Source organism: Vibrio sp. 10N.222.54.E6 (assembly GCF_041473955.1).
Taxonomy (GTDB): domain Bacteria; phylum Pseudomonadota; class Gammaproteobacteria; order Enterobacterales; family Vibrionaceae; genus Vibrio; species Vibrio tasmaniensis_A.
Genome location: NZ_JBFRTD010000052.1, coordinates 57672 through 100341, shown reverse-complemented (window position 1 = coordinate 100341; position 42670 = coordinate 57672). Strand labels below are relative to the sequence as shown.

Genomic DNA, 42670 nt, shown 5'->3' with positions numbered 1-42670 from the left:
TTTTAAAATGGGATTGACAGAGCATGTAAGCCCCAGATAGTAATGTCACTATTTTCCGAAGTTATTCTTGTCATCGTTTCCTCTTAAACCCTTAAACAACTGGTGCCTCAAGCATATTGAGTTCACCAGCATTCTCTAAATGCTCTTTTAACCCAACCATTATACGTGTGGCCAACATCTACATGATTCGTTTACACAAAGCCGATCAACGAGAACATTTGTTCTGTCTGACTTACATCTTCTTGTACTCATGATTCAGCGCGCTGTGTGTAAACCTTGTGGGCATTGCTGTCGTTTCTTTTTCAGATTTTACACACGCCACCGTGTTTCTTGTTGGCTACACACGTTGAATTCTGTTTTGTGTTATCCACTAAGCCAGTTAAGTTTTCTCACACGAGCTCGTCTGTAAGTTTCCATGCTGAATTTTTTTAACTCAACTTGCAGCTCGCAATAAAGTTAGTGTTTGTTGGTTAGATTATTGGATTACTCTGTGTGTTCCTCAGATCTACATAATGTCATGAACAGACTTGTTCAAATCGGTTAAGTCACTTTACCTAAACCACAAACATCCACGCTCGCGGTTACTTGCCGTTAGATCATCGCTAGAATGGATTTAGGGTTCACTTTGACCGTGCCACCTTGATCACGCCTGAGCGACGCGAGTTTAATCCGAAAGAATTGCTCAGCTTTGCGTATTGGCGCGACGAACATCGTCAGCTCGTCGAACGCCACGGTCGAATTGATTCCCCAAAGTTTTACCCACCTAAAGAACATCCATTACCGTTTCGTGGCGGTCGCCGTATGCCTGCGAAACCTTGGGTGCCCACCAAATTCAAATAAGACCAGGTCAGTCCCCACACCTTGATTTATCTAGCTCTCCAGACCTTTAAACTCGACATCTAACCTACTCCATTGACTACATAAAATGATAACCGGTTGAAAATATTACATGTTTGTAGTCAAAAGAATAACTGCTAAACGTTTTTTGACCCAACATATATTCCACTAGCATGGGAAGCGTTCTCGTACCGTTTGATATTTGTGATTATGTACTTAATACTTTCTTCATCGTCGCCCAATCCTTTAGATATGCGGACCAAGAAATACACAACCCTAGACCAAGCTTTGAAGTGTTCATCCGTTAACTCAGATGCTACAGGAAGTAAGTTTCCAAATGTGTTTAAGTCAATGTCACATTGAGCACGGATAGCATCTATTTCCTCAGTAGCTAAGCCGTTTTCTTTAATAAAATCGAAAACACTGTCTAAGTACTCAATATTCTGATCATGCTCCTCACCATAAAAATTACCTACACGATAACTACGTGGCAACGTTTTAAAACCATGACGCAAGAAAAAAATTAAGTACTCACGTAACCTCTTCTCTTTGACAATTAAAAGTTGGATTCGATTTTGTTCCTGCCAACGCTCAACAATGAACAATAAAATACATAACTCGATCAACATTCCGGTCAATTCAGGTAACAAATTTTCCGAAAAATAGTCGGCTGGATTATTTAAATAAAACCCAATTCGGACACAAGCTAATAAAAGTATAGCAACAACAATTGTAAATGTTCCTTGTTTCGTATTACCCGGAATCCAATTCATTTTTCAACACTTTTAGTATAAATAATCAATTATCTTTGTTTCTTCCACGACTTTAGAAATGCAAGATGATTCGAGTCTAAAGCTAGGAACTCGTATTTTTTTACTAACTCTTGAGTTTCTATACTTAACCTTCCTAATTTATCGATAGCTATGAATACTTGTTTCTTAGATTTTGAATATTCTTTTACTATTTTTTCTATTGCATGGTCTTCCATATTAGAAAAGACAATTAGATCATGTATCAAAGCAGGAAGATATGTTTTCTCCAAGTAACTCATATCAAGAGCAACCATATTAGCGTATGCTTTCCCGGTACCAGAATCAGTATTGTGAAGAAAATCATATCTTGTCTCGGATAGCTCGATCTTGGGTGTGACCGGTTTATTTTCATAGAAAATATTTATGTATTTAGACATTGTTGAGTTTAAGATTTTTTCTATTTTTAAAAGTGAGGCCATTGATCTATCTGTAATCTTTCCAGACAACTCGCCAACTTTAGTATCAATAGTTAACTTTATGTCCCTAAATCGAAGCTGATCACGTAACACCTTCTCTTCAATAGAAAGCTCCAAAAGCTTATCAACTAAGCCAGATGGCTTCTCTAACATGTCTAATGACCTAGCCAACTTTGAATCAAGTGATACAATTTCTAATTCAATAGCGTTAATTTGTAGCTCTAACATATCTTTTTCATTTCTAAGTTCCGACTTAAGGATCTTAGTAACACCTGAATGAAATTGATCAATCTCATTCAATTTTGCAAAGTCCACGTCAGGAAAGTAACCTTTCAATTTATCAAAATATTTTTTATTAACTGTACTACCATAAGTCAAATTATCTAAAACTCTATTTAACCGCCCTTTTAAGCTAAATAGATTCCCAACCAACTTATCTTTCTCATATTTTATGGTTAAATTTTCTTCATTAACTATCTGGTTGGCGTTTATTGCATGAATTTCAATGCTATTTTTTATCTTGGATATTCCACTTCCAACTTCTTCAAGCCTCTTCTCACATATTTTTCTTTCTACTTTCTACTTTCGTTAAAGGCTTTATATAACCTTCATTAAAGGCTCCCTTAAGGATGCTTTTTTTACTTTGTGTTGCCTTCTTCTCAAGCTCTAGTTCTTTTAAGTCCCCATGTAAAGAAAAAAGTTTTAATACGTTAGGTTTGATGCTTGAATATGGTTCACTGGGGAAAGAGTTCAGTGGCTTATTTGGGTTGTTATTCTCTTTTCCCCATATTCTAAAAAATGGGTTGACCGCTGACCTAAAGCTAGCTGATTCATCAGGGAATTTATAGTTCTCTTTTAAAAATTCTCTATACTCAGATATTGGTTTTTCAATATGTTCACTTTCAGTTATAAATGTAACTACAGATGGATCATTTGTAGCTCTAGAAAACTTGTGGATAACACCGTCAAAGATAAAATCCATTTCAACTGTTATTATGCCAACATTGTCGATTATGTCAGATGATAACTTAATAAAATCATCTCCTGAAAATGCGAAGTCAATTAACATTAGAACTGATGACTTACCAATGGAATTTGCTCCATCATTTGGGCCTACAAGGACATTTAACCCGTCATTGAACTCTAACTTAGTATCAATTAATTTATTACACCTTAACTCGTTTAGCATTTTATTACCTTACCTAATTCTAGATCCAATTCAATCTTCCCTAAAACATATAGAACATCAATTGAATAAATAAACTCATCAATTCCTTTGAATTTGTTTTTTTCTTATTATAAAGATCAATTAACGGAATTTCGTCAAAGTCATCATCTAAAATAATTGTCATTTTGAATACTATCGAATCTTTAAAAGGTATTGTTTTACTTGGTGTAATCATGAATATACCTCACAGTTTTGAATGAAGTAGGATACGATAATTTCTGAAATCTCTATATTTTTACAGTTGGTGGTGTTATTAATCCATTCAACTAATGCACCAAATATTTCCGTTTGATTAAGACCATCTTTTTTTAATTTAATATAGTAAGTTTTTACCTGGCTATAAATTGTATCTGACGTGTATGGAGCTCTTTTATCTAACTCTGAAAACTTCAACTTTATTTTCGGATAAAAATACTTAATATTATTAGTAATTTTAAGTTTAACTAACACTTGTAAAGTATCATCCGACTTGTGTTCAACCTTCATAGCCTTAAATGAAAGTTCTTCTAATGCTTCGCCGGAATATGATGCTAACGCAATAATAACTTCGTTTAATTCATCGTCAATTGAATTTCCAAACCAACTATTTTTTATTTTTGACAACCGTTGAAGTTCTCGCTTTATTGAAACAATCTCTCGATATCCTTCTATGGTACGAGGGGTATCAAAAATTTTGTGACAGTCGCGACAAAGTGCAATCAAATTATCTTCATGATCTACATTTTCATTAAGAAGTTCCTCATTTTTAAGGAGTAATATCTCGTGTGGCCTTGGGCTATGTGGATAAATATGTGCGATTTCATATAGCTTAATCATTTGGTCATTACCTCTTTTCATAAGAGGCTTCGTGCATTTAGGACAAATGCCACTAACTTCATCGAATAAAATGAGCCCCATATTCTCTGTAGGCTTCTTTCTCTTAGATTCTGAACGTGCCAATAAATTCCCTACCATTAATTTTAAAGTTTATTACCCAATTGTTTAGGGTTAAATAAGAACACAATTTCACTGGAAGCGTGAGTTGCAATTACCCTTCTTTAATAAGTCGTATTTAAAACAAGCCGTCTATTTCTTTGAATGATTTGAAACCAACTGCTTTTGCAGTAGTACCTTGATCAGACAAGTTTAATTCACTACAAATAATCCCATAAATTCGCTTTGGAAATCCTCCTGAAAAGTTCCACTGTTCTCCTGATTTCTCCATTTTTACCACACCAGATATGTTGGGGTATTTCTGCTTCAACTTATTTCTAATAATGTAATTAGATAGCTCTTTACTGTATCTAAAACCCTTACTTTTTACCTCCTCAATCAATGCACTCAACTCCAAGCCTTCTATCCTATTCATGTCATATTTAAGCATTAGCTTTGTAGGCGGTTTGGAACTAGTATCTGAGTTCGAATCAACTAGCTCAGATATTATGTTAAGTGGTTTTTTTTCTTCTTTTGAAGGTATTAGCTTTTTAACATTATATAATTCCAACGCAAGACGACTTGTCTTTCTACCTTCAGCTTCAAGTAGATTTTTGCATTTTCTTTGTTCCGCCCGTGCAATGTCAGGAGTAATAATTTCAGCTAAAACTTTACCTCGTTGAAGGTCTTCAATAATTTCGGTAGCTCTAGTCCTTCGGTACTCAACATGAAGCATGACCGTATCGATGAATATCCCATAACGAGTACCTTTACTATCACACTCTATTTTCTTAACGTTGTACGACATGATTTTCAACGCCCCGTAACCTATAATAGTGAGTAAGATGTAATCTACATTCAATCACGTTTCTAGAAACACTAAAATTAATTCAAAAATACCCACTTTAACGAATGTCATTGCTTAATTGTTTTTACCGAACATTTGCTCTTTACGTAGGTTCTTGAGTGACTTCCACCTTAGAACATCTGGATCATTGGTGACAAACAACTCATACCTTCCCGATAATGTAGTTAACCCTAACTCAGAAAGAAGCGATTCATTCACTTGAACTAATACATTTGAGTTGGCAGGATCATTAATAAAACCTTGTACAATAACTTCAACTTGCCTAGCTGGAGGATGAGGGTTTTCGATCAAAACTTTGTCACCTAGTTTATAGAATGCACCTTTGACATGTTGTTTGTTAACACGAATCTCAAAAGTTTCCAGAGATTTGGATTTTGAATAAACCGCTATAGCACGAAACTTATCGAGTGTACTCGAACGAATTAATGCATCTTGTTGAACTGCCCAGTTTTGAATCGAGGTTACCCAACTACTATTCCAATCAATAAGTTTGGTGTTAGCTGAAATTTTAGGATCTAGTCCATCAATTGATGAGTTAACCTCAGATTTCCAACTATCCACATTAGTTATTTCGGATATATTTTTTTGCCAATCAACGCCATACTGAGCAATAATTACATTTGTCATGTTCTTGTTGCTTTTTTCCAAAGTAAGTACATCGGACTCTAGTTGACTAACTTTTAGTTTAAGTTCGACGTAAGCTCCACCCGCCGCAAATATTACTGTGACTATAGCTACATCTTTTGCCCAGCTTGGTAGGGATAACTTCAAACTAACTCCCTCAAAGTCTTGTATATAATCAAAGCCCAAACTCATTCAATGTGACTTCAAAGTATGGTCTCAAGATTTCTTCTTCAAAAAGACTTAACTCATGCTCAGGAACACGAGTAAAAGTAGAATTATCATTCGGAGCCCACCACTTGTGTTCCCCTGAATAGAAGTTAGAGTTATTTGAAGCGAAGATAAACTTGAACTCACGTTCTAACCATCCATCTCCATACTTTGAAAACAAATTTGCCGGTCCTACGAATTGGCCAAGAAGGTATATGCCTTCGTTTCCATGCGTTAAATAAAAATAGTCTCCGATCGCGGCACTAATAAAGTCTTCTGCTTGCGATGTTGATGATGTTCCTTTGCCGCGGGTATCTTTGTGGACATACACCAACCCTGAGTTAATCGATTCAATTATATCTCGTAGATCAAACTCTCGTGTTCCCTGAGATAATTTCCAAAATTTCGGTTTCATTCGTTAATCCAAAAGTTAATAAAAAGCACCTGCTGACATCTGTAAACATCACGGTCTCTTGCGTCATGCTTGAGCGAATCAGAAAGAAACACTGCATGTAGATAGATACAAGACTCTGCTTTTTAGGTTGATTTGATGGGAAGGATTATAACCATTAACCCTATCTATAACAGTGATTTAAATCATTAGCTGTAAAACTAAATGCTAAGTGTCTAATTACTTATAGATGAGATGCAAAAAGAGCCACTTTTATAAGAAAGTGGCTCTTTTATTGGTGAGGTTAGCGTCGTTTCTTATAGCGTTTTCGTGTGGTATTCGCCCTCACTACGCGTCCATTTTTTAGCGTGTAACCTTTCTTAAGTTGGCCGTTTGGTCGGCGGCCCTTGCACTTGTGTCCTTTCATTCGGTACCTCCAGTTTTCGTATCCGTTGCTCTTGGTCTGCTGCACTCGTTTTATCCAGTTGATGTCCGTTTTCAAAGCCGCAATAGTGCCAAGGCTTGAGACTCCACCTGTAATCAAAGCGATGATTAACGCATCGAGGTACGCCATCACTTCGTTTTCCATCGAGATGCGTAGTATTCAAGTAAGTATCGCACCATGGCGCGCATGCCTAGCGTATCAACCACAACAGCACCCACTACAAACTAATACGGATTTGGGATAACCTGCAGCGCATTGAAGCTTTGTTCTACGTATGGCGCGTAATTGGCAATGAAAGACAAAATGAGTGGTACGAACGCTCTCATAGACAACAAAGTTTTCGATAAAATTGAGTTTAAAAAGTGACACTGCAACATAACGGCCCTCCACTTTAATTGATGAACAGTAACAGTGGCCTCATAACTCGTTGTCACAGCAAGCCATAAAACTCGCACACATAACTCTGATTACGACAAACCGAACCACATTAAATTTAACTGTATAAATATACAGTTAAATTGATACCCCCGCAAAAACCACACTTATCGAGTGAATAGCATTCAAAACCAACGCCATGCGTACAGAATTTGTTCTAAAAATCAGTTTAATCATTAACTTTTCTGTATAATCTTCAATTCAATTTTAACTATTGAGTGCGAATGTGAATACTCGATAGAATCTCTGTTTGCGGTGACATCACGCATAACCACAAAGTTACAGTATGGATGATTAACATTTTGAGCGACAACGTATTCAGGCAAATCAATATATTCCTTTCGGTTTTTTGCCTCGCTGCCACTCTACTGTCGTTTATCTCTTACCATATGATCATGGATCAAAACTACGTTATCACTCCAGACAGATTCCCTACACTCGTTAACACTGACCAAGAACATAATGGTGGCACCAAAGGGGTGCTGTATAAGTCAGAAGACACCATTGAGTTACAGTGTGACTTTAAGCGTACCTATAGCTCGCCATTCTGTGAGATTGAGTTCGTTATCTCTACGGAAGGTAAAGGTCTGGATCTCTCAGTGTATGACTCAGTGACCATCAATATGGATTACGAAGGCCAAGAACAGCCAAGGTTTCGCTTTTACATTCGAAATTACGACGAGAATTACAGCGTTCAAGGTGACGCTATGTCTAATAAGTTCAATCGTTTAGATTTCTCGTTACCCGATAGAAAACACATCGACTTAGATTATTTCAATGTCCCTTTGTGGTGGATCGACTATTACAACCACCCTATTACGAATAGCGCCGTAGACGTTACCAACGCAGTGTCTGTTGAGTTAGGGCTTGGTGCTAGCACACTTGATGGGCACCATAAACTGACAGTACAAAGCATCGTTTTTCACGGCAAGACGATCGACAAGTTTGTACTAGGAAAACTCTTAATTAGTTTATGGGTGCTGTATGCGATTTACTATATATCTTGTGCGTTATATCTAGCCAGAAGAACAAGAACAGATGCCGCACAGCAACAACGTTCGTTGACTCAAGAAATTGAAGAGCTAAAGATAAAGGCTACAACCGATCCGTTAACCGGCTGTAGGAACAGAACTGAAGCTTTAGATGCTTTCTATGATTTTGAATGGTTAGCTCAGCAAGGAAAAACCATTCACATCGCTTTGTTTGATTTAGACCATTTTAAGCAAATCAATGATCAACATGGCCATGAAGTGGGTGACAAAGTACTTATTCAGTTTGTCGCAACGGCTAACGAGAGTCTTGGTGAGCAATATTTACTTTATCGCTGGGGTGGTGAGGAGTTCCTTTTAGTTTGCCTGGAGCAAACTGCGCTACAGTGTAACGAATCTATCAATAATCTATACCTAGCAATCGACCAAAGCGTTTGGCCTAAAGCGCTTAAAGTAACGACTTCGACTGGAGTAACACAGCTTAAGCAACATGAATCGATACGTTCTGCAATTAAACGTGCAGACAAGGCACTCTACCAAGCGAAAGACAACGGACGAAACCAAGTCGCAAAGTTGTACTAAAGCTCGCTTGACTAGACTGCAGTTACACGTTCAACTCTCTGCCAATACCCAATCAAGACGCCATTAATACCCTGTCGATATCTACTGTCCATTTAAGCCGCCGTTAGATTTTCAACGCAGACTAAAGAAGCCAAAAGCTTTACTGTCTCATTAGGATTCTAATCGTTATGTAGGCCTATAAGCGCGCTCTCACCATCGGTAACAACACATTCTGTAGTAACGCCATTAATCGCATTCTCAGGTTATATGTATCGTTTCTAAGCTTCCTAACTACTTGTTCTAAACCGCACATATCTGGCTAGTAAAAGCTTTCTCTAAGCAGTCGTAAGTCACTCGCGGTATCGGTTTTGAACATTACCGTCGTTACTTATCTCGCGCTGCTCTTCGAGGAAATCCTTATTATTCTGCTCCCGTCACGCTTCTAATCACGCACTCTGATCCACTAAAAATGGAAGTCACAACGTCACTATCCTTAAAAAACGCCATAGATTTAACTACTTAGACATGGTGACATAAATACTGACACCCAAAATGATAGTTGTATTGCTTTCAGAGCTCGCTGTAATTTAATTACAAATAGAAGCCAAGAAAAGCCTGATAAGTGGATTACTCTAACGTAACTTACTGAATAAAAGGCATTTAATGGTTTTGAATAGTCCGGGGTTTAGGGTAACTAAAGAATTGGTATGTACGAGATAATATATTATAGGGTAATATATTTAGTTATAGTGCGCTAAGGTGTTAAAAAAGAAGGGCTAATGCCCTACTCTTCTTTATTACTCATTTCTTCACGAATTTGCTCAGCAACGATTTTGATAGCTTGTGCTGTGCTGATGCCCTGGGTCATCATTTCTTGAATTCGTTCAACAGCTTTCTGTTGTTCTTCGTGAGAAAGGGTTGGTAAGTCGTTTAGCATAGTCTGCTCCTTTATTTAGGAGCAGAACTATATAAGGACTGTTAGTAACTAGCAAGGAAATTGATTGATGCACCCATTGCATTTTCATTTGTGTAGTTAGCACTTAAATCTAACTGGAACAAATTGAGTGGCGACAACCCAATACCTGCAGTGACTGTACCTTCTGAACCAGAGTATGCCAAATTCTTGTAGTACCCTGCCCTTAGCTGTAGCTGACGCAGAACATCAACTTCTGTACCAACGCGAATCATCTGTTCATTATCTTTGAACGAAGTAAACTTTTCGGTTTCATTTAAGTCATAGTCGACACTAAGCGTGAAGTAGTCCGCTACGATACCAGCACCTACGGTATATACTGGCTCTAGTTTGTATGCGTATTGGCCACCGACTTTGTGTGTCACACCGCTGGTCGTGCTCGTTAAAGTTTGAGATGTATCTTTGGTATTGATATCTCTAGATATTAAGTTGGTAGCCGAAAAACCAACTCGAAATGGACCTGTGAACCAAAGCGCGCCAGCATCCATATTAAAAGAAGTTTCACCTTCACCATTGTCTCTTACATCAGACAAATCGTAGCTCTTAACAGAAGCAACGTAGTTGTATGTGTAAATACGTTGAAGTTTAGGCGTGATACCAAATGAAATATGCTGCCCCATAAAGGTTTGATATTTAGCGAGAGTTAATCCAACTTCGGTAACACCAATAGCAACGGCTTCTACCGTCGACAACTCAAGCTTATCGGCATCTGTCGCTGACGCTTCATTGTAAACATTTGGTGTAGCAAACGATTCTGTATAGGCTTTGCCGAATAGGTTAGCCGCTATAAATTGATTTGGGATAGCGAATGCGACAACACCACCAAGTTCAACATTAGCTTGGTTACCATCGAGTTTTTTAAGAGCTGCATCTAAATCTGCAGTGTTTGTCGCAGCCAGAGCGGAATCAATATTTGATTTCATGTCTTGGGGGTCATTATAACTACCACCAAAACTTGGCGTGATCATACCCATATCATCGTTACGACGATAAATAGCAACAAGTGCTGGGTTATAGAATGGAGCTGTTAGGAAGTTTGCTGAAACAACACCAACACCACCCATCGCATCACCACGCGCTTCAATGGCGTAGTTTGCTGCTGAAAGAGGAAGACTGGCGAATGCAATTGATGCTGCGAGTAGTTTAGTTGTATTTTTCATGCCGTTTATCTTTGTTAGATCCCTTACATTATTAACGGCTCAATTCTAAATTACTTTAGCTACTCTTCGCTAGAAATATCATAAGTTTTACTGATAGTTTGTGCTTGCTCTATCGCTATGTCACCTTGCCAGCGCGAATGTACCATTGAAACAGCTAAAACATAACGATCATTGGGCACTTCTTCACCCGTTAAATTGGTCGGATAATCGGATTCATAACTTTTACCCCACACCTGCTTATACCGTTCATCGACATAATCGTACAAACCTACGTCTAACTTTGGTAATGGGCAGTATGGGTTCAGCAGTGCTTTTTTATCGATCAACCAAGAGTCTTTAGATGCCCAACGAACTTGTTGACGCATAACCACTTCACCAAGAATGACCCAAGTGCTCCAGGAGTTACCGCTATTTCCTTTTACAGTCAGGCGATAAAGTCCAGAATCGAGTTGAGACGCTAAGCTATAACGTTTGCTGTATACACTCACTGAAGTGTTATTGATTACAGGGTTACCTTTGGTGAACTCACTATCAGACGAAACGACCTTGTCGACCCACTTCTCAAAGGTGATGTCTTGGATGTTGCTTTCCGATTCAACATCAATCGCCACACGGAATGTTTCCCTGCCTGGGCTTTGGATAATGTGTCTTTTCACGACGACCGAGCTTATCCAGTCCGGTAAAGTGTTTTTGGTGAGCGTTTTCCCACAATCTTTGTTCAATGCTTGCTCGAACAGCTGATTGAGATGATCTTCGCGAGATTGCGAAGCGTTGATTTGCCAAACTTCCACTAGTGAATCAAACATCAATGCTAAATCATTATCTAGCAGATGCTTGTGCACTTGTGTCAGCGCATCACTGTCCTTAAACCAATCGGCGGAGTGTGCAGTATTGATGACGCTTGATAAAATGAGTAGTGGAAGTAAGGCTTTTTTCATTACGCTTTCATCTTGTAGCCAACGCCACGTAAGGTTTCAATTTCTAAACCTGGTAACTTCTGTCTTAGTTGCAGAACGTGCGTATCTACAGTACGAGTTGTTGGGAAGTGGTTGTAACCCCAAACGTGGTCTAGTAGCTCATCACGAGTAAACACTCGACCAAGATTACTTGCCAAGAATAGCAATAGATCAAATTCCGTACGCGTTAACGTGACTTCCAGTTCATTAAAAAACACTTCACGTGTTGCCTTGTCAATTACCAGATTTTGAGCCATCACTTTTGATGCATCTTGATCTTCAGCATCAGGTAGGCGTAGCTGTGCACGGATTCGAGCAAACAGTTCAGCTTCTGCAAATGGTTTCGTTAGGTAATCATTCGCACCTGAGTCTAAGCCGGCTACTTTGTCTTTTACTGTCACGAGAGCCGTAAGCAAAATAACTGGGATGTCTTTCTTTTTCTTCCAACCGGGAAGTGAATCTACTGAGTCACCATCAGGAAGTTGACGGTCTAGGATCACAAGATCCGCTTGTTCCCAATAGCCTTCAACTTCAGAGATCAGCTCGGCATGTAAACATTCATATCCAGCTTGCTCAAGGCTAACTAATAAACCGTCAGCTAAATTTTTATCGTCTTCAACGAGAAGCAATGTCTGTTTCACAAGGTATCTCCAAAATAAATGTTGTTGGGGGGCCGATAAGCGTCATGTGACCGCCCATTTTTCCGACCATAGATTCTACTATCGTCAGACCTAAACCGAGTCCACTCTTACTTACGAATGGCTTTCTTAGTTGCCCCCAATCTTTGCGAGACAAGTCTCCATTATCTATAACTTTGAATGTCAGCTTCTTGTCAGAAGTATTCAGTTCTAGTATCACCGGGGCAACGCCGTATTTCACGGCATTTCTGATCAGGTTATCGATACACGTTCCTAACCAATATACGTTTACTTTTGCAGCAATATCTTTGTTTACGCGGAGTTCAATGCCCGGAGCAAAGTCTTCTTCAACTTTGTATTGAAGCCACTCTTCAACACTTGGCACCCACTCTGTAGCAAGCGGTTGGTTGTCTGATTGCAAATAGTCTTTACTTGCTTCTGCCAACTGCCTTAAACGGCGTGTATCTTCACACAACCTACGAAATTCATCATATACCGATTCTGGCAAGTGTTCGAACTCTCGCCTAAACCCTTCAACTGTTAATGACAAACTTGCAATCGGCGTTCTTAATTCATGCGTTAGAATTTGAAGAACCAGCATGCGGCTCTTCATCTCTTGTTTTTTACTGTTCCAACGGTAAACCGCCCACCCCAACACGAGTAGGATATTGGCAATCACCAAAATAAACATGGCTATCTGCAGAAGTTCTGAATGATCTTCTATTTCCCAACATACATTGCCGCGTTGGACAAAACAGCTGTTGCCTTCTGAGGACAAACTAAAGGCTAAACCCGCGAGCGTAGCGTTTTCGTTCCAAACTGATTCTTTATACAGGTAATATCTATCACCGCGCTTGACCCACATTTCATCAAGCTCAACAAACATACTCGCACCCGCTAGCAAAGCTGTTATGGCTTCATTGTCCATCTTCTGTAGACGAGACAGTAGTTCATCGTGTTCGGTGTTCGGTCGCTCTTGAATGTGCATGTAGCGCTTCAACGAGTCAAATTTCTCTGGGTATAACTCAACGTAGCGTGCGGCATATGAACCGCCACCGGGATGAATCAAACCACTTCGAGTAAACCAACGATCAGAAAGTTTAGTTCCTTTACACATTGCACGAGTAAAGACCAAAGGCTCTGTGATTAGAGGGCTTAAAGGCAACTTTCCGCTGCATGTTTTTGATAACCGGTATAAGCGTTGGATGTCTTTTAGTGGGTATTCAGCAGTTTGCGGCAGCATAGAGGACGGCATGATCAAGCGAGTCGGGTAATCAGCCTGAAGCAGTCGAATATCATAAGATTCAATTGCCATTTCATGATCAAAAAGTTTAGTGAAGTTATCGATACGCTCAGGTAAAGAGTCAGCAAACGCGTTCACTGAAACGGATAATGTAGCGATAAGCAGAGTAAATGTTCTTTTGATGATCACAAACCAACGCAAATTCATATAGATCAATCAAATATATACCATTCGTTATCAAAGATAAATTTATAACCGCATGAAAAACCGTGCTAATGACGAGTTATAGCGACAAATTCGATCATATTAGGGCTATGTTGCACAGCTGTACTCGCTAATCGTTTGAGTCGTTATAACTTCATTCAAATGAGTTTTACGGCCATCTATCGGACTGTGCTTATTGCTTATAGGCCATAGATTGCTGCTTATGGGTCATAGATTGTTGCTTTAGGATACAGCGACTTTCAGATGAACAAAAAAAAGGAGCTCTAATGAGCTCCTTATTTAGTTACGACTTAATGCTTTTGCTTAGAAAATACTTAAAAAGTGTTTCCTATAGATGCTCTAGAATACCGAGACAGCTCTGTTTCGCATCACCAAACAACATCTGCGTATTCTCTTTGAAGAACAGTGGGTTTTGCACACCTGCGTAACCTGTGTTCATCGAACGTTTGAATACGATAACGTTCTGAGCATTCCAAACTTCAAGTACTGGCATGCCAGCGATTGGGCTGTTTGGATCTTCAAGTGCTGCTGGGTTCACAGTGTCGTTTGCACCGATAACCAAAACAGTATCGGTCTCATTGAAGTCATCGTTGAGTTCATCCATTTCAAGAACGATATCGTAAGGTACTTTTGCTTCAGCAAGTAACACATTCATGTGACCCGGTAACCTACCAGCAACTGGGTGGATACCAAATCGAACATTGATGCCCTGCGCTCGTAGCTTCTCAGTGATTTCATGCACTGGATATTGAGCTTGAGCTACTGCCATGCCATATCCAGGAGTGATGATGACTGACTTTGAATTTTTCAGCATGTCAGCCACGTCTTCAGCTGATGTTTCGCGGTGTTCACCTTGCTCTTCATCACCATCAGACACAACCACATCTTGGCCGAATCCACCAGCAATAACGCTGATGAAAGAGCGATTCATCGCCTTACACATGATGTAAGAAAGAATTGCACCTGACGAACCAACCAATGCACCGGTTACGATAAGCAGATCGTTCGCAAGCATGAAACCTGCCGCTGCTGCTGCCCAACCAGAATATGAGTTCAGCATAGAGACAACCACTGGCATATCTGCGCCACCAATCGATGCCACTAGGTGGTAACCGAATGCGAATGCGATAAGAGTCATCACCATTAGCGCGAACATGCTGCCGTCCGCTTTAACGAACATAATCATCAGTAGTGTAGAAACTACGATCGCCGCTAGGTTCCACTTATGCTTATGAGGGATGTTCAATGCAGACGAAGAGATAACGCCGCGAAGCTTACCAAACGCAACAATAGAACCCGTGAACGTCACCGCACCGATAAACACGCCAAGGAACACTTCCACTAGGTGGATCACGTGCTCTGCATGAATATCAGCAGGGTTGATAGAAACGGTAGCAGGTGGGTCAATGTAACTGTTGTAACCTACAAGTACTGCTGCCATACCTACGAAGCTGTGCAGAATTGCCACCAGCTCAGGCATTTCAGTCATTTCTACTTTTCTTGCGTAGTGGATACCAATACCACCACCGATCACCATAGCAATGATGATCCATACAATACCTGCAGAATGTGGGCCAAAGATCGTCGCGATCAACGCGATTGCCATACCCGTGATACCGTAATAGTTACCTGCACGCGCAGATTCCTGTTTCGACAACCCAGCCAAGCTCATAATAAAGAATACAGCAGCCACAATATAAGCTGCTTGTACTAATCCTTCAGACATCTGTCACTCCTTAGTCTTTACGGAACATTTCAAGCATACGTTTGGTTACGGTAAAGCCACCAAAGATGTTGATACTTGCAATTAATACGGCAATAAATGATAAGAACGTGACAACGCCACTTCCTTGTCCTATCTGTAACAGTGCACCGACTACAATGATTCCTGAAATCGCGTTAGTTACGGACATCAAAGGCGTATGCAGAGAATGGCTTACATTCCAAACGACGTAATAACCCACCACACAAGCGAGTACAAAAACGGTAAAGTGAGATAAGAACGCAGCAGGAGCAACTGAAGCTACCCAAGCAAATGCACCTACAGCAACCGCCATGCCTGCCACTTTCTTAATTGGAGAAACCAGCTCTTCAACTTTAGGCTCCGGTTTAACCGCTTTGGGCTTAGCTTGTTGTGGTTGAGCTGAAACTTGAATTGGTGGTGCAGGCCAAGTGACTTCACCCTCTTTAACCACGGTAACACCGCGTAGCACGACATCTTCAAAGTCAATATTGATGTTGCCATCTTTCTCTTTGCAAAGCAGTTTCAGCAAGTTAACTAGGTTCGTTGCATACAGTTGAGATGATTGAGTCGGTAGTCGACCAACCATATCTGTGTAACCTACCACTTTCACGCCGTTAGCCGTTGTAATGACTTGATCCGCAACGGTATATTCACAGTTACCGCCATTGGCTGCCGCAAGGTCAACAATCACACTACCAGCACTCATGCTGTCTACCATCTCTTTGGTAATCAGCTTAGGTGCCGGACGACCTGGGATCAGTGCCGTTGTAATGATGATATCGACATCTTTAGCTTGAGCTGCATACAGTTCTTCAGCTTTCTTATTGAATGCTTCAGACATCTCTTTTGCGTAGCCGTCGCCCGCGCTGGTATCTTCCTTGAAATCCACTTCCAAGAATTCAGCGCCCATAGACTCGACTTGCTCTTTTACTTCAGGACGAACATCGAACGAACGAACGATCGCACCCAAACTACCCGCAGCGCCAATTGCTGCTAGGCCAGCAACACCCGCACCAGCAACCAGTACCTTCGCTGGTGGAACTTTGCCTGCCGCCGTAATTTGACCTGTGAAGAATCGACCAAACTCATGCGCCGCCTCAACAACAGCACGGTAACCCGCGATGTTAGCCATAGAACTCAATGCATCTAACGCTTGAGCTCTTGAAATACGAGGTACAGAATCCATCGCCATCACGTTAATATTACGAGTGGACAATTGTTCCATTAATTCTGGGTTCTGAGCTGGCCAAATAAAGCTGACCAATGTTGCGCCATCTTTAAGAAGATCAATTTCATTTGTAGTTTCGTCAACGATCGGAGCGTTAACTTTAAAAATAATATCGGATTTCCAAGCTTCATCTGCGGTGACAATTTTTGCTCCAGCTTGTTCATAAACTGCATCTTCAAAACTTGCTAACGCACCTGCTTGTGATTCAACACAAACTTCAAATCCTAATTTTAGAAGCTGTTCTACCGATTTCGGCGAAGCAGCAACTCGCGTTTCACCTGCGAGTGTTTCTCTTGGTACACCAATTTGCATAGCTATTCCTTGACTATTGGCACAATGACTTATTCGTTTGTATCTAACGACAACTAATACTTCAAGCGTTTTATTCAAAGAACAGGAAAAGTTATTACTTATAACGATTTGGATGGAATTGGAGCACTTCATTTGAAGAAATGACGCCTCTTTTGAGCCAAGAGGTCAAACCACTTGCAAATATTCCTTTAAATAACAACCTACTAGCTGTTCTTTGTTCCTAAAACTAAAAAGAGCTTTCAGCATATACACTGAAAGCTCTCTAAATTATGACCAACATCAATTCTAACCCTATTTGGTTAGCTAAAAATGCTATCGCCCATTTGGTCGATGAACATCTGCGATTTTTTAAGCATCAGTTCATCGGCATCTTGTTTGTTTGAAACAACATCTGAACGAATAAAACGATGGGTTTTGATTTCACCATCAAATTCTTTCTCGATTCGCCCAGCTACACGGTATTGACCAGATTCAGCAATGGCATCTTGATAGATATTGAAGCCTTTGTATTCGACTGGCTCAATTTCTACTTTTTGTTCGGTTTTTTCTTTGCCACTAAATAATCTAGAAAAGAATCCCACGTTTTTACTCCTTAAATGACCGCATTAACCGTAAACTATCATGACTGTTTACCGCTCAACAATGGCTTTTCATACCATTGCAATTCTACGTCATCATCAAAATTATGTTGACTAAAGATAACGGGTACATTGTCGTCACGCTCGCGTCTTCTGTCGTCAATGATCATACTTTCTGCATTTTTGACCGCGATCTCACTATTTCGTTTATACAGTACCAATTTATCCTCTGGCAATGCCGATAGAAAATCGACGTCGAAGCGAATATAGATTGGTTTAAGCTGACCTAAAGCCAAACACGCAAGATCGGCTAACTGCTCGTTGGTATAGCCAGAAACATACTCTTCTGTCGCTAATACATTTCCCACCAAAGTTTCCATATAGTTATGGACATCGACACTGATTTGCATAATACACCTCCATGTTGATCGGTTGTTTCTAGTTTAATCGTTGTTGTAGCTAATCATTGTTGTAACTCATCGCGGTTGTTACTAACCGCTTCTGCAGCTAGGCGTATAACATCTGTTCATTGCTACTTAGGTAACCACCTAACTCTTGAGCACAAACTATGTTGATTTAGTTAAGTATCAATAACGGCTGTTTCATTTATCATATATACTGTTTAGCTCGTTCTTAGGTTAATAGCAACTGAAACACATATAAATTTAGTTGTACAATTAGCGAGCTATGATCATGTTTTTGCTATAATTTAATGAAAAAGCTTGGCAATTGCTTGTTTACCCGTATCCTACGTATAAAATTAAAATATAAGATCATCATTATAGTTAGGCTCACCACATAAATGACATCTTCTTTCGTCACGTCGAGCATATTTCGATTTTGCTTTCCCTTACTTCTATTAGCAATATTACTTGCAGGTATGAACAACGTCATCCTAGTGACGGATTCAAACTTAGGGTTTGCTAGCAACCTCCCATACATTCTATTGAGCGTTGCGGTTTTGCTGTGCCACACATTTAAGCAAGGTCGTATGGCCATGGTGTCCTTAACCATGCTCGTCGCATACCTCATCATTCAAGTTCGTTTACAAACGCCACTCAACACAGGCACCACTCTATTAGAACTGTCTCTGTTAACCGCTTTAGTCCCTGTAACATGCTTACTGGTGTATGCCTTCCCAGATAACGGCGTTAACTCGAAATCCATGTTCCTATATGCTTTGGTTCTCGTTCTGTTTACGGTATGGGCACAATTAATTGTTTCTCATTTCCAGTCAGGTGGATTTGAGTCATGGAGCGAAGGTATCCTGTTTATCGTTAACGGATTCTCGAGGCTACCTTTCGTTTTAGTGCTGTATAGCCTTTGTTTACTTGGCCTTACTTCGATTTTAGTTCTGGTATACAACCGCGCGATTGATGTTGTCGTATACAGCGCAATTTTACTTTCTACTAGTACATTCATATTTTTTGATGTGCAATACATCTCTAGTACGATGTTCTCGCTGTCTGGTACGTTATTCATTATCTATGTCGTCTCTGCTAGCCACGATATGGCCTTTAATGACCGTTTAACTAACATTCCTGGCAGACACGCCTTAGAAGTGGATATGAAGCACTTAGGGCGAAAATACTCAATGGCGATGGTTGATATCGACCACTTCAAGAAATTTAACGATACCTACGGGCATGACATTGGCGACGATGTGTTGAAGTTAGTAGCACGTATATTGAGTGAAACAACCGGTGGTGCAAAAGCTTATCGCTATGGTGGTGAAGAGTTTACGATTATTTTTAAAGGCAAATACTCGGAACAGGTTAAAGAGCACCTTCAAGTTCTCATTTCGGAAGTACAAAACTACGATATGACGATTCGAAATAGCAACGATCGCCCTGACGACCATGAAGTCGGCATTAAAAAGCGTGGTCAGAGCAACAAATCAACTGAAGTCGTAAACGTAACGGTGAGCATTGGGCTGTCTGATAGTAGAACCACTAAACAACCCGTAGAAGTCTTGAAACTTGCCGATAACGCACTGTACAAAGCAAAAGAAACTGGCCGAAACAAGCTGTGTGTCGATAGTTAAAGACGTTGAAAGTCTTGGAATGTAAAGCTCTGAACATCGTAATTTAACGGTGTGAACATCGAAAGCGTTGGTGCTTAGACTAATCTTGGTTAAAGAATATGACTAAGCTCCCTCCTTTCAAACTACTTCCGTAATTGATAGTAAACCCTATTCCTACATTATCGACCCAGTCATTAAACAGATTTGGGTTAAGCAACCAACCTACACTAGCTTCGTAGTAAGCTGTAGTGCCCATAGACGCGACAGTATCACCACCAATATCTATTCTTCTTATACTCGAATACATGGATGTGATGTTTTTGTCCCAACGAACTAAGTCATAGAAGATCTTAGCTTCATTTGCTATGTACCAACCTTCTGGGTGACCAATGTTACCGTTATTGGCTTCTCCCCAACCTATACCATTAAAGTAATGCCAACTGGTACTGAGTTTATATTTTCCCCAGTCATTCTTATCTTCAAACATCAACTTTATCTTAGGCTCTATTATGTATGCCCAAGCATCCGTGTTCAGATAAAGACCATCCAGGCGACCTTGAATTGGTGCAAGCAACGAAGAACGATATTCAAAATCGTTTCGATAATAGGAAATATGGTTACCAATTGCAGAACTAAAACTCAAGTATTCGTTTAACTGGGATACGTTCGCGTACTCAACGTAACCAGAAACAACAGACTCTTTTTGAAAGTCGCTTATCGTTGAACTGGCATATTGAACATCCTTCTCTATCCGCAACGCAGATAAACGAAGTGTTACTTCTTGATGGTTGTCTTCAATATAACTTGGCACTTCAAAGGTATAAGGAAGGCTGAGGGACGCGATATTTTGTCGGCGACTTACTGAGTCATTAGAGCCAATATCTTCATTGTCCAAACTAAAGACTTTGTTGGGATCAAAATTATTTATGCCAAAGGTAAACACATCCGTATCATTGAGCAAAACACTCGTTGCGAAGGTTTGTTCAATGTCTTTCCTGACCAGTTCAGAGAGTGAAGCTGCGTTAACAGCGGTTGGAGACACGGAAACAAACAGAGTTAATACAAGACCTTTGTTTGAGTTAGTCATGACGAATGACTTGGAATGCTGCATTTCTTTTATCACTTAGGTCACTTCCTAGCTTATAAGCTACTAGAAGTATAATTCAGGTTACTACCGAAGCTCGTCAACTATTGCTCAAGCTCTATAATATCGCGTTGTATGTAGGTATTTCTTCCACTTTGCTTGGCCTGATACAGTGCTTGGTCAACCTTTTCGTAAATAGAAGCGATAGCTTCACCACCTTCAGGGATGAATGACAACACACCTTGTGACGCTGTCACTCTGTCAGACACTGCTGAGTAGTCGTGGACGTAGTTCATTTGATGCAGTGCTTCTTTTACACGATTGGCCTGTAAATTAGCCGCGGAGCTGTCGGTATCACTCAGAATGATGACGAACTCTTCACCGCCGTAACGTCCAACAAACTCTCCAGCTCGAACAAAGAGCTCTTTCAAAGTATTGGCAAGCCCTTGCAGGCACTTATCCCCTTGAATATGGCCATAGTTATCGTTGTAAGGCTTAAAGAAGTCAACATCGAGTAGTATGACGGTCATGGATATATTACGTCGTCCGTGCCACGCAATGCTCTCTTCAAGCTTAGTATCCATATATCGTCGGTTGTACAATTTGGTTAGGCCGTCTTCGTTGGCTTGTTGTTGCAGTAAAATATTCAGTTCTTCGAGTTTGGCGGTACTCTGTTTTAACTCTCGTCTCATGTGCGCAATACGCTGCATCGCAATCAACTTAGAGTTCAAAACAACTTTGTTTACTGGTTTGATCAAATAGTCATCGCCGCCGGCATCAATCGCTTTTGCGATCATTTCAGGCTCTTCATGACCGCTCAAAAAGATGATCGGAACCCATTCTGGGAATTGCCGACGAACTTCGTTTGCGACCTCAAAACCATCCATGTCTGGCATGCTGATATCCAGTAACACGAGTTCAGGATCAAAATCAGAATAAACATTCAGGGCTTCTTTTCCGCTACCAACAGCTTCTACAACATGACCCAGTTGCTTGAGTCGAATAGCGAGTTGCATCCTATCCAGTTGAACGTCATCAACTAGCAATATGCGCATCGAAGATCCCTTTTCTATCATCACATCACCTTTATCTAGTGTTGAATATTCAAAGTAGCTCAAATTTGGGCTTAAATCATGCCCTAATCTCTATATTATATTGACTTTTTTACAGATCTTTTTAGCATTGTTTCTTTTTAAAGAGAAATACTATGTCAGACGCTACAAACAACGAAGTACAAGAAATCGATTTAACCACTATCTCACCAGAGCTTCGCCAAGTTATCGAATTTGATGAAGTGCCTAAAGAGATGCACAACATGGTTACTTCTATTCACGAAGTGTCTGAAGAAGCAGTGCGTGAAACTTGGAGCAGCCTTCCAGCAAGCGCACAAAATGTTTTAGACAACTTCGAGCAATTCCACGCTCTAATCTCTGTTAGCCAAGCTTTCGCTGGCGTAAACATGATGGAGGAGTTCCCTACTCTTAAACTTCCAGAAGGCATGACTGATGAAGAAAAAGAAGAGTACCGAGCTCAACTGCTTGACCAAATTTTACATAACTGTGTAAAAGACATGGCTAAGCAAATCAAGAAAGCGCGCCGTGATGCTATCTTGAAGCGTGATTTCAAAGAAGTTTTCATCCGCTAAGCCATTCAGAGCACCTAAATTTAGGTTAAATGCTTAACGAAAACTTAATGATTAAGCCGTATGTTATTTAAAACATGCGGCTTTTTTGTACCTGCAGCTTTTTCTATACGTTCTTTTTCTGCTCGCTTCTTCTATTATTCGAACGTAACGTCTGGGTTCTTGTTAGTGCAGGGGTTCTCATTGTGGCTCTTATAATTCTAACTTTTCTCATCGCACGAAAGTATACATACACACTCATATAGTATGACGCAAAACTGGCAGTTACACCCTATAAAATGACACATGTAGTCATTTATGGAATCAAGATCGAGTCACAGAATCAAGATCGAGTTTTACCCGTTCTAAAATGAAACCAAAAACCAGGTACGTCTTGGGATCTTAATGTATTACCGCTAGATCTGAATATCTTATCGCATGAGCTTGCTGCATAAGCTTAGTGCGTTATCGCGATATCTCTTTGCGCGACACTCACGCCTTTAATTTGTGCGTAGACACGTTGTCCAATTTCTAAATTCAGCTCATCCAGCGCCCACAATGTAATAGTCGCCCATAGGTAGCATCCGGCCTCAAGTTCTAACTCGACAGCGACACTCTGCTTATTCGAGCCTTGCTGGTGCGTCTCTACCCTTTTAATAGTGACAGGAAGGATATTACGTATCGAAGTGCCTTGCGGCTGCTGTAACGTGATAGAGACATCATTTGCCCTCACTTGCAGCCTTACCGTAGTGCCAAGCTCGCTCGACACCTTTTGAACCCAAAGTGACGTTGATTTACCTAACGTTAGACGTGACAACGCATAATCATCATTATGTTCCGCTAATGTCGCTTCAAACAACGAACTTTGCTCTGAAAAAGATTGCCACGGTTGCATGGCTCTCGATGCCCATACCTCTTCCGTCATCCCCGATGAAATAACTTTGCCTTGCTCAATGATCACAAGGTGATTTGCCAAGCGTAATATTTCATTGAGGCTATGAGTGACATAGATAATCGGTATTTGAACGGTTTCAGATAAGTTTTCCAGAAACGGCATTACTTCACGCTTACGAGGTAAGTCCAGAGACGCCAATGGCTCATCCATCAATAGAATGCTGGGCTTAGACAACAGTGCGCGGCCAATCGCAACACGTTGCTTCTCACCGCCAGACAGACGGGCTGGATAGCGATCAAGCAGCGAGTCCAACGATAGCAGCGAGACTATTTGTTCAAAGTGCGCGTTATCGACGCATTTCATGCCGTACTTTAAATTCGCCGCTACCTTCATGTGTGGGAACAATCGTGATTCTTGGAATACATAGCCGACGTTGCGTTTGTGCGTTGGTAAGTTGATGCCATTTTCACTATCAAACAGAATGGTTCCAGATACGCTGATCAAGCCACTATCTGGTTGTTTGAGACCACTAATGGCATTGATAAGTGAAGTTTTACCTGCACCAGAACGACCGAAAATTGCCGTAATACCAGTACTTGGCAATTCTAAGTCAATATCAAAAAACGTTTCACCAAGCTGTTGCTGATATTGGAGGACCAAAGTGCTCATGCGACTCATGCGTTGCCCCCCAAACGTTTTGCTGACTTTTTGTTGAGCCATTCAGAAAGTATCAGTGAACTCAGTGCGATCACTATTGAGATGACACACAAACGAGCCGCTTCCATTTCAGCTCCAGGGGTTTCAATAAAGGTATACATGGCTAAAGGAATGGTTTGAGTTTCTCCAGGGATATTGGAAACGAAGCTGATGGTCGCACCAAACTCACCCAAGCTTCTCGCAAATGAAAGCATGGTGCCAGTAATGATCCCTGGGATCATCAGAGGTAAAGTGATGGTGAAAAACACACGAAGAGGTGAAGCACCTAGCGTGGCTGCAGCCTCTTCAAGTTTACTGTCTACGGTTTCTAAGCTCAGTCGTATAGAACGTACCATCAGAGGCAATGCTACGACCACACACGCTAGAGCAGCGCCCTTCCAGCTAAAACTGAATACAATACCAAACACGTCATTAAGCCAAGAGCCAATAACACCTTGTCTCCCCATCATCACTAGTAGTAAATAACCAATAACCACGGGTGGAAGCACCAAAGGCAAATGGACAATGCTCTCTACAACGCTTTTGCCTAGAAATTGTTTTCTAGCGAGTAGCCACGCTAAGCCGATGCCGATAGGAATAAGCCACAAGATGGCAAACCCAGCGACTTTCAAGCTCAGCATTAAGGCTTGGTATTCGTATTCCGATAAATACATCATTTAGCGCACTTCAAATCCAAAACTGTTTAATGTGTTCTTCGCTTTTTCGCTCTTTAGGAACGTGTAGAACTCTTCTGCGACGACTTTATCGCTCAATCTCGCTACAGGGTAACGTATTGGTGTGTGTAGATCGGCTGGGAACGTCGACACTAGCTTCACTTCTTTAGAAAGCAACGCATCTGTTTTGTAGACAATGCCAAGCTTAGCTTCACTGCGTTCTACCAAAGCCAATGCCATACGTACATTGTTACTTGGTGCCAATCGAGTCTTCACATCGTCCCATACACCTAACGTTTCTAGCGCTTCTTTCGCATAGATACCCGCAGGAACCGACATGGTGTTGCCAACTGCAAGTCTTTCATTCATTAGAAGTTTAGCCCATTGGTCAGCGTTTGAGAGGTCCAAAGATATTGGCGTCTCTTTCGGGGAAATTAGCACGAGTTCGTTTTCGCACAAGTTTGTGACATTGTCACTAAAAGCCAACTTACGATCGACTAAATGCGTCATCCATTTTTCGTTTGCCGAGATAAAAATGTCTGCTGGCGCGCCTCGTTCAATTTGGCGCACCAAAGACGACGTGCTCGCATACACTGGAATAACATCGACAGAATGATCTTTCTCAAACTCTTCAACCAACAAGTTAACCGCATTCGTCATAGACGATGCAGCATAAACTCGTAGTTTTTCAGCAGCCAAAAGATAAGTAGAATTCAGTGCCGAAGCTAAGACGATAGTTAAAAGGATGACTCGTTTTTTCATTATTCTCATTTAATCTATTGTTCGTTTAAATTCTTGAGCTAACTTCTACGTTGCGGCCTAAGCTGGTAATTCAGGCCAAAGCAGGTCAAGGTTCAAGTGATCTTCGATGGCATCAGCGATTCGATTGATACCCAACTCTTTAAGCTGTTCATGGTCAATCGCTGTCACATCATTAGCACCTGCCCATTCGCAAATAAGCGACAATGCATCACTGTTATCGAATACGCCATGCAGGTAAGTACCAAAAATTGAGTTATCTTGATTCACAGCACCATCAACACTGCCAGATTCTAACTGAACAGGTAATACCGTTTCATTGACATCAGTCCTACCTACGTGGATTTCATACCCTTTTACTTGTGCAGTTTTGCCATCAAGTGTCATGGTTCCACACACATTGGTTAAAGTTTTCTGCTGTGTTAGTGTCGTTTCAGTATCAAGATACCCCAACCCTTCACTGCTTCCTGATTTCCCTTCAACGCCATCTGGGTCGTGGATGATATTCCCTAGCATCTGATAACCGCCACAAATACCCATCACTTTCCCGCCCAAGCGAAGATGACGCTGAATATCTTTATCCCAACCTTGCTGTTTTAGGTATTCCAAATCGGCTCTTACCGATTTTGTTCCCGGCAATACAATCAAATCAGCGTTGTTCAGGCGCTCGCCTTTGCCTACGTAACGTAAATCAATCGACGGGTTAAGTCGCAGAGCGTCAAAGTCTGTATGGTTACTGATTCGAGTTAGTACTGGCACTACAACCTTAAGTTTAGCTTCTCCATCAGACTCTTGGGCTGAGGTAATGGCATCTTCCGCTTCTAAGTTAAAACCATGCAGATAAGGCAAAACCCCTATCACAGGCTTACCTGTTTTCTCTTCTAGCCAATCTAAACCAGATTGAAGTAACGCAATATCGCCTCTAAAACGGTTTATCACAAAGCCTCTTACGCGCGCTTGTTCAGATTCAGATAATAGAGCTAATGTGCCGTAGAGGTGTGCAAAAACGCCGCCACGATCAATATCAGCAACGATGATCACTGGGATGTCTGCCTTTTCAGCAAAGCCCATGTTCGCGATATCGTTTTCTCGAAGATTTATCTCTGCGGGACTGCCCGCACCTTCAATCATCACGCTTTGGTATTCTTCAGAAAGTCGATCAAACGAATCGATAACCGAATTCATCGCAACTTTCTTGTAGTCGTGATATCCGGTCGCTTCCATATTCGTCAGTGCTCTTCCTTGTAGAATCACTTGCGCACCCGTATCTGAATTGGGTTTTAGCAATACAGGATTCATATGGACGGTAGGCTCAATATTACAAGCTTGTGCCTGAACCGCTTGAGCACGACCAATTTCGCCACCATCTTTTGTCACTGCGCTATTTAGCGCCATATTTTGAGGCTTAAAAGGTGCCACTTTGATGCCTTTCCTTGCCAAAACACGGCATAAACCTGCCACCAAAACACTTTTTCCGGCATCTGACGTTGTCCCTTGAACCATAAGGGCGTTTAACGGTGATCGCATCTGTACTTAAATCCTTTATTTCTTAATTTTCAATTTATAGCTGTGGGCAATATTTCTCTGCCTCCATCTTAACGTCATTGTCGTGTAGATGCTCAATAAAATGAATGGAAAATGAATGTGTTACTCACTCTGGATTCAACCCCAGTGTTGTTTAATAGCTCCATCGAAACGAAGCTTACAAACAAAATAAGCGCACTCACGAAAAGAAACGTTTCAAATTAAGAAAAACGTTTCTAATAAAAACAACATTAAGGGATTCACCATGAAAAAAACTGTATTAGCTATCGCATCTACTATTATCCTCGCTCCTACTTTCGCAATGGCTAGCGACCATCACAGCGACAGTAATCACAACAATAGCGACAGTAACCACAAGCATCAGAGCGCTATTGCGTACACGGGACCGATTGAAACCGTTTCAGTTGCGACTCTACTAGCAGACACCAGCATGTTCGCAGAGCAAGAAGCAATCGTAGATGGCAAGATTGTTCGTCAACTAAAAAACGATACGTTCGTATTCTCTGATGGTCAGAGTGAAATTCAGATCGAACTGGATGACGATATCCTTCTAGCGCAACCGCTCACCGCAGATACAAAAGTTCGTATATTTGGCGAATACGAAGGTGGTAAAACGCCAGAGATCGAAGTAGATCATATTCAAGTTTTGTAAGATACGAACTCCGTACCGTCGACTTCAAAGACATGATTTATAACAAATGGCCTGCATATTGCAGGCTTTTTTGCATTATAATGCCGAAAAATATAATTAATATGGAGTCACCATGCTAGGTAGCGCAAACAAGACGGTCCTTTTGGGGTTGGTTACACTGTGTTCATTCTCTGCGTATGCAAACAACTTTAACTACAATACATTTGAGCTACGCACAGGTATTAGCCCTAGTACATTTGGTGGCGAAGTCACAACAATGTTCACTCAAAACTCACACTTTGTTGCTCGAATCGATTCTGAATTTGAAGGGGATTGGGATGCGGCTGTAGGTATGGGGTTCAACGGCCCAATTAATCAGTTGGCTGATATTACTGGACAGATGTTACTGCACAACATCGAACGTAATGATGGTAACCACATTAAAACTGAAATCAATATTGGTTTAAGAGCTTGGTTGCTGGCAAACATTGAAGTTAACGCCCGCCTTGGTCAACTCGTCGACAGCGACGACACGAGTTCAATTGTCGGTGTAGGGGCTCGCTTCCACTCAACAGAACAGCTTTCAGTAGGTATAGACCTTCGAAATAACGGTACTTACGGACACCAGTTCTTAATGTCAGCTCGATTTGGCTTTTAAGTCTATTCAACACTTATGATCCATCAGTGATCAAATGTTAAATTCGATTGTTTAAACGGTAACTTAAAGGCTAATAGTCTCGTGACCTATTGGCCTTAATGGCTGATTTTGCAACTAAAAACTAAACATTTAGCTTAAAATCCTCGAAAATCACCCTTTCTCGTCACTTCCGTTTATAACTCATTTTTATGCTATTCATTTATTGATAAAAATCAGTAATAAAATATCTTTACGGTAATACGGCGTACTGCTACTCTCTTCCAAATTTCTAATAGAGTGAAGTACCGTAAATGGGTGTTAGCAATATTTCAATCAAGAACAAATTAACATTGATGTTTGTTGTCATTATTTTCGCAATGACTATGATTCAGACTTATGTAACAGGTAAGCAACTTCTTAACGAAACCTATCGTTCCATTCAGCAATATTCAAATACACTAACTGATACAACGGTATCGGGTATAGAAAAATGGATTGAAGGCCGAATTAACGTTGTAAATGCAGCGAAAAATTCATTTACTTTTACCGATGACCCAACCAGCTATTTAACTCAAAGTACGAGTGCTGGTAAGTTCCAAATTGCCTACGCAGGGCTTTCTGACGGTCGCTTTCTTCTAGGTGGTGATTTGCCAGTACCGCAAGATTACGACCCACGTACTCGAGATTGGTACAAAGCGCCTATGGCGGCAGGTCAAACAGTCGTCACTGAACCCTATGTTGATGTGGCTACGAATGACCTAGTGGTAACAATTGCAAGCCCATTCAATACCAACGGGTTCTCTGGCGTTATTGGTGCAGACCTGAACTTAAACACCCTCATCAATGATATTGTAAGTATTGAGCAACCTGGTGTTTACGCTTTTCTTGTCGATGGTAAAGGTAATATTGTTGCCCATAGAGACCGTGGCCTAACGCTAAAGCCTGTTTCTAATATTTCAAACAACCTTTCTGCTCAGAAAATCAAATCACTTGCGCAAAATCCAGAATTTGAAGAGTTAACCATTAAAGGTACCGACTCCCTTCTTTCTGCTCAGAAAGTTCCTCATACAGACTGGTACTTCACTGTTGTTATAGATAAAGATCACTCTTTTGCTTCTTACTATTCATTAGTTCGTCAGTCGGTAATATTTGGTCTAATACAACTTGCTGTAATCGCATTTGTTGCGATGTTTATCATCAAGAAAGCACTGTCGCCATTAACGACACTAAGCTCGGCAATGGAAGCATTGTCCAAAGGTGACGGCGACTTAACACAGCGTATGACTGTTCATAGTAAAGACGAGATTGGCACCCTAGCGCATCACGTCAACGCGTTCATAGCAAAACTTCAAGAGATAGTGCGTGATATTGCGGGCTCTTCGAACCAGCTTAATCAGCAATCTGAAATTAGTACCAATGTCGCTCGTCAAACAAGTGAAGGTCTATCAGTCCAACTTCACGAAATTTCTCAGATTGCTACAGCCGTACATGAAATGTCGGCAACAGCAGAAGAAGTAGCAAACAACGCGCAAATGACGGCTGATTCAGCGATCAGTTCAACAGAGAATTGTGAACAAGGTAAGCAAGTCATCATTCGTAACCAAGATTCCATCACTAGTCTTGCTCAACAAGTTGAGAACGCTTCAGGAATCATTCAAGAAGTTGAGAAGAATGCGTTAGACATCAACACTATTCTATCAACCATTTCTGATATTGCAGAACAAACTAACCTATTGGCCTTAAACGCAGCGATTGAAGCAGCACGTGCGGGTGAACAAGGTCGCGGTTTTGCGGTTGTGGCAGATGAAGTTCGTGTTCTTTCTCAACGTACTCACAGTTCTACAGACGAGATACGCGAAATGATCGAGACTCTTCAGAAAAACAGCGTCAGTGCGGTTGAATCAATGCAACGTAGCCAAGATTTGGCGCAATCAAGTGTCGATGATGCAAACAATGCGACTATTGCACTGGAAGAGATCGCGACATCGATTCAACAGATCTCGGAGATGGCTTCACATATCTCGAATGCTGCTTCTGAGCAAAGATCGGTTACCGGTGAAGTCAGTAAGAATATTCAGTTGGTTAATGATGTATCAGAAAACATGTCTACTGAGGCTGATAACTCTCGTCACTTGTCTGAAGAGTTGCGCGGTATTGCTCAACAGTTGAATACTCAAGTTCAATTGTTTAAATACTAGACGTACGGATAATTCGTTCTCGTTCTCGTTCTCGTTCTTGGGCGCGGTTAAACAATTTTTTTAACCGCGTTTAAAATTAGAACCAACATCAGAACGACAAAAAGCCCCCGACCACTATTGTGTTCGGGGGCTTTTTTATTCTTATTACTTTCTTATTATAGTCAGCAAATAAACAGTTAGCTGTTAGCCGTTTACCTAATTACTAATGCAACTATAGGTCAACCAATACGGTTATAGACCAACTAAGACTGTTATAAGCTAACCATCAGCATCTTTTTCTGATGATCCAAGTACTCTTCATAAGTACCTTGGAAGCTCACTAATTGTTGGTCTTTTACATCAATGATGTGTGTTGCTAGCGAAGAAACGAACTCACGGTCATGGCTTACAAAGATAAGCGTCCCCGTGTAAACCTTCAATGCGTCGTTCAGGGCTTGGATTGCTTCCATGTCCATGTGGTTCGTTGGTTCGTCCATCACAAGCACGTTGATGTCTTGCATCATTAGCTTGCCGAATAACAGACGGTTCTTCTCTCCACCAGAACAGTTACGCGCTTTCTTGTTCGCATCATCAGCAGTAAACAATAGACGACCTAGAATACCACGTACCATAAGGTCATCGTGCTTCACTGTACGCCATTGTGAGATCCAATCGAAGATACTCAGATCGTTATCAAAGTCAGACGTGCTATCTTGTGGGCAGTAGCCTACTGATGCGTTTTCAGACCATTTAACGATACCTTCGTTTTGTTCTAGCTCTTGAACTAGGCATTTCAATAGTGTTGTTTTACCCACACCGTTCTCACCGATAACGGCAAGACGAGTACCCGCTTCAAGTAGCAAGTTACCACCAGCAAACAGTGTTTCGCCATCGAAGCCGTGACCAAGCTCTTTAAGTTCAAGTGCTTGACGGTGCAGTTTCTTACCTTCACCAAAATCAATAGATGGGCTCATACGGCTCGATGATTTCACTTCATCAAGCGTGATTTTGTCCATTTTCTTAGCACGTGAACTTGCTTGCTTTGCTTTAGATGCGTTAGCACCAAAACGGTTTACGAAATCTTGAAGCTCGCTGATCTCAGCCGCTTTCTTAGCATTGCTCGCTAGAAGTTGATCTCGAATCAAACCCGACGCTTCTAAGAAGTACTCGTAGTTACCCGGGTAAACACGTAGCTCGCCGTAGTCGATATCTGCCATATGTGTACATACAGAGTTAAGGAAGTGTCTATCGTGCGAAATGATGATCATTGTACATTTACGCTGGTTTAGCTCTTCAGCAAGCCAGTTAATCGTGTGAATGTCCAAGTTGTTGGTTGGTTCATCAAGAAGCAGGATATCTGGGTTTGCAAACAGTGCCTGTGCCAATAGCACGCGCAATTTCCAACCCGGAGCAACTTGTTGCATTAGGCCGAAATGAAACTCTTCTTCGATACCCGCTTGAATTAGGATATCACCAGCACGGCTTTCTGCTGTGTAGCCATCCATTTCCGCGAATTCACTTTCAAGCTCAGCGACTTTCATACCATCGTCTTCGCTCATTTCTGGCAAAGAGTAAATACGGTCACGTTCTTGTTTTACTTCCCACAGTTTTTTGTCACCCATGATTACTACATCGATAACGCTGTACTGTTCAAAAGCGAACTGATCTTGGCTTAGCACACCCAGTTTTTCTCCAGGAGTGATCGAAACGTTGCCCGAGCTTGGCGTCAATGCGCCACTTAGGATTTTCATGAACGTTGATTTTCCGCAACCATTGGCGCCGATCAAACCATAACGGTTTCCGTTACCAAATTTAGCAGAGATGTTTTCAAACAGCGGCTCTGCGCCAAATTGCATTGTGATGTTCGCGGTAGATATCAAAGAACTAATTCCTAAGCGTGTACTGACAGATAATTATTTGGCTATTTCAATTAGCCAAAATAAGAAGTACGAAAGTATGGATTAAACATAAAACGAAGCGCGGATTATATAGAGATCAGGATCACATTGTCGAGGTTAAACAGTGAACGAATGAAGAACAACGCACAATAAAGTGTATTTCGTCGTTTATTACATCATAAAAAGAAAAAATCCCCACTAATTCCATTAGTAGGGATTTCATTTCTCATCAATAAAAGCATCAGACTCTAATTCGAATAAATACCGATTGACGCTATTTAGTTACTTTTTTCTGAACGTATTTTTGACCAACATCGACAACGGCAACATCTCTAAAGAAGCTTCTCCCCAACAGAATTGGGAAAGAAAGATGCGTTCGATCTGCTAGCGTAAATTCAGTCTTATCTTTTAGATCGCCGATTTGAATTGAAGCGACAACAACAGCACGTCGTTGTGTACCTTCCGCGCTCGACTGCTTGATCTTAACCCAACGCTCTACCGGCAAGCTGATCTCTTCAGTTGTGATGCCGTCATGTTCAATTTTGAACTTAACCCAATCTTTACCGTCACGTTCGAAGTCAACAATATCAACGGCACTGATTGATGATGTTGTTGCACCTGTATCAACTCGTGCTTTAAACGCTTCTTTAAGACCAGGAACAAACACCCACTCCTCTTCGCCAAGAATCAGTTTGCCATCACTTGTCTTGGTTGGTTTTGCAGTCGGTTTTTGTTCAGGCTTTGGTTTCGCTTCTGGTTCCGTTGGTTTTACTTCTTCAGGCTTCTCTGTAGGTTCCGTTACTTTTTCGCCTTCCGTTGCGTCAGTCTTAGAAGAGTCATCGACAACAGGTTGTTCTACTTGAGGCTTTTGCTCTGGCTCGACAGGAACTTCAGTAGTTGTCGAACAAGCAAACAGGCCACCACTTAGCATTAAAACTACAATCGCTTTCCAATTATACATTCAGTCACCTTCTATTTTGAAACGTTGGCTATCGCTTTAGCCACATAAGGAATATGGGATTCAGAAAGGCCTGCGATATTGATGCGTCCATCACCAACACCATAGACTCCATATTCTTCACGTAGTTGATTCATTTGAGTTTCTTTAAAGCCTAGTACACTAAACATGCCTTTATGGCTTTCGATGAAGTCAAATTGTGACGTGTTGTAAGTATTTCGCAATTCATTACATAAACTTTGGCGCAGATTTAACAAACGTTGCTGCATTTCACTCAACTCTTGTTTCCAAATCGCCGTTAGTTCTTGATTCTGAAGAATTGTTTTAACCAACGCGGCACCATGATCTGGCGGCATTGTGTAAGTTGAACGAGCCAGCGTCAGTAGCTTACCTTTAGCATTGCCTACGTGTTCGCTGTTCTTACCGATAACGATCGCGGCACCCGTTCTTTCACGGTACAAACCGAAGTTTTTCGAACATGACGTCGTAATCAACATCTCTTCTACGTTGTTCGCCATATGTTGAAGACCTTTTGCGTCTTCTTCTAGGCCATCACCAAAGCCTTGGTAGGCAATATCAACAAACGGTAAGAAACCATTCTTTTGCGATAACTTAGTAATTTCCTGCCACGCTTCAAAATCAATGTCAGCACCCGTTGGGTTATGACAGCAACCGTGAAGAAGTACCACGTCTGATGGACCCGCTTTTGAAAGGTCGGCCAACATTTTAGCCGTATCAACTTGCTTCGTTTCAGGACTGAAGTAATTGTAGTATCGAACTTTTAAGCCCGCCGCTTCCATCACCGGTTTATGGTTAACGTAGCTTGGGTTTGAAATCCAAACCGTTGTGTCTGGTTGAGAGACTTTCATCAAGTCACCCAACATGCGAAGTGCACCACTTGCACCTGGTGTTTGAATCGCAGCAACGCGACCTATTGCAGAAGTCCCTTTAAGCAACAGATCAACCATGCTCTGGTTAAACTCTTCACAGCCTGCTAGGCCAACATAAGCTTTGGTTTTCTGTGTTTCAACAACGATATCTTGAGCCTTAGAGACGGCTTTCATGATCGGTGTTTCACCTTGGTCGTTTTTGTAAACGCCAATGCCTAAGTCGACTTTATCAGTGCGAGTATCGCCGCGGTAAGCGACAGACAGAGATAGAATTGGATCTAAAGTTGGTTTTGGTAGATGTGAAAACATGAAAGTCACAACCCTTTGAAATTCAAGTATGAGTTTCACGTTAACATTATCGTAGACAAATCAGAAACATTTTTTAATAGAAGCGCTTAGTTACCATTAGTAATTAGAAGTAATCAGAGATTGGTCATTTCAAACGGATAAATAGTGCAAATTTCAAACACCTAATAACCAATTGCACAATTCAAAGCGCTGTATTTCTATGTATCTTATGCTTCTATGTGTCTTATGTTTGCATGCGCCTATAAAGATCGCTATTGGGCACTTTGTTTGAATTGTCTTGGTGTCATTCCTGACCACGCCTTAAACCGAGTGCTAAAGTTAGCGGGATTTGGATATCCGACTATCTCACCAATGTGTTGAATCGACCAATCACTCGATCTAAGTAGCCGTGCAGCGTATTCCATTCTCATACGCATGATATGAGTCATAGGGCTGTGCGAGTAATAGCGCTGACACAAACGATGGAAGTGTGGCTCTGAGCACGGGAATAAGCTCGCGAGTTCATGAACGTTCCATTCTTTATGGAGCTGCTTTTGTACATTATCGAAAACGCGTCTTAAGCGGATCAAATTGCGCGACTGTTGCTGAGGCACTGGCGCATTAATCATGAACTCTATTTGGGCTACACTGTGAATCGCAATCGCTCCACCCAAATCGATGGGTAAGGCAATACTTCTCAACAACGTATGAATGCACGACGAGACGACTTCTGCCGCCGGAGACAGCGTATAACTCACTTCATCACTGACGACATTTTCCCATTGTTTATTAGGCGATAGAAAGATCCATGCGATCTGCCATGTTTCTTCTTCAATACCAAAACCGTTCTCAACGCCTGCAGGAACAGTAATGCAAGAGCCTGGTTCTAGAATGTAGCGACACCCTTCGCTTTCGAGCCATCCCTTACCTCTCACGGTATACAGCAACATGTGTTTTTGTTGGTTCTTACGATACACCGAAAAGAAGTCTCGACACGACGCCGTGCCACATTGAACGATACCGAGCTCTTCAAATGCCAAAACATGGCTTTGATCGACAAACTCTTGGTGCGTCTTTTCAGAGATCTCATACCTTTCTTGTTTATCACTCATATCACTGCTAACTCATTCTATTGGCCAACTTATCAAAGTGGATAGTTTGGCAAAAGTTTGTGATGAGTCTGAAGAATACAGCGAAAACAAATGCCGATAAACTTCTCGCATAATCACTACCGGGGAAATGCGATGCTCTCGACATATCGTCATTTGGACAAAGAGTTTTGGCAAAAACTATTACACATTGGTTTACCTGTCTCACTGCAAACCATGTTGTTTTCATTACTAGGCGTGGTCGATATTTTTATGGTCAACCAGCTTGGTGATTCTGCAACCGCCGCTGTTGGTGTTGGCAACCGTATCTTCTTCTTCAACTTGATCATGGTATCGGGGATTAGCGGAGCTGTGAGCGTGCTAGCTTCGCAATATTTTGGTGCCGGTGATTTCAACGGAATTCGACGTACACTAGCGCAATCATGGGCACTTTCGATCTTTGCCATCATTCCCTTTGTGTTCATCTATACATTGGCTCCTGAATCAGTCGTGTCTGTGGTGGCCTCAGACCCTGATTACGTCCGCTTGGCAACGGATTACCTTTGGATAACAGGAGCCAGCCTTATTGGTACCGCTGTAGTTGTGCCGCTAGAGAGTGCACTTCGCTCTGTGGGCGAAGCCAAGCTCCCCACCAAAATCAGTATCTGGGCAATCATCGTCAATGCAATTCTCAATGCCCTATTGATCTTCGGCTTGTTTGGGTTTCCAGAACTGGGTGTGGTTGGTGCGGCTATTGGCACCACAGTATCTCGATTCTTTCAAACCATTGCATTGCTTGTTATGGCAAGAAAACATTACCCGCACCTATTCCCGACGTTAAGCAATTGGCGAGATGCGTTATTACCGAAGCATAGAAAGAAGTACTTTACGGTGGCTATACCTATGTTGGTTCACGACACTGCGTGGGCGGGCGGGATTCTTATTTACAACGTTATTGTTGGCCAAATGGGGGTTGGAGAACTTGCGATCATTTCCTTGCTATCGCCTGTCGAAAGCATTTTGATCTCTGCTTTTTTGGGTTTTGCGGTTGCGGCTTCCATCATTCTAGGTAACGAGATCGGTGCGAAGAACTATCAACGTGTCGAGAATACAGCTTGGGGCTATGTGTTAGTGAGTTGTGGGCTTGCTGCTTTACTAGCGTTAATGTGCTTTATCGCCAAACCCGCGATCGTATACATGATCGGTCTTACTCACTTAGAGCTCAAAGATACGGCCGTTAACGTTACCTTAGTAATGGCACTCGGTATGGTACTAAGAGTCTTCAATATGGTTGGTATAGGCGGAGTGCTAAAAAGTGGTGGAGACATCAACTACAGCATCTTCATCGACATATTCGGCCAGTGGGCCATTGGTATTCCCCTCGCCTACTTTACTGCTCTGGTGTTGGGGTGGCCGCTAGAATGGGTTTTGATGATTGTGCTGCTGGAAGAGCTAGCGAAGATAGCTTTAACTAGCCAGCGGATTCACTCTAAGAAATGGATCAACAACTTAATAGAAGAGCCAGATCAGGTCGTTGCTTGAATGGTAGTTTAAGCGAATAAACGAAAAGAACTCACACCCAAGGGCCGATTGGTTGCATTGCGCTAACCATGACGCCCTTTTTCGTTTTACGAGTGTGCTAAGCCACGACAACTGTTATATGTCAGTAAATCGATGAATGATTTGGTTTGAACTACCACGCCAATCCAACATTGGATCCGCTTTATCTTGTTCAAAGCGACCATCAATCAAAGTATCGACGTATTCAAGCACTTGCTTCTGATTTTCATCGAGTTCGTCGAGCTCGTAACCCGTCCACACCCAGATGTCTTTACCTTCACACTCTGCTTTTACACGCTGAACAAGCTGAAGCACTTCAGATACGTTTGCAGGATGCAGAGGATCACCACCAGAAAGCGACAAGCCACGACGCTTGATTCGCGGATCGTTCAGATCAGCGATAATGTGGTCTTGCAGTTCTTGAGTGAACAAGTGCCCTGAGTCCAAACTTTGCGTCGATTGGTTATAACACCCGCGACACTGGTGCACACAGCCCGACACAAACAAAGTGCAGCGTGTTCCTGGGCCGTTTACAACGTCGATTGGGTGATATTGATGGTAGTTCATAAGGCAGTATTGAAAACTCGTTATTGCTTAATAGTTTGAAGCGAAATGCTGTAAGATCTTAAATAAAAGAATTGGTATCGACATAGCGCCGATACCAATCTTGTTTCTTGAAACGTAGCTCTTCTTAGTAAGATAGCTAATGATCTTAGAGCTTACTAAAGGTGCTTCACGCGGCGTTTAACTTCTTCTTGCTTACCGAAGTTAAATGGTCGTGCATCTGGGCTACCAAGGTAACCACAAACGCGGCGCGTTACCGACACTTTGGTTGAGTCATGGTTACCACACTTAGGACACGTAAAGCCTTTACTTGTACAGTCGAACTCACCATTGTAGCCACATTCGTAGCACTCATCAATTGGCGTGTTGGTGCCGTAGTAAGGAACACGTGTGTAGCTGTAGTCCCATACGTTTTCTAGCGCTTCGATGTTCTTCTGCATGTTCGGGAATTCGCCGTAACAGATGAAACCACCGCTAGAGATTTCTGGATAAGGCATCTCGAAATCGATCTTGTCGTATGGGTTCACTTTCTTCTGTACGTCTAAGTGGAAGCTGTTTGTGTAGTAGCCACGGTCAGTTACACCATCAATTACACCAAACTCTTTGGTATCGATGCTGCAGAAACGGCTGCATAGGTTTTCACTTGGTGTGCCGTATAAGCTGAACGCGTAACCTGTCTCTTTTGTCCAAGATTCCACTTCACGCTTCATGTACTCCACCAGCTCAAGCGCTTTAGCACGCATTTCGCCATCGTCATACAGGTGAACGTCTGTGCCGTAAAGTGCTGTCATCGCTTCATGGATGCCAATGTAACCAAGAGAAACAGATGCACGGCCATTCTTGAAGATATCGGCAATAGAATCGTCTGCTTTCAAACGAACGCCACAAGCGCCTTCCATGTATAGGATTGGCGCAACACGCGCTTTCACGTTTTCTAGACGAGAAATACGAGTTTCTAGAGCGCGACGAGCTAGCTTCAATTTTTCATCAAGCAGTTCGTAGAACTTAGCCATATCTTGTTTTGCGTTAATAGCAATACGTGGCAAGTTCAAGCTAACAACACCTAAGTTGTTACGGCCTTCATGAATCAACTCACCGTTTTCTTCGTAAGTATTCAAGAAGCTACGGCAGCCCATAGGCGTTTTAAATGACCCTGTCACTTCTACCACTTTGTCGTAGTTAAGAATGTCTGGGTACATACGCTTAGATGCACACTCAAGCGCTAATTGCTTGATATCGTAGTTTGGATCTTGCTTCTGGTGGTTCAAACCATCTTTGATTGCAAAGACCAGTTTAGGGAACACGGCTGTTTTGCGGTTCTTACCCAAACCTGCGATGCGGTTTTTCAAGATAGATTGCTGGATAAGTTTTGAACCCCAGCTTTCACCAAGACCGAAACCAAACGTGACGAATGGTGTTTGTCCGTTAGCCGTGTGTAGCGTGTTTACTTCGTATTCCAAAGACTGGAAAGCGTCGTAACACTCTTTCTCTGTACGAGATATAGCAAAAGCTTCTGGGCTGTGAATGTCCCATTCTTTCGCTAGTGATAGGTGTTTCTCGTAACTCGCCATTACGTACGGTTCTAGAACCTCGTCGATACGGTTAATCGTTGTACCGCCGTATATGTGGCTTGCCACTTGCGCGATGATCTGTGCAGTTACCGCTGTCGCCGTAGAGATCGATTTAGGTGTGTCGATTTCCGCGTTACCCATCTTGAAGCCATGCGTTAACATGCCTTTAAGATCGATAAGCATACAGTTAAACATTGGGAAGAACGGTGCGTAGTCTAAATCGTGATAGTGAATGTCACCACACTCGTGAGCTTGTACGATATCACGCGGCAAAATGTGAGTTTTTGCATAATGCTTAGCCACGATACCCGCTAGCAAATCACGCTGAGTTGGGATAACTTTGCCATCTTTGTTGGCATTCTCATTGATCAGATCAACATTGCTTTCTTCGATCAGACCTTCGATCTCGCGAGTTAAAGCGCTTTGCTTTTCACGTGCGATGTCACGGTCATGACGATATTCAATGTAGGCACGAGCAAGAGACTTGTATGGTCCCTGCATTAGCTCGTTCTCGACCATGGTTTGAATTTCAGAGATATGAACTTCATCGTAGTCTTCGAGCTTCAACTCAACTGCTAATGCCACATTCAGAGCATAAATAGCAATTTCCTTATCGGTTTTGTCTGATGCTGCTTCCACTGCAGCTTGGATGCGATCTCTACTGAATGGAGCTCTTGAGCCATCACGCTTGATTACGATTGATTTCACCACTTCTCCTTACTCTTGAGGTATTCACAGACTTATCCACAAACACACTATAGAGCGATTTATCGTTTAACTAACACTAGATATTGTGGCGTATTTAACGAGAACCACCAACATTGAGTATTGATTTGGATCAATAAAATAGGCACGCCGAACAAGATAAATCCAATATTATTACGTGAGATCTCAAGTCGAAAAGAAACAATGTAACAATAAAAAAACTGCTAAAAAGAGTTGAATTTTCGGTAAGTGTTGTAGGATAACGGCTCAACTATATTGCACACCAAAATTAGGGATATTTGGGATGAAACGACTTCAAAACTGGATAATGTTAGGCTGCTTGCTCAGTAGCCAAGCATTTGGCGAACCTTTAACCATATCCAGTTGGAATATCGAATGGTTATCAACCAATGAGGCTGTGAATAAGTTTTCTGACCAACGTGATCAAGCGGATTTCGATAAGCTCGAACAGTATTTCCAATCCTTAAATTCGGATGTGGTGGCTTTCCAAGAAGTCGATGACATCAATGCCATTCAGCGCATCGCAGGTGATCAATACAAGATATTGATGTCTGACCGAGCATTACCAGAAAACAGCAACCATCAGTTCAAAGAAGTAAACCAATACACAGGCTTCGCGGTTCGTAAAGGAATCATACTCACCGACTACGCTGACTTTCCTCTCGAATCGGGCGCTAACAGCAAGCTTAGATTTGCCAGTTATATGGTTGTGAAAACGGATACAAAACCAATTCACATGTTGTCTGTGCATTTAAAGGCGGGTTGCAGCGGCGCGTATAAATCTAACCGTGACTGTTCAAGGCTCAAAGACCAAGCGCAACAACTTAATAAATGGATACAGCAAAGAGAACGCCAAGGTCAGGATTACGCAATATTAGGCGATTTCAACCATAACCTTTCTTACTCAAGAGATTGGATGTGGAAAGACTTAACTCAAAATGCCGATGCTCAGTTGGCGACAAGAAAAACTCGAGCAGATTGTAAGGTACGCTCTAACCGCAATAACCATCGCACACACCAGTTCCGTTCTGTGATTGATCATATTGTAGTGAGCAAATCCTTAGATGCCTCTCCTGCTAAACAGAAGGTCTTTGAAACACAAGATGTGCTTGATTACAAACTTAGCGACCATTGCCCAGTTTCAACGACTATTAAATAGTAGATTTTAGATAACGGCAGATCATAGCTAACGGTAGATATAGAAAGAGGCTGACTGGCTTTTTTGCTAAAAGCGAGTCAACCTCTATGCTTGGTCAGCTCAGAACGAATAACGTCAAAGCCAATGTAATCAGCGATAAGCTTGCTACTAACAGGTTTTGTTCGTACGACCCGCCAACCACATTCCCACCAGCATGCTTAAGACGAACAGCCATACCGTTGGGTTACCTCCACTAAGGCTGGTTACTGCAGGGCCCGGGCAAAAGCCTGCAATCCCCCAGCCTAAACCAAAAGCAGTTGAACCTAAGATCAACTTTCTATCTATTAGTGGATTATTACTGCTATCTAAAGGTTCGCCATTGACGGCTTGAGCGCGCTTTTTAATGACCAAGTGATAAAACGGAGCGAAGACCAATAACGCGCCACCCATGACGAATGCCAAGCTAATGTCCCAGTCGCCAGCAATATCTAAAAACCCAAGTACTTTGTTCGGGTCAACCATGCCTGAAATGATCATACCTGAGCCAAAAAGAATACCTGCGACCAAACCGATAACGATAGTAAGTGAAGAGTTTTTCATTACGCCCCCAAACCGATCAAGTTCTTAGCCAACACAGTTACGATTGCCACACCCATGAATACACAAGTAGCGATGATTGAGCGCTTGGACAAACGAGCCATCCCCACAATGCCATGGCCGCTAGTACAGCCATTCGCCATCTTGGTACCGAAGCCCACCAATAATCCGGCTATGATAACCACTGCGAAGTTGATCTCTTCTAATTGCGGAAGTTGGTAGCCTGTTGGAATCAATAACCAGCCGCTCACGACCATTCCGACAACAAAAGCAAGTCGCCAATGTTTTTCGGTTTTTTCTGTATCCGTGTCTTTGCTTTCTTTGTTGCTAGTCCCAACTGGTAATAAACGGCTGACAATGCCACTAATACCTGCTACTCGTCCTATTCCTAACATAAGAATAATTGCCGACGCGCCTAACAACATGCCACCGAACAATGCATCCCAAGGTATTAAACTCATCACTGACCTCTCTCATAACGTCGATTAACTCATCATCCTCAATTTAAATTAGAGTTTACTAATAAATATAAATTAGTCAATGCTAATGTATTGCTAGAATGTTTCGGTTTGTAAGTCTGAAATTAATAAGCGTCCTGCATGAAAAAAGCCCCTAGGCGTTAACCTAAGGGCTTATTATTTGATTCGGTTTATTGTGTCAGTTACTTAGTCTTGTTCTTTTCAGCTATCCACTGCGACATATACTTGGTGCTCGCCATGCTGTGGTGCTTAAGCATCGAACCAAAGAAGTTATCCAGTCGATGAGATTCAAGATCGGACTCTAACGCCGTTAATCGCTCAATCAATGTGTCGCCGAGTTGATTCTGCTCGTAGTGCGCTTCAAGGATTGAATGACATTGGCTTTGTGC

At 41.7% G+C, this 42670-nt stretch carries 40 protein-coding genes and 3 pseudogenes (1 of these 43 running past the window's edge); 9 read left to right on the top strand and 34 right to left on the bottom strand.

Going from position 1 to position 42670, the window contains the following annotated elements; genetic code table 11:
• Positions 1 to 564 precede the first annotated feature (564 nt).
• Positions 565 to 840 (top strand): annotated as a pseudogene (locus AB4513_RS23865) (DUF3653 domain-containing protein); the annotation flags it as partial.
• A gap of 134 nt (positions 841 to 974) precedes the next feature.
• Here AB4513_RS23865 and AB4513_RS23860 read toward each other — a convergent pair.
• The 10 genes and pseudogenes from AB4513_RS23860 to AB4513_RS23815 form a co-directional block, all read right to left on the bottom strand.
• Positions 975 to 1610: a hypothetical protein gene (locus tag AB4513_RS23860; RefSeq protein ID WP_102258021.1), complete on the bottom strand. Its 636-nt coding sequence runs from the start codon at positions 1608 to 1610 to the stop codon at positions 975 to 977.
• Between the two features lie 29 nt (positions 1611 to 1639).
• Positions 1640 to 2497: a DUF2326 domain-containing protein gene (locus tag AB4513_RS23855; protein ID WP_102258020.1), complete on the bottom strand. Its 858-nt coding sequence runs from the start codon at positions 2495 to 2497 to the stop codon at positions 1640 to 1642.
• A gap of 124 nt (positions 2498 to 2621) precedes the next feature.
• Positions 2622 to 3254 (bottom strand): ATP-binding protein, encoded by a 633-nt coding sequence (locus tag AB4513_RS23850; RefSeq protein ID WP_102258019.1) that lies wholly within the window; start codon positions 3252 to 3254, stop codon positions 2622 to 2624.
• Entirely contained in the window at positions 3248 to 3316 is a 69-nt protein-coding gene (locus tag AB4513_RS23845) for a hypothetical protein (protein WP_372074161.1), read from the bottom strand. The genes AB4513_RS23850 and AB4513_RS23845 overlap by 7 nt, the downstream gene beginning before the upstream one ends.
• 148 nt (positions 3317 to 3464) lie before the next feature.
• Positions 3465 to 4232, bottom strand: coding sequence for an ABC-three component system protein (locus AB4513_RS23840; RefSeq protein ID WP_198592105.1), 768 nt, complete (start codon positions 4230 to 4232; stop codon positions 3465 to 3467).
• A gap of 112 nt (positions 4233 to 4344) precedes the next feature.
• The gene (locus AB4513_RS23835) at positions 4345 to 5013 is read right to left on the bottom strand and encodes a hypothetical protein (RefSeq protein ID WP_133151971.1); all 669 of its coding nucleotides are present in this window, start codon (positions 5011 to 5013) and stop codon (positions 4345 to 4347) included.
• A gap of 114 nt (positions 5014 to 5127) precedes the next feature.
• Complete coding sequence (locus AB4513_RS23830) at positions 5128 to 5844, bottom strand: hypothetical protein (protein WP_133151970.1); 717 nt, start codon at positions 5842 to 5844, stop codon at positions 5128 to 5130.
• 28 nt (positions 5845 to 5872) lie between these two features.
• Complete coding sequence (locus AB4513_RS23825) at positions 5873 to 6319, bottom strand: hypothetical protein (protein ID WP_102258015.1); 447 nt, start codon at positions 6317 to 6319, stop codon at positions 5873 to 5875.
• A 356-nt stretch (positions 6320 to 6675) separates the two neighbouring features.
• Positions 6676 to 6869, bottom strand: a pseudogene (locus AB4513_RS23820) (hypothetical protein).
• A pseudogene (locus AB4513_RS23815) lies at positions 6869 to 7057 on the bottom strand (hypothetical protein); the annotation flags it as partial. The pseudogenes AB4513_RS23820 and AB4513_RS23815, both read right to left, overlap by 1 nt.
• Before the next feature lie 408 nt (positions 7058 to 7465).
• On the opposite strand from AB4513_RS23815, the gene AB4513_RS23810 reads away from it, so the two are divergent.
• Positions 7466 to 8746, top strand: a complete 1281-nt coding sequence (locus AB4513_RS23810; RefSeq protein ID WP_102258014.1) for a GGDEF domain-containing protein — start codon at positions 7466 to 7468, stop codon at positions 8744 to 8746.
• 763 nt (positions 8747 to 9509) lie between these two features.
• On the opposite strand, the gene AB4513_RS23805 is transcribed toward AB4513_RS23810, so the two are convergent.
• From AB4513_RS23805 to AB4513_RS23765, 9 genes are all read right to left on the bottom strand, one after another.
• Positions 9510 to 9662 carry a YoaH family protein gene (locus AB4513_RS23805; RefSeq protein ID WP_004731009.1) on the bottom strand — a complete coding sequence of 51 codons (153 nt, stop codon included), beginning with the start codon at positions 9660 to 9662 and terminating at the stop codon, positions 9510 to 9512.
• A 41-nt stretch (positions 9663 to 9703) separates the two neighbouring features.
• Positions 9704 to 10858 (bottom strand): conjugal transfer protein TraF, encoded by a 1155-nt coding sequence (locus AB4513_RS23800; protein WP_012600631.1) that lies wholly within the window; start codon positions 10856 to 10858, stop codon positions 9704 to 9706.
• A gap of 59 nt (positions 10859 to 10917) precedes the next feature.
• Positions 10918 to 11796 carry a DUF2861 family protein gene (locus AB4513_RS23795; protein WP_102258013.1) on the bottom strand — a complete coding sequence of 293 codons (879 nt, stop codon included), beginning with the start codon at positions 11794 to 11796 and terminating at the stop codon, positions 10918 to 10920.
• The gene (vxrB, locus tag AB4513_RS23790; RefSeq protein WP_009845363.1) at positions 11796 to 12455 is read right to left on the bottom strand and encodes a response regulator transcription factor VxrB; all 660 of its coding nucleotides are present in this window, start codon (positions 12453 to 12455) and stop codon (positions 11796 to 11798) included. Before vxrB ends, AB4513_RS23795 begins: the two co-directional genes overlap by 1 nt.
• Entirely contained in the window at positions 12430 to 13902 is a 1473-nt protein-coding gene (gene vxrA, locus AB4513_RS23785; protein ID WP_017101861.1) for a sensor histidine kinase VxrA, read from the bottom strand. The genes vxrB and vxrA overlap by 26 nt, the downstream gene beginning before the upstream one ends.
• A gap of 346 nt (positions 13903 to 14248) precedes the next feature.
• Positions 14249 to 15646: a Re/Si-specific NAD(P)(+) transhydrogenase subunit beta gene (gene pntB / locus AB4513_RS23780; protein WP_009845361.1), complete on the bottom strand. Its 1398-nt coding sequence runs from the start codon at positions 15644 to 15646 to the stop codon at positions 14249 to 14251.
• 10 nt (positions 15647 to 15656) lie between these two features.
• Positions 15657 to 17204, bottom strand: a complete 1548-nt coding sequence (gene pntA / locus AB4513_RS23775) for a Re/Si-specific NAD(P)(+) transhydrogenase subunit alpha (RefSeq protein WP_102258012.1) — start codon at positions 17202 to 17204, stop codon at positions 15657 to 15659.
• 299 nt (positions 17205 to 17503) lie between these two features.
• Positions 17504 to 17785 carry an HlyU family transcriptional regulator gene (locus AB4513_RS23770; protein ID WP_012600627.1) on the bottom strand — a complete coding sequence of 94 codons (282 nt, stop codon included), beginning with the start codon at positions 17783 to 17785 and terminating at the stop codon, positions 17504 to 17506.
• A gap of 38 nt (positions 17786 to 17823) precedes the next feature.
• Positions 17824 to 18192: a late competence development ComFB family protein gene (locus AB4513_RS23765; protein WP_009845358.1), complete on the bottom strand. Its 369-nt coding sequence runs from the start codon at positions 18190 to 18192 to the stop codon at positions 17824 to 17826.
• Positions 18193 to 18584: 392 nt separating this feature from the next.
• Here AB4513_RS23765 and AB4513_RS23760 point away from each other — a divergent pair, with 392 nt between their 5' ends.
• The gene (locus AB4513_RS23760; protein ID WP_012600626.1) at positions 18585 to 19826 is read left to right on the top strand and encodes a GGDEF domain-containing protein; all 1242 of its coding nucleotides are present in this window, start codon (positions 18585 to 18587) and stop codon (positions 19824 to 19826) included.
• 79 nt (positions 19827 to 19905) lie between these two features.
• Here AB4513_RS23760 and AB4513_RS23755 read toward each other — a convergent pair whose 3' ends face one another.
• Positions 19906 to 20892 carry a Solitary outer membrane autotransporter beta-barrel domain gene (locus AB4513_RS23755; protein WP_372071326.1) on the bottom strand — a complete coding sequence of 329 codons (987 nt, stop codon included), beginning with the start codon at positions 20890 to 20892 and terminating at the stop codon, positions 19906 to 19908.
• 101 nt (positions 20893 to 20993) lie between these two features.
• On the bottom strand, positions 20994 to 21965 hold the full coding sequence (locus AB4513_RS23750) for a diguanylate cyclase (RefSeq protein WP_170962720.1): 972 nt from the start codon (positions 21963 to 21965) through the stop codon (positions 20994 to 20996).
• A 131-nt stretch (positions 21966 to 22096) separates the two neighbouring features.
• Here AB4513_RS23750 and AB4513_RS23745 point away from each other — a divergent pair, with 131 nt between their 5' ends.
• Entirely contained in the window at positions 22097 to 22534 is a 438-nt protein-coding gene (locus AB4513_RS23745; RefSeq protein ID WP_017098271.1) for a DUF3069 domain-containing protein, read from the top strand.
• A gap of 433 nt (positions 22535 to 22967) precedes the next feature.
• On the opposite strand, the gene modC is transcribed toward AB4513_RS23745, so the two are convergent.
• From modC to AB4513_RS23725, 4 genes are read right to left on the bottom strand one after another with little or no spacing between them, the layout of a single operon-like run.
• Positions 22968 to 24074: a molybdenum ABC transporter ATP-binding protein ModC gene (modC, locus tag AB4513_RS23740; protein WP_041473213.1), complete on the bottom strand. Its 1107-nt coding sequence runs from the start codon at positions 24072 to 24074 to the stop codon at positions 22968 to 22970.
• Positions 24075 to 24079: 5 nt separating this feature from the next.
• On the bottom strand, positions 24080 to 24778 hold the full coding sequence (gene modB / locus AB4513_RS23735) for a molybdate ABC transporter permease subunit (RefSeq protein ID WP_012600622.1): 699 nt from the start codon (positions 24776 to 24778) through the stop codon (positions 24080 to 24082).
• Positions 24779 to 25537 carry a molybdate ABC transporter substrate-binding protein gene (modA, locus tag AB4513_RS23730; RefSeq protein WP_012600621.1) on the bottom strand — a complete coding sequence of 253 codons (759 nt, stop codon included), beginning with the start codon at positions 25535 to 25537 and terminating at the stop codon, positions 24779 to 24781.
• A gap of 57 nt (positions 25538 to 25594) precedes the next feature.
• A complete protein-coding gene (locus AB4513_RS23725; protein WP_012600620.1) occupies positions 25595 to 27061 on the bottom strand; it encodes a cobyric acid synthase in 1467 nt (488 codons plus the stop codon).
• 262 nt (positions 27062 to 27323) lie between these two features.
• On the opposite strand from AB4513_RS23725, the gene AB4513_RS23720 reads away from it, so the two are divergent.
• The 3 genes from AB4513_RS23720 to AB4513_RS23710 all read left to right on the top strand — a co-directional run bounded on the left by AB4513_RS23720 (position 27324) and on the right by AB4513_RS23710 (position 30545).
• Complete coding sequence (locus tag AB4513_RS23720; protein WP_102249595.1) at positions 27324 to 27731, top strand: YgiW/YdeI family stress tolerance OB fold protein; 408 nt, start codon at positions 27324 to 27326, stop codon at positions 27729 to 27731.
• Between the two features lie 112 nt (positions 27732 to 27843).
• Entirely contained in the window at positions 27844 to 28368 is a 525-nt protein-coding gene (locus AB4513_RS23715; protein ID WP_009845348.1) for a hypothetical protein, read from the top strand.
• A 290-nt stretch (positions 28369 to 28658) separates the two neighbouring features.
• Positions 28659 to 30545, top strand: coding sequence for a methyl-accepting chemotaxis protein (locus AB4513_RS23710; protein WP_017101870.1), 1887 nt, complete (start codon positions 28659 to 28661; stop codon positions 30543 to 30545).
• A gap of 251 nt (positions 30546 to 30796) precedes the next feature.
• Here AB4513_RS23710 and AB4513_RS23705 read toward each other — a convergent pair whose 3' ends face one another.
• From AB4513_RS23705 to AB4513_RS23690, 4 genes are all read right to left on the bottom strand, one after another.
• On the bottom strand, positions 30797 to 32404 hold the full coding sequence (locus AB4513_RS23705; protein ID WP_080518033.1) for an ABC-F family ATPase: 1608 nt from the start codon (positions 32402 to 32404) through the stop codon (positions 30797 to 30799).
• Between the two features lie 292 nt (positions 32405 to 32696).
• Complete coding sequence (locus AB4513_RS23700; RefSeq protein WP_102258009.1) at positions 32697 to 33383, bottom strand: RimK/LysX family protein; 687 nt, start codon at positions 33381 to 33383, stop codon at positions 32697 to 32699.
• Positions 33384 to 33394: 11 nt separating this feature from the next.
• A complete protein-coding gene (locus tag AB4513_RS23695; protein ID WP_102258008.1) occupies positions 33395 to 34579 on the bottom strand; it encodes an amino acid aminotransferase in 1185 nt (394 codons plus the stop codon).
• Between the two features lie 251 nt (positions 34580 to 34830).
• A complete protein-coding gene (locus AB4513_RS23690) occupies positions 34831 to 35670 on the bottom strand; it encodes an AraC family transcriptional regulator (protein WP_102258007.1) in 840 nt (279 codons plus the stop codon).
• 90 nt (positions 35671 to 35760) lie between these two features.
• Between AB4513_RS23690 and AB4513_RS23685 the strand changes: the two genes are divergently transcribed.
• A complete protein-coding gene (locus tag AB4513_RS23685; protein WP_032555048.1) occupies positions 35761 to 37188 on the top strand; it encodes an MATE family efflux transporter in 1428 nt (475 codons plus the stop codon).
• A gap of 114 nt (positions 37189 to 37302) precedes the next feature.
• Here the strand turns inward: AB4513_RS23685 and nrdG are convergent, their stop codons facing one another.
• Entirely contained in the window at positions 37303 to 37773 is a 471-nt protein-coding gene (nrdG, locus tag AB4513_RS23680) for an anaerobic ribonucleoside-triphosphate reductase-activating protein (protein ID WP_009845339.1), read from the bottom strand.
• A 155-nt stretch (positions 37774 to 37928) separates the two neighbouring features.
• Positions 37929 to 40049, bottom strand: coding sequence for an anaerobic ribonucleoside-triphosphate reductase (gene nrdD, locus AB4513_RS23675; RefSeq protein WP_009845338.1), 2121 nt, complete (start codon positions 40047 to 40049; stop codon positions 37929 to 37931).
• A 301-nt stretch (positions 40050 to 40350) separates the two neighbouring features.
• Between nrdD and AB4513_RS23670 the strand changes: the two genes are divergently transcribed.
• Entirely contained in the window at positions 40351 to 41226 is an 876-nt protein-coding gene (locus AB4513_RS23670; protein ID WP_102258006.1) for an endonuclease/exonuclease/phosphatase family protein, read from the top strand.
• Positions 41227 to 41373: 147 nt separating this feature from the next.
• Here AB4513_RS23670 and AB4513_RS23665 read toward each other — a convergent pair whose 3' ends face one another.
• The 3 genes from AB4513_RS23665 to AB4513_RS23655 form a co-directional block, all read right to left on the bottom strand.
• Complete coding sequence (locus AB4513_RS23665) at positions 41374 to 41805, bottom strand: YeeE/YedE family protein (RefSeq protein WP_009845336.1); 432 nt, start codon at positions 41803 to 41805, stop codon at positions 41374 to 41376.
• Entirely contained in the window at positions 41805 to 42263 is a 459-nt protein-coding gene (locus AB4513_RS23660) for a YeeE/YedE family protein (RefSeq protein ID WP_102258005.1), read from the bottom strand. The genes AB4513_RS23665 and AB4513_RS23660 overlap by 1 nt, the downstream gene beginning before the upstream one ends.
• Positions 42264 to 42463: 200 nt before the next feature.
• Positions 42464 to 42670 carry the 3' end of a glycosyltransferase gene (locus AB4513_RS23655; protein WP_102258004.1) on the bottom strand. 1026 nt of this gene lie beyond the right edge of the window, so 207 of the gene's 1233 nt are visible here — the last part of the coding sequence; the start codon falls outside the window, past its right edge; its stop codon occupies positions 42464 to 42466.

Coding starts and splice junctions, on each gene's coding strand:
- AB4513_RS23835 (WP_133151971.1), bottom strand. CDS start 5,013: ATGTCGTACAACGTTAAGAAAATAGAGTGTGATAGTAAAGGTACTCGT.
- AB4513_RS23795 (WP_102258013.1), bottom strand. CDS start 11,796: ATGAAAAAAGCCTTACTTCCACTACTCATTTTATCAAGCGTCATCAAT.
- AB4513_RS23860 (WP_102258021.1), bottom strand. CDS start 1,610: ATGAATTGGATTCCGGGTAATACGAAACAAGGAACATTTACAATTGTT.
- AB4513_RS23720 (WP_102249595.1), top strand. CDS start 27,324: ATGAAAAAAACTGTATTAGCTATCGCATCTACTATTATCCTCGCTCCT.
- AB4513_RS23755 (WP_372071326.1), bottom strand. CDS start 20,892: ATGACTAACTCAAACAAAGGTCTTGTATTAACTCTGTTTGTTTCCGTG.
- AB4513_RS23750 (WP_170962720.1), bottom strand. CDS start 21,965: ATGATAGAAAAGGGATCTTCGATGCGCATATTGCTAGTTGATGACGTT.
- nrdG (WP_009845339.1), bottom strand. CDS start 37,773: ATGAACTACCATCAATATCACCCAATCGACGTTGTAAACGGCCCAGGA.
- AB4513_RS23825 (WP_102258015.1), bottom strand. CDS start 6,319: ATGAAACCGAAATTTTGGAAATTATCTCAGGGAACACGAGAGTTTGAT.
- AB4513_RS23715 (WP_009845348.1), top strand. CDS start 27,844: ATGCTAGGTAGCGCAAACAAGACGGTCCTTTTGGGGTTGGTTACACTG.
- AB4513_RS23700 (WP_102258009.1), bottom strand. CDS start 33,383: ATGTATAATTGGAAAGCGATTGTAGTTTTAATGCTAAGTGGTGGCCTG.
- pntB (WP_009845361.1), bottom strand. CDS start 15,646: ATGTCTGAAGGATTAGTACAAGCAGCTTATATTGTGGCTGCTGTATTC.
- modC (WP_041473213.1), bottom strand. CDS start 24,074: ATGAGCACTTTGGTCCTCCAATATCAGCAACAGCTTGGTGAAACGTTT.
- AB4513_RS23685 (WP_032555048.1), top strand. CDS start 35,761: ATGCCGATAAACTTCTCGCATAATCACTACCGGGGAAATGCGATGCTC.
- AB4513_RS23810 (WP_102258014.1), top strand. CDS start 7,466: ATGATTAACATTTTGAGCGACAACGTATTCAGGCAAATCAATATATTC.
- AB4513_RS23800 (WP_012600631.1), bottom strand. CDS start 10,858: ATGAAAAATACAACTAAACTACTCGCAGCATCAATTGCATTCGCCAGT.
- vxrA (WP_017101861.1), bottom strand. CDS start 13,902: ATGAATTTGCGTTGGTTTGTGATCATCAAAAGAACATTTACTCTGCTT.
- AB4513_RS23765 (WP_009845358.1), bottom strand. CDS start 18,192: ATGCAAATCAGTGTCGATGTCCATAACTATATGGAAACTTTGGTGGGA.
- AB4513_RS23805 (WP_004731009.1), bottom strand. CDS start 9,662: ATGCTAAACGACTTACCAACCCTTTCTCACGAAGAACAACAGAAAGCT.
- AB4513_RS23690 (WP_102258007.1), bottom strand. CDS start 35,670: ATGAGTGATAAACAAGAAAGGTATGAGATCTCTGAAAAGACGCACCAA.
- AB4513_RS23745 (WP_017098271.1), top strand. CDS start 22,097: ATGTCAGACGCTACAAACAACGAAGTACAAGAAATCGATTTAACCACT.
- AB4513_RS23710 (WP_017101870.1), top strand. CDS start 28,659: ATGGGTGTTAGCAATATTTCAATCAAGAACAAATTAACATTGATGTTT.
- AB4513_RS23725 (WP_012600620.1), bottom strand. CDS start 27,061: ATGCGATCACCGTTAAACGCCCTTATGGTTCAAGGGACAACGTCAGAT.
- AB4513_RS23760 (WP_012600626.1), top strand. CDS start 18,585: ATGACATCTTCTTTCGTCACGTCGAGCATATTTCGATTTTGCTTTCCC.
- AB4513_RS23660 (WP_102258005.1), bottom strand. CDS start 42,263: ATGAGTTTAATACCTTGGGATGCATTGTTCGGTGGCATGTTGTTAGGC.
- AB4513_RS23670 (WP_102258006.1), top strand. CDS start 40,351: ATGAAACGACTTCAAAACTGGATAATGTTAGGCTGCTTGCTCAGTAGC.
- AB4513_RS23695 (WP_102258008.1), bottom strand. CDS start 34,579: ATGTTTTCACATCTACCAAAACCAACTTTAGATCCAATTCTATCTCTG.
- AB4513_RS23850 (WP_102258019.1), bottom strand. CDS start 3,254: ATGCTAAACGAGTTAAGGTGTAATAAATTAATTGATACTAAGTTAGAG.
- pntA (WP_102258012.1), bottom strand. CDS start 17,204: ATGCAAATTGGTGTACCAAGAGAAACACTCGCAGGTGAAACGCGAGTT.
- modB (WP_012600622.1), bottom strand. CDS start 24,778: ATGATGTATTTATCGGAATACGAATACCAAGCCTTAATGCTGAGCTTG.
- modA (WP_012600621.1), bottom strand. CDS start 25,537: ATGAAAAAACGAGTCATCCTTTTAACTATCGTCTTAGCTTCGGCACTG.
- AB4513_RS23665 (WP_009845336.1), bottom strand. CDS start 41,805: ATGAAAAACTCTTCACTTACTATCGTTATCGGTTTGGTCGCAGGTATT.